At 71.2% G+C, this 56,165-nt stretch carries 55 protein-coding genes, 2 tRNA genes, 1 other RNA gene and 6 pseudogenes (1 of these 64 running past the window's edge); 24 read left to right on the top strand and 40 right to left on the bottom strand.

Annotated elements, in window-relative coordinates; translation table 11 throughout:
* Positions 1-218: 218 nt before the first annotated feature.
* From IGS67_RS06270 to ffs, 9 genes are all read right to left on the bottom strand, one after another.
* Positions 219-404 carry an antitoxin gene (locus tag IGS67_RS06270; RefSeq protein WP_192278948.1) on the bottom strand — a complete coding sequence of 62 codons (186 nt, stop codon included), beginning with the start codon at positions 402-404 and terminating at the stop codon, positions 219-221.
* Between the two features lie 202 nt (positions 405-606).
* Positions 607-1,392: a TSUP family transporter gene (locus IGS67_RS06275; RefSeq protein ID WP_192278949.1), complete on the bottom strand. Its 786-nt coding sequence runs from the start codon at positions 1,390-1,392 to the stop codon at positions 607-609.
* Entirely contained in the window at positions 1,392-1,979 is a 588-nt protein-coding gene (locus tag IGS67_RS06280) for a DUF5063 domain-containing protein (protein ID WP_235977967.1), read from the bottom strand. Before IGS67_RS06280 ends, IGS67_RS06275 begins: the two co-directional genes overlap by 1 nt.
* Complete coding sequence (gene recR / locus IGS67_RS06285) at positions 1,972-2,571, bottom strand: recombination mediator RecR (protein WP_102509583.1); 600 nt, start codon at positions 2,569-2,571, stop codon at positions 1,972-1,974. The genes IGS67_RS06280 and recR overlap by 8 nt, the downstream gene beginning before the upstream one ends.
* 55 nt (positions 2,572-2,626) lie before the next feature.
* A complete protein-coding gene (locus IGS67_RS06290; RefSeq protein WP_192278950.1) occupies positions 2,627-5,593 on the bottom strand; it encodes a DNA polymerase III subunit gamma and tau in 2,967 nt (988 codons plus the stop codon).
* A gap of 201 nt (positions 5,594-5,794) precedes the next feature.
* On the bottom strand, positions 5,795-6,478 hold the full coding sequence (locus IGS67_RS06295; RefSeq protein ID WP_192278951.1) for a methionine ABC transporter permease: 684 nt from the start codon (positions 6,476-6,478) through the stop codon (positions 5,795-5,797).
* Positions 6,475-7,572: a methionine ABC transporter ATP-binding protein gene (locus IGS67_RS06300; protein ID WP_192278953.1), complete on the bottom strand. Its 1,098-nt coding sequence runs from the start codon at positions 7,570-7,572 to the stop codon at positions 6,475-6,477. The genes IGS67_RS06295 and IGS67_RS06300 overlap by 4 nt, the downstream gene beginning before the upstream one ends.
* 137 nt (positions 7,573-7,709) lie before the next feature.
* On the bottom strand, positions 7,710-8,612 hold the full coding sequence (locus IGS67_RS06305; RefSeq protein WP_192278955.1) for a MetQ/NlpA family ABC transporter substrate-binding protein: 903 nt from the start codon (positions 8,610-8,612) through the stop codon (positions 7,710-7,712).
* A 551-nt stretch (positions 8,613-9,163) separates the two neighbouring features.
* An RNA gene (ffs, locus tag IGS67_RS06310) (signal recognition particle sRNA small type) lies at positions 9,164-9,260 on the bottom strand.
* Between the two features lie 133 nt (positions 9,261-9,393).
* Between ffs and IGS67_RS06315 the strand changes: the two genes are divergently transcribed.
* The 6 genes and pseudogenes from IGS67_RS06315 (at position 9,394) to IGS67_RS06335 (ending at position 11,884) form a co-directional block, all read left to right on the top strand.
* Positions 9,394-9,478, top strand: a tRNA-Ser gene (locus IGS67_RS06315).
* A 224-nt stretch (positions 9,479-9,702) separates the two neighbouring features.
* A pseudogene (locus IGS67_RS06320) lies at positions 9,703-9,974 on the top strand (transposase); the annotation flags it as partial.
* 4 nt (positions 9,975-9,978) lie between these two features.
* Positions 9,979-10,158, top strand: a pseudogene (locus IGS67_RS14495) (IS256 family transposase); the annotation flags it as partial.
* A gap of 269 nt (positions 10,159-10,427) precedes the next feature.
* Positions 10,428-11,012: pseudogene (locus IGS67_RS06325) on the top strand (aminomethyltransferase family protein); the annotation flags it as partial.
* 49 nt (positions 11,013-11,061) lie between these two features.
* On the top strand, positions 11,062-11,442 hold the full coding sequence (gcvH, locus tag IGS67_RS06330) for a glycine cleavage system protein GcvH (RefSeq protein ID WP_093379259.1): 381 nt from the start codon (positions 11,062-11,064) through the stop codon (positions 11,440-11,442).
* Between the two features lie 22 nt (positions 11,443-11,464).
* A complete protein-coding gene (locus IGS67_RS06335; protein WP_192278956.1) occupies positions 11,465-11,884 on the top strand; it encodes a (deoxy)nucleoside triphosphate pyrophosphohydrolase in 420 nt (139 codons plus the stop codon).
* A gap of 77 nt (positions 11,885-11,961) precedes the next feature.
* On the opposite strand, the gene IGS67_RS14500 is transcribed toward IGS67_RS06335, so the two are convergent.
* Positions 11,962-12,411: a formyltransferase family protein gene (locus IGS67_RS14500; RefSeq protein ID WP_407925810.1), complete on the bottom strand. Its 450-nt coding sequence runs from the start codon at positions 12,409-12,411 to the stop codon at positions 11,962-11,964.
* On the opposite strand from IGS67_RS14500, the gene IGS67_RS06345 reads away from it, so the two are divergent.
* The gene (locus IGS67_RS06345; protein ID WP_192278958.1) at positions 12,295-12,651 is read left to right on the top strand and encodes a hypothetical protein; all 357 of its coding nucleotides are present in this window, start codon (positions 12,295-12,297) and stop codon (positions 12,649-12,651) included. The two genes, IGS67_RS14500 and IGS67_RS06345, sit on opposite strands and share 117 nt — an antisense overlap.
* A gap of 49 nt (positions 12,652-12,700) precedes the next feature.
* Here IGS67_RS06345 and IGS67_RS06350 read toward each other — a convergent pair whose 3' ends face one another.
* The 8 genes from IGS67_RS06350 to IGS67_RS06385 form a co-directional block, all read right to left on the bottom strand.
* Positions 12,701-14,860 (bottom strand): heavy metal translocating P-type ATPase, encoded by a 2,160-nt coding sequence (locus tag IGS67_RS06350; RefSeq protein WP_192278959.1) that lies wholly within the window; start codon positions 14,858-14,860, stop codon positions 12,701-12,703.
* A 118-nt stretch (positions 14,861-14,978) separates the two neighbouring features.
* Positions 14,979-15,620 carry a DUF305 domain-containing protein gene (locus tag IGS67_RS06355; RefSeq protein WP_235977968.1) on the bottom strand — a complete coding sequence of 214 codons (642 nt, stop codon included), beginning with the start codon at positions 15,618-15,620 and terminating at the stop codon, positions 14,979-14,981.
* A gap of 96 nt (positions 15,621-15,716) precedes the next feature.
* Positions 15,717-16,118, bottom strand: a complete 402-nt coding sequence (locus IGS67_RS06360) for a four-helix bundle copper-binding protein (protein WP_192278960.1) — start codon at positions 16,116-16,118, stop codon at positions 15,717-15,719.
* A 195-nt stretch (positions 16,119-16,313) separates the two neighbouring features.
* Positions 16,314-16,706, bottom strand: coding sequence for a hypothetical protein (locus IGS67_RS06365; RefSeq protein ID WP_235977969.1), 393 nt, complete (start codon positions 16,704-16,706; stop codon positions 16,314-16,316).
* A 112-nt stretch (positions 16,707-16,818) separates the two neighbouring features.
* Positions 16,819-17,445 carry a DUF305 domain-containing protein gene (locus tag IGS67_RS06370; protein ID WP_192278961.1) on the bottom strand — a complete coding sequence of 209 codons (627 nt, stop codon included), beginning with the start codon at positions 17,443-17,445 and terminating at the stop codon, positions 16,819-16,821.
* 217 nt (positions 17,446-17,662) lie between these two features.
* Complete coding sequence (locus IGS67_RS06375; RefSeq protein ID WP_192278962.1) at positions 17,663-18,289, bottom strand: redoxin domain-containing protein; 627 nt, start codon at positions 18,287-18,289, stop codon at positions 17,663-17,665.
* On the bottom strand, positions 18,286-19,269 hold the full coding sequence (locus tag IGS67_RS06380) for a cytochrome c biogenesis CcdA family protein (protein ID WP_192278963.1): 984 nt from the start codon (positions 19,267-19,269) through the stop codon (positions 18,286-18,288). The genes IGS67_RS06375 and IGS67_RS06380 overlap by 4 nt, the downstream gene beginning before the upstream one ends.
* Position 19,270: 1 nt before the next feature.
* On the bottom strand, positions 19,271-19,567 hold the full coding sequence (locus IGS67_RS06385; RefSeq protein ID WP_098457611.1) for a glutaredoxin: 297 nt from the start codon (positions 19,565-19,567) through the stop codon (positions 19,271-19,273).
* 89 nt (positions 19,568-19,656) lie between these two features.
* Here IGS67_RS06385 and IGS67_RS06390 point away from each other — a divergent pair, with 89 nt between their 5' ends.
* On the top strand, positions 19,657-20,430 hold the full coding sequence (locus tag IGS67_RS06390) for a response regulator transcription factor (RefSeq protein WP_192278965.1): 774 nt from the start codon (positions 19,657-19,659) through the stop codon (positions 20,428-20,430).
* A complete protein-coding gene (locus IGS67_RS06395; RefSeq protein WP_407925811.1) occupies positions 20,427-21,545 on the top strand; it encodes a sensor histidine kinase in 1,119 nt (372 codons plus the stop codon). Before IGS67_RS06390 ends, IGS67_RS06395 begins: the two co-directional genes overlap by 4 nt.
* A 52-nt stretch (positions 21,546-21,597) precedes the next feature.
* Here IGS67_RS06395 and IGS67_RS06400 read toward each other — a convergent pair whose 3' ends face one another.
* A complete protein-coding gene (locus IGS67_RS06400; RefSeq protein ID WP_245854652.1) occupies positions 21,598-21,822 on the bottom strand; it encodes a hypothetical protein in 225 nt (74 codons plus the stop codon).
* A 363-nt stretch (positions 21,823-22,185) separates the two neighbouring features.
* Here IGS67_RS06400 and cmtR point away from each other — a divergent pair, with 363 nt between their 5' ends.
* Together cmtR and IGS67_RS06410 are read left to right on the top strand one after the other, a co-directional pair.
* Entirely contained in the window at positions 22,186-22,545 is a 360-nt protein-coding gene (gene cmtR, locus IGS67_RS06405) for a Cd(II)/Pb(II)-sensing metalloregulatory transcriptional regulator CmtR (protein ID WP_192278967.1), read from the top strand.
* Positions 22,542-23,145: pseudogene (locus IGS67_RS06410) on the top strand (cadmium resistance transporter). The gene cmtR and the pseudogene IGS67_RS06410 overlap by 4 nt, the downstream one beginning before the upstream one ends.
* 233 nt (positions 23,146-23,378) lie before the next feature.
* On the opposite strand, the gene merA reads toward IGS67_RS06410, so the two are convergent.
* Positions 23,379-24,755 (bottom strand): mercury(II) reductase, encoded by a 1,377-nt coding sequence (gene merA / locus IGS67_RS06415; protein WP_192278968.1) that lies wholly within the window; start codon positions 24,753-24,755, stop codon positions 23,379-23,381.
* 54 nt (positions 24,756-24,809) lie between these two features.
* Between merA and IGS67_RS06420 the strand changes: the two genes are divergently transcribed.
* From IGS67_RS06420 to IGS67_RS06430, 3 genes and pseudogenes are all read left to right on the top strand, one after another.
* Positions 24,810-25,208 carry a heavy metal-responsive transcriptional regulator gene (locus tag IGS67_RS06420; RefSeq protein ID WP_192278969.1) on the top strand — a complete coding sequence of 133 codons (399 nt, stop codon included), beginning with the start codon at positions 24,810-24,812 and terminating at the stop codon, positions 25,206-25,208.
* 154 nt (positions 25,209-25,362) lie between these two features.
* Complete coding sequence (locus tag IGS67_RS06425; RefSeq protein WP_192278970.1) at positions 25,363-26,388, top strand: ankyrin repeat domain-containing protein; 1,026 nt, start codon at positions 25,363-25,365, stop codon at positions 26,386-26,388.
* A 154-nt stretch (positions 26,389-26,542) separates the two neighbouring features.
* Positions 26,543-26,785: pseudogene (locus tag IGS67_RS06430) on the top strand (transposase); the annotation flags it as partial.
* 387 nt (positions 26,786-27,172) lie between these two features.
* Here IGS67_RS06430 and IGS67_RS06435 read toward each other — a convergent pair.
* The gene (locus IGS67_RS06435) at positions 27,173-27,376 is read right to left on the bottom strand and encodes a hypothetical protein (protein WP_192278971.1); all 204 of its coding nucleotides are present in this window, start codon (positions 27,374-27,376) and stop codon (positions 27,173-27,175) included.
* A gap of 282 nt (positions 27,377-27,658) precedes the next feature.
* Here IGS67_RS06435 and IGS67_RS06440 point away from each other — a divergent pair, with 282 nt between their 5' ends.
* The 4 genes and pseudogenes from IGS67_RS06440 to IGS67_RS06455 all read left to right on the top strand — a co-directional run bounded on the left by IGS67_RS06440 (position 27,659) and on the right by IGS67_RS06455 (position 30,301).
* Positions 27,659-28,276, top strand: coding sequence for a copper resistance CopC family protein (locus IGS67_RS06440; RefSeq protein WP_192278972.1), 618 nt, complete (start codon positions 27,659-27,661; stop codon positions 28,274-28,276).
* Between the two features lie 267 nt (positions 28,277-28,543).
* Positions 28,544-28,834 (top strand): annotated as a pseudogene (locus tag IGS67_RS06445) (type II toxin-antitoxin system VapB family antitoxin); the annotation flags it as partial.
* Positions 28,835-28,968: 134 nt separating this feature from the next.
* Complete coding sequence (locus tag IGS67_RS06450) at positions 28,969-29,694, top strand: LytR C-terminal domain-containing protein (RefSeq protein WP_192278973.1); 726 nt, start codon at positions 28,969-28,971, stop codon at positions 29,692-29,694.
* Position 29,695: 1 nt separating this feature from the next.
* Entirely contained in the window at positions 29,696-30,301 is a 606-nt protein-coding gene (locus IGS67_RS06455) for a GNAT family N-acetyltransferase (RefSeq protein ID WP_328741846.1), read from the top strand.
* A gap of 97 nt (positions 30,302-30,398) precedes the next feature.
* On the opposite strand, the gene IGS67_RS06460 is transcribed toward IGS67_RS06455, so the two are convergent.
* The 3 genes from IGS67_RS06460 to IGS67_RS14325 form a co-directional block, all read right to left on the bottom strand.
* Entirely contained in the window at positions 30,399-31,709 is a 1,311-nt protein-coding gene (locus IGS67_RS06460; protein WP_192278974.1) for a uracil-xanthine permease family protein, read from the bottom strand.
* 179 nt (positions 31,710-31,888) lie between these two features.
* On the bottom strand, positions 31,889-32,689 hold the full coding sequence (locus IGS67_RS06465; protein WP_192278976.1) for a tetratricopeptide repeat protein: 801 nt from the start codon (positions 32,687-32,689) through the stop codon (positions 31,889-31,891).
* A gap of 175 nt (positions 32,690-32,864) precedes the next feature.
* The gene (locus IGS67_RS14325; protein ID WP_192278978.1) at positions 32,865-34,532 is read right to left on the bottom strand and encodes a glycoside hydrolase family 13 protein; all 1,668 of its coding nucleotides are present in this window, start codon (positions 34,530-34,532) and stop codon (positions 32,865-32,867) included.
* A gap of 130 nt (positions 34,533-34,662) precedes the next feature.
* Here IGS67_RS14325 and IGS67_RS14140 point away from each other — a divergent pair, with 130 nt between their 5' ends.
* The gene (locus tag IGS67_RS14140; RefSeq protein WP_192278980.1) at positions 34,663-35,265 is read left to right on the top strand and encodes a CueP family metal-binding protein; all 603 of its coding nucleotides are present in this window, start codon (positions 34,663-34,665) and stop codon (positions 35,263-35,265) included.
* A 107-nt stretch (positions 35,266-35,372) separates the two neighbouring features.
* Complete coding sequence (locus IGS67_RS06480; RefSeq protein WP_192278982.1) at positions 35,373-36,701, top strand: hypothetical protein; 1,329 nt, start codon at positions 35,373-35,375, stop codon at positions 36,699-36,701.
* A 48-nt stretch (positions 36,702-36,749) separates the two neighbouring features.
* Here IGS67_RS06480 and IGS67_RS06485 read toward each other — a convergent pair whose 3' ends face one another.
* The 3 genes from IGS67_RS06485 to IGS67_RS06495 form a co-directional block, all read right to left on the bottom strand.
* Positions 36,750-37,877 carry a DUF4190 domain-containing protein gene (locus IGS67_RS06485; protein WP_192278983.1) on the bottom strand — a complete coding sequence of 376 codons (1,128 nt, stop codon included), beginning with the start codon at positions 37,875-37,877 and terminating at the stop codon, positions 36,750-36,752.
* Positions 37,878-38,051: 174 nt separating this feature from the next.
* Positions 38,052-38,140 (bottom strand) — tRNA-Ser (locus IGS67_RS06490).
* A 53-nt stretch (positions 38,141-38,193) separates the two neighbouring features.
* Complete coding sequence (locus IGS67_RS06495; RefSeq protein ID WP_192278984.1) at positions 38,194-39,747, bottom strand: peptide MFS transporter; 1,554 nt, start codon at positions 39,745-39,747, stop codon at positions 38,194-38,196.
* Positions 39,748-39,887: 140 nt separating this feature from the next.
* Between IGS67_RS06495 and IGS67_RS06500 the strand changes: the two genes are divergently transcribed.
* Entirely contained in the window at positions 39,888-40,775 is an 888-nt protein-coding gene (locus tag IGS67_RS06500) for an NAD-dependent protein deacetylase (protein WP_328741851.1), read from the top strand.
* Positions 40,772-41,599, top strand: a complete 828-nt coding sequence (locus tag IGS67_RS06505) for a tyrosine-protein phosphatase (RefSeq protein WP_192278985.1) — start codon at positions 40,772-40,774, stop codon at positions 41,597-41,599. The genes IGS67_RS06500 and IGS67_RS06505 overlap by 4 nt, the downstream gene beginning before the upstream one ends.
* 215 nt (positions 41,600-41,814) lie before the next feature.
* On the opposite strand, the gene IGS67_RS06510 is transcribed toward IGS67_RS06505, so the two are convergent.
* Positions 41,815-42,246: a nucleoside deaminase gene (locus IGS67_RS06510; RefSeq protein ID WP_192279628.1), complete on the bottom strand. Its 432-nt coding sequence runs from the start codon at positions 42,244-42,246 to the stop codon at positions 41,815-41,817.
* A gap of 124 nt (positions 42,247-42,370) precedes the next feature.
* On the opposite strand from IGS67_RS06510, the gene upp reads away from it, so the two are divergent.
* On the top strand, positions 42,371-43,009 hold the full coding sequence (gene upp / locus IGS67_RS06515; RefSeq protein WP_192278986.1) for a uracil phosphoribosyltransferase: 639 nt from the start codon (positions 42,371-42,373) through the stop codon (positions 43,007-43,009).
* A 106-nt stretch (positions 43,010-43,115) separates the two neighbouring features.
* Here the strand turns inward: upp and IGS67_RS06520 are convergent, their stop codons facing one another.
* Positions 43,116-46,424 (bottom strand): sigma-70 family RNA polymerase sigma factor, encoded by a 3,309-nt coding sequence (locus IGS67_RS06520; RefSeq protein ID WP_210767131.1) that lies wholly within the window; start codon positions 46,422-46,424, stop codon positions 43,116-43,118.
* Positions 46,425-46,509: 85 nt separating this feature from the next.
* On the opposite strand from IGS67_RS06520, the gene IGS67_RS06525 reads away from it, so the two are divergent.
* The gene (locus IGS67_RS06525) at positions 46,510-47,277 is read left to right on the top strand and encodes a hypothetical protein (protein ID WP_192278988.1); all 768 of its coding nucleotides are present in this window, start codon (positions 46,510-46,512) and stop codon (positions 47,275-47,277) included.
* A gap of 158 nt (positions 47,278-47,435) precedes the next feature.
* Here IGS67_RS06525 and IGS67_RS06530 read toward each other — a convergent pair whose 3' ends face one another.
* The 11 genes from IGS67_RS06530 to IGS67_RS06580 all read right to left on the bottom strand — a co-directional run.
* A complete protein-coding gene (locus IGS67_RS06530; RefSeq protein ID WP_328741854.1) occupies positions 47,436-47,840 on the bottom strand; it encodes a heat shock protein transcriptional repressor HspR in 405 nt (134 codons plus the stop codon).
* A gap of 5 nt (positions 47,841-47,845) precedes the next feature.
* The gene (locus IGS67_RS06535; protein ID WP_192278992.1) at positions 47,846-48,814 is read right to left on the bottom strand and encodes a DnaJ C-terminal domain-containing protein; all 969 of its coding nucleotides are present in this window, start codon (positions 48,812-48,814) and stop codon (positions 47,846-47,848) included.
* Between the two features lie 70 nt (positions 48,815-48,884).
* Positions 48,885-49,514 (bottom strand): nucleotide exchange factor GrpE, encoded by a 630-nt coding sequence (gene grpE, locus IGS67_RS06540; protein ID WP_192278995.1) that lies wholly within the window; start codon positions 49,512-49,514, stop codon positions 48,885-48,887.
* Positions 49,511-51,358, bottom strand: a complete 1,848-nt coding sequence (gene dnaK / locus IGS67_RS06545; RefSeq protein WP_192278997.1) for a molecular chaperone DnaK — start codon at positions 51,356-51,358, stop codon at positions 49,511-49,513. The genes grpE and dnaK overlap by 4 nt, the downstream gene beginning before the upstream one ends.
* 366 nt (positions 51,359-51,724) lie before the next feature.
* Positions 51,725-52,729 carry a cold-shock protein gene (locus IGS67_RS14330; protein WP_192278999.1) on the bottom strand — a complete coding sequence of 335 codons (1,005 nt, stop codon included), beginning with the start codon at positions 52,727-52,729 and terminating at the stop codon, positions 51,725-51,727.
* Between the two features lie 207 nt (positions 52,730-52,936).
* A complete protein-coding gene (locus tag IGS67_RS06555; RefSeq protein ID WP_328741859.1) occupies positions 52,937-53,518 on the bottom strand; it encodes a PIN domain-containing protein in 582 nt (193 codons plus the stop codon).
* Between the two features lie 23 nt (positions 53,519-53,541).
* Positions 53,542-53,982 (bottom strand): helix-turn-helix domain-containing protein, encoded by a 441-nt coding sequence (locus IGS67_RS06560; RefSeq protein WP_210767132.1) that lies wholly within the window; start codon positions 53,980-53,982, stop codon positions 53,542-53,544.
* Positions 53,983-54,127: 145 nt separating this feature from the next.
* Entirely contained in the window at positions 54,128-54,592 is a 465-nt protein-coding gene (locus IGS67_RS06565; protein ID WP_192279004.1) for an AAA family ATPase, read from the bottom strand.
* Between the two features lie 158 nt (positions 54,593-54,750).
* Positions 54,751-55,119, bottom strand: coding sequence for a fluoride efflux transporter FluC (locus IGS67_RS06570; RefSeq protein ID WP_192279006.1), 369 nt, complete (start codon positions 55,117-55,119; stop codon positions 54,751-54,753).
* Positions 55,116-55,667, bottom strand: a complete 552-nt coding sequence (locus IGS67_RS06575) for a fluoride efflux transporter FluC (RefSeq protein WP_192279008.1) — start codon at positions 55,665-55,667, stop codon at positions 55,116-55,118. Before IGS67_RS06575 ends, IGS67_RS06570 begins: the two co-directional genes overlap by 4 nt.
* A 43-nt stretch (positions 55,668-55,710) precedes the next feature.
* Positions 55,711-56,165 carry the 3' end of a glycoside hydrolase family 43 protein gene (locus IGS67_RS06580; RefSeq protein ID WP_192279010.1) on the bottom strand. 1,126 nt of this gene lie beyond the right edge of the window, so the window shows 455 of its 1,581 coding nt (coding positions 1,127-1,581); its start codon lies off the right edge, out of view; it ends in the stop codon at positions 55,711-55,713.

Consider the following 56,165-nt stretch of genomic DNA (forward strand, 5'->3'; position numbering starts at 1 on the left):
CTACACCGCTACGCTGCGACCTGCTGCGTAATCACACCCCGTGTCCAAGATCCGGGGGTAGGGCCCCCGCCCCCGGGAGAACGCTCGATAGCGGATCGGCACGGCGCACACGTCATGATCCGCTATCGAGCGCACGCTGTGCGGGGCGCGCGAGAAGATCCGGGCAGCACGACGCCCGCACCGCCGTCACGGGGGGTGCGGGCGTCGGGGGCTGAATCTCAGGCCTGCTGCTGCTTGGCGATGAAACCCTGGGCGGAGTCGACCGCGGAGTCGACCTTCGCGTCGACATCGTCAGACGTCTTCGACTTCACGAACTCGGCGGCCTTCTCGAGACCGTCCGAGACCTTGTCGCCGTGCTCCGCCAGAGCGCTCTTCGCCTTCGCGGCGAGGTCATCGATGCCCATGCGGCACCTCCTTCCACCCAGCGCACGCCCGTCGCGCGCGACCTATGCACCAAGGTACTCCGCTCGGGTTCGCCGGTCAGCCCCTCGCCCGCCCCGCACGGGTGAACGCGTTGCGCTCACGGCGTAGCGACGCCCACGACGTAGCGACGTAGCGGCGCGGGCGGCGCGGGCGGGAACGCCCGCGCTCGGGGACGACGCTGGCTCAGCCGGCGAGCACCTGCCAGGCGAGCCGCACGATGAGCACGGAGACGACGACGATGAAGACGCCGCGCACGAACCCGGAGCCACGCGCGACGGCCATGCGCGCGCCAAGGTAGCCGCCGCAGAGGTTGGCGGCACCGACGACGAGACCGAGGGTCCACAGCACCGCGCCGTGCGGCACGAAGAACACGAGCGCGCCGGCGTTCGTCGCGAAGTTGACGATCTTGGCGATCGCCGACGCGGGCAGGAACGCATACCCGAGGAGCCCGACGAGGCTGATGACGAGAAACGTGCCGGTTCCGGGGCCGAGCAACCCGTCGTAGGCACCGATCGCGAGGCCCACCGCGGCAGCGGTGACGCGATGGCGGTTGCCTTCCCACCGCAGCCGGGACGTTGTCCCGAGCGCAGGCCGCGCGACGGTCCACACGGCGACGCCGATGAGGACGACAAGGATGATGGGCGTGAAGAGTTCGGCGGGGATGCGGCTCGCGAGCGCAGCACCGCCGACTGCTCCGCCGAACGCGCACACCGCCATCGGTGCTGCCGTTCTGAGGTCGGGACCGACACGCCGGTAGAAGGTGACGGCGGCGACGGACGTCCCCATGATGCCCGCGAGCTTGTTGGTCGCGAGCGCCTGCACGGGGCTGATGCCGGGCACGAGCAGGAGTGCGGGCAGCTGGACGAGTCCGCCACCGCCGACGACGGCGTCGATCCATCCGGCGGTGAAGCCGGCGACGACGAGCAGGAGGACCGTCGTCGTCGAGAGGTCGAGGCCGCCCGACGTCATCAGGTGGTGTGGCGCTGCAGGGCGTCGTACTCAGCCTCGGCGGCGACGTCGTCCTCGACGTCGAGCCGCAGGTGCCCGAGGATCAACGCGAGGACACGCGCCGCAGAGGCTGCGGTCGCGCCCCAGCCGGAGAGGTAGGAGAACTGCCACCACCACAGGGCCTCAGTCGTGTGGCCGGCGTCGTGGTGGGCGAGGCCCTGCGTGAGGGCGAGCGTGATCTCGGCGAGCCCGTCGGACAGGCTCGTGGCGTCGAGCTCAGGCCCAAGGACCGGGTCGACGACCTCGGGGTACGCGTCGAGCCCGTCGAGGATCCGGGCGAGTGCGAGCCGCAGCGGCTCAACGTCCGTGTCAGGACCTGAGTCCGGTTCGAACTCCTCCGACGGCACGACGTCGACCATCGCGCCGAGCCGTGAGCCCGACGCGAGGACATCCGTCGTCGCGAGGAGCAGCACGGGGATCGCAGCCTCGGGGGTCGCGCCCGACGCGACGTGGGTGAGGGTCTCGACGAAGCGTGACGCCTGCTCGGCGAAAGCCTCCCCGACCTCGGTGACACCGCCCGGGAGCGTCATGCGTGCGTCGTCAGCCATGGACGACCCTCCGTCCTTCGAACGCCCTGCCGAGCGTGACCTCGTCGGCGTACTCCAAGTCTCCCCCCACGGGCAGCCCGGACGCGAGGCGAGTGACCCTCAGCCCCATCGGCCCGAGAAGGCGTGCGAGGTACGTGGCCGTTGCCTCGCCCTCGACGTTGGGGTCGGTCGCGAGGATGATCTCGGTGACCTGTCCGTCGGCGAGGCGCGACATGAGCTGGGAGATCCGCAGATCATCGGGCCCGACGTTGTCGATCGGGTTGATGGCGCCGCCGAGCACGTGGTAGGTGCCGCGGAACTCGCGCGTGCGCTCGATCGCGACGACGTCCTTGGGCTCCTCGACGACGCAGATGACCGTGGGACTGCGCCGCGGGTCGCGGCACACGCGGCAGCGTTCCTCCTCGGCAACGTTGCCGCACACCTCGCAGAACTTCACACGGGCCTTGACCTGCGTGAGCGCGTCGACGAGCCGACGCACGTCGTCCGCGTCCGCCGCGAGGAGGTGGAACGCGATGCGCTGCGCGCTCTTGGGGCCGACCCCGGGCAGACGCCCGAGCTCGTCGATGAGGTCCTGAACCGCTCCTTCGTACACACCCCGAGCCTATCCGTCGCCACCGACACTGGCGGCCGTCGGCCCGCAGCGAGACTCAAACGCTGGTCTCGTCGATCTCCTCGAGGACGGTCGCCCCGAGGATCTGCACGACGAGCGGAACACCCATGAGCGTCGTCTCCGTGAACGGCACGGAGTCCTCGTACTCCTCGTACGACGGCTCGTCGGGTGGCGGGACGTCGTCGTGCGGGGGTTCGTCGGCGCTCGCCGTGCGGGGGTGCGCGGCATGCGTCCGGGCCGCGAGCGCGGCCGCGCGGGCGGCGGCGGCGCCAGTGAGGCGCCCGCCTGCCGGGGCGGCAGGCGTCGGGCTCGGTGCGGGCCGCGCCGCAGGCGCCGGCTCGTGCCGTTGCTGGGGCTCGGCGACGATCCGCTCGACGACGTTCGTCCACGGATCGGTCGCGGGCGCCGACGCGTCTGCGGCGGACGCGACAGGCGCAGCCTCCGAGCGTTCCGGGGCGGCAGTCGCCGACGACGAGCCGACCGGGACGACGTCCCACGTCACCTCGGACACGGCCGGAATCGACTCCGCGGGAGCTGCCGCGCGCTCGTCGGACGCCCAGGTGCCGACGGGCACGACGTCCCACGAGTCGACGGTTCCGGAGGAGACCGCGGTACCGTCCGGCGCGGGCTGAGACTGCGGGACCTGCGACGGCGCTGGCCGCGACTCGTCGGGACGGGCCGTACCGTCGTGGCGGGCATGATCGTCGGGACGAGCCGCGCCGTCATGGCGAGCAGGCACGTCGCGCTGCGCCGGAACGTCATGACCTGCAGGAGCGTCGAGGTGTGCAGGCGCGGCGTGGTGTGAAGGAGCGTCGGGGTGTGCAGGCGCGTCGGCGACGGTCGCGTGCACACGCGTCGCGGGTGCGGCAACGGCGGCCGACGGCGGACGCACCGCGGGCGCCCCCGGGCTGCCGTGCGTGGACGGCTCCGTGGGCGTACCCGGCGCGGGGCCATCGCCCTGGACCTCACCCTCGACGCGGACGTCGTAGCCGAGCGTCTCCTTGACGGCCTGCTGCACGAGGGCGGAGTGCGGGCCGTGACGGAACGCCGAGACGAGGCCGGGAGCCGTGAACGCGAGGCGCAGGGTCGTCGGGGTGAGCTCGGCGACGCGGGAGTTGTCCTTGACGAGCACCCACGTCGCCTTCTTGAGGTCCGAGAGCGTCGCGAGAACCTCGTCCCACCGGCGGCGCAGCGTCTCGGAGTCCTCGCCCGCTGCGGTTGCGGGCGCACGGGTCGCGTCGTCGTCTGCGGCCGCGTCCTGCGGCTCGGGAGACGCGGGCTCGGCAGCGGAGGGCTCGGCGGGCGTTGACACCTCGGGCGCGACAGCCGGCTCTGGCACGCTCACGGGCGCCGGCTCGACGATCGACGCTGCCTCGACGACGGACTCAGGCACGACGACGGGCTCAGACACGGTGACCGGGTCTGGCGCCGCCTCGGCACCAGGGGCAGACACCGGTGCGGCACCAGGCACAGTTGCCGGCCCCGGCTCGTCGACCGTTGACGGAACGTCCCACGGCGGGGGTGCGTCGTCCTCGTGGACCGGCTGCGTCTGCGCCGGTGACGCGACGTCCGCGGCCGGCGTAGCGGCCGCGGAGGCCGCCGCCGCCGCTGCTGGTGCCGCAGCCGGAGCCGGAGCGGACGCAGGAGCAGCTGCCGGAGTCGGCGCAGTCACGGGCGCCTTCCCCGTCGCTGCGGCGAGCGCGGCACGCGCGGCCGAGGCGCCACGTCCGGCATCCCCGCGCGGGGCGGGCGCCGAGTACTCCTCGCGCGGCGCTGCTGGGGCTCCGGCCGCCGGGGAAGCGTCGGGCGTGGCGCCACCGGACCCGACGACGGGGCCGAGTCCGCGCTCGAGCCGGTCGAGGCGCGACGCAAGCGACTGCTCGCCGCCCGCGGCGGCAGGCAGGAGCAGCCGGGCGCACAGGAGCTCGAGATGCATGCGGGGCGAGGTCGCGCCGCTCATCGACGTGAGCGCGTCGTTCGTGAGGTCCGCGGCGCGCGAGAGCTCGGCGACACCCATCGCGGCAGCCTGCGAGCGCATGCGGTCGAGCTGGTCGGCAGGCACGTCGCGCAGCACAGCCTCGGCGTCGTCGCCCGAGACGGCGATGACGACGAGGTCACGCAGCCGCTCGAGCACATCCTCGACGAAGCGGCGCGGCTCGTGCCCCGAGCCGACGACGCGGTCGACGACACGGAACAGCGCGGCGCCGTCGCGCGAGGCGACCGACTCGACAGCATCGTCGAGCAGGGTCGCGTGCGTGTAGCCGAGTAGCGCGACCGCAAGCTCGTAGTCGACGCCGTCCGGACCGGACCCGGCGATGAGCTGGTCCATGACGGAGAGCGTGTCGCGCACGGACCCGCCGCCCGCGCGCACGACGAGCGGCAGCACTCCGGACCCGACCGGCACGCCCTCGGCCGCGCAGAGCTTCTCGAGCAGCGGGACCATGACGTCCGGCGGCACGAGCCGGAACGGGTAGTGGTGCGTGCGCGAGCGGATGGTGCCGATGACCTTGTCCGGCTCGGTCGTCGCGAAGATGAACTTCAGGTACGCCGGCGGCTCCTCGACGATCTTCAGGAGCGCGTTGAACCCCTGGGGCGTCACCATGTGCGCCTCGTCGAGGATGAAGATCTTGAAGCGGTCGCGCGTCGGGGAGAACGTCGCGCGCTCGCGCAGCTCACGGGCGTCGTCGACGCCGCCGTGGCTCGCCGCGTCGATCTCGACGACGTCGAGGCTGCCCGCGCCACCCGTCGCGAGGTCGACGCACGACGGACACGTGCCGCACGGGGTATCCGTCGGTGTCGCGTCGGTGTTCGCGTGGCAGTTGAGGATGCGCGCGAGAATGCGCGCCGACGTCGTCTTGCCGCAGCCGCGCGGCCCTGAGAACAGGTACGCGTGGTTGACGCGGTTGGAGCGCAGCGCCTGCCGCAGGGGTGCCGTGACGTGGTCCTGCCCGACGACGTCGGCGAAGGAGTCCGGGCGGTAACGGCGGTACAGGGCTGTGCTCACGGCCCCACCCTATGCGGAACCACCGACACTCGACCGGGCCCTGCCGGGCCCGCCCACCCCTCCCCGAAGAATCCGCCCACGTGGCTACTGGGAGCAGCCACGACCGCAGATTCCCGACCACGCGGGGGGCAGGGGCGGGGAGCGGGGGCAGGGGCAGGGGCAGGGGCGGGGGTGTGGGTGGGGGTGGGGGCGGGGGTGGGGCTAGCGGCGGAGGACCTTGCGGGCCAGGAGGTTGCCGAGGCCCTGCGCGATCTGCACGAGCGCGACGATGACGACGACGGCAACGAACGTGATCTCCCAGTTGAAGCGCTGGTAGCCGAAGCGGATCGCGAAGTCGCCGAGCCCGCCCCCGCCGATCATCCCGGCCATCGCCGACATGTCGACGACACCGATGAAGAGGAACGTGTAGCCGAGGATGAGCGGCCCGAGCGCCTCGGGCACGAGCACGCTCCACACGACCCTGAACCGCGACGCCCCCATCGCGCGCGCCGCCTCGACGACACCCGGGTCGACCGCGACGAGGTTCTGCTCGACGAGCCGCGAGAACGCGAACGACGCCATGATCGACATCGGCACGATGACGGCGTCCGTGCCGATCGTCGTCCCGACGACCGCGAGCGTCAGCGGGCCGATCGCCGTGAGGAAGATGATGAACGGGATGGGCCGCACGATGTTGACGACGACGTTGAGCACGATGTTCACCGCGCGGTTGCCGTAGAGGTTGCCGGCGCGCGTCACATACAGCGCGAGCCCGAGCGCGAGGCCTGCGACGAGCGCGACGAGCAGCGAGACGCCCACCATGTAGAGGGTCTCGCCGAGCGACTCCCACAGCGCGGGCAGCATCCGGTCCCAGTCGGTCGGCCGGGCAGCGGCGACGAGGTTCATGCGGACGCTCCCTTCGGGGCGCGCGGCCCGACGGCGTCGGGGTCCGTGAGCGGGTGGGCGGCGGTGCCGAGGTCGAGGACCGTCGTCGTGCGCCCCAGGTCGGCGAGGAACGCCGCGATCGCGGCGTCCTCGCCCGCGAGCTCGAGAGTGAGCGACCCGTAGGGGCGCTCCGCGATCTCGGTGATGCCGCCGTAGATGACGGTCCCGTCGACGGGATGGTCACGCAGCGCACGCGTGAGCTCGCCCGACGCGCCGCCGTCCTCGCGGACGCCGACGGTGACGATGCGTCCCGGGTGACGTCGCCGCAGGCGTGCGAGTGCGGCGGGGCTCGGACGGTCGCGCAGCGCCGTCCCGACGAAGCGCCGGGTCGCCGCATGCTGCGGCCGCGCGAAGACGTCGTACACGTCACCGTGCTCGACGACGCGACCACCCTCCATGACCGCGACGCGGTCGCACACGTACTTGACGACCTCCATCTCGTGCGTGATGACGACGACGGTAACGCCGAGCTCGACGTTGACACGCTTGACGATGTCAAGGACATCCTGGGTCGTCTCCGGGTCGAGCGCGCTCGTCGACTCGTCGGCGAGGAGGATCGTCGGGTTCGTCGCGAGGGCGCGCGCGATGCCGACCCGCTGCTTCTGCCCGCCCGAGAGCTGCGACGGGTAGGCGCGCGCCTTGTCGGTGAGGCCGACGAAGTCGAGAAGCTCGGCGACGCGCGCGTCGCGCCGCGCGCGGGGCCAGCCCGCGACCTTGAGCGGATAGGCGACGTTGCCCGCGACGGTGCGTGAGGAGAGCAGGTTGAACTGCTGGAAGATCATGCCGATGTCCGCGCGCGCTCGACGCAGCTCGGACTCCTTGAGGGAGTGGACGTCACGGCCGTCGACGAGCACGCGACCGCTCGTCACCGGCTCGAGCGCGTTGATGAGGCGCACGAGTGTCGACTTGCCCGCGCCCGAGTACCCGATGACGCCGTACACCTCGCCCGCGCCGATCGTGAGGTCGACGCCGTCGACCGCACGCACCTCGCCCTTGGGGGTGCGGAACACCTTGGTGGCGGACTCGAAGACGATCTTCGGCTCGCGCTCGCTCATCGCTCGCTCTTCCTGTCGGTGGGCACCGTCCGGTTCCCATCGTGCCGGGTCGGGACGCGTCGCGCCCAGGGGCCCCCTGCACCCCTGGGCGTCACGCACGCTGCCGGGCGGGGACGCACGCGTCCCCGCCCGTGGGCTCACTTGCCGGCGCGGATGTTGTCCTCTGTCGTCTTGAGGATCGACGCGAGGGCTGCCGCGTCGTCGGTGCGAAGGACGGCCGTGCCCTTCGACTGGTTCTGGAGCGCCTCGGTCACCGCGGGGTCGTGGAAGATCTCGACGAGCTTGAGGTACGTCGCGTTGTCCTTGTCCTCGGCGCGCGCCGCCCAGACGTTGATGTACGGCTGCGCGGCCGGGGATGCCGGGTCGTCCTGGGCCAGGGCGGCCTCGGGGTCGAGGCCCGCGTCGAGGACGAAGTCGTTGTTGACGACGGCGCCGTCGAGCGATCCGAGCGAGACGGCCGTCTGCTCGGCGGACACCGGCGTGACCTTGACCTTGGACGAGGGCAGGACGTCGAGCTCGGTCGACGTGAGCGTGCCGCCGCCCTCGAGCTCGATAAGGCCGGCCGACTGCAGGACGAAGAGCGCACGGTTGAGGTTCGTCTGGTCGTTGGGGACCGCGATCTCGGCCCCCTCGGGGATGTCCGCGAGCGTCGCGTGCTTCTTCGAGTACAGCGCGAGGGGGTAGATCGCGGTCGCGCCGATCGCGACGAGGTCGTCGTCCGCGTTGACGTTGTAGTCCGCGAGGTACTGGATGTGCTGGAACTGGTTGAGCTCGATCTGCCCCTCGCTCAGCGCGGGGTTGGGGAGCGGGTACTCGGAGAAATTGATGATCTCGACGTCGATGCCGGCGGCCTTGGCCTTCTCCTCGAAGATCGGCCACTGCTCGTCCTGGGAGCCGACGACGCCGATGCGGACCGTTGCGGGGGCGGAGGAGCCGCCCGACGTGCCGCTGGCGGCGGGCGTCGCGTCGTCGGACGAGCACGCGGCGAGACCGAGGAGGAGTGCGGTCGAGGCGGCGATGGCGGTGAGCTTGCGGTTCATGGGTTCTCTCGCTTCTGGGAGTCACGGGCACGGGGCTCGCTGCGGCGCACGAGCGCCAGGAGGCATGGGGATCCGGGGTCTGCTCCGAGGCGCGACCGTCCGGGGACGTGCTTCTGGGGTGAGGCGGGATCAGGGCACCAGGGGTGCCCGGCAGGGAGGCCTTCCGACTGACGACCGCGGCGCGGTCGGGTCCCTCTGGACGCGGCTCGGTGGCTCAGGCCTGCGTGGCCCGCTGCGGCATTCGCCCACGCATCATGTCGCGACGACAGGTCGCGACAGAGCGGGTCGTGGTGCAGCAGGTGGCGGTCATGGGACAACCATGCGCCGACGACGACGGTGAGGGCCAGCCAGCATCCGGAGAATCTCGCATGTTGGACCGCGCTGTCTCGCGAGACCGGAGCGACAACGTAGCCGAGCGCCGAGATTCCGCCAGTCCTGCACTTCCACGGGTGTCCACATGGTGGGTGCGTCGCGCGCCCACGATCGCGTGCAGCTCCCAACGTGGCAGGCGCATGGCCAGGCACCACGCGCCGCGAAGACGCGGCGCGGACACAAAGGACCCCCCGTGCACCCGCCAGAGCTCACCTACCCTTGCTGCCTTCCGGCCCTGGGGGGGTTCAGCGAGATGACGCCGCACGAGGGGTCTGCCCGGAAGTCTAGCGGAGGGCCACGCCCCCGGCCGAATCGGCCCGCCCCGCGCCGCAGGGCCCCGCTGTGGGGCTGGCCCGCGCGGATTCGGCCTGCGAGCCATCCTCGGGTATTCTCGGAGACGCTGTTGCCAGGAGGATTCGCCTAGTGGCCTATGGCGCCGTCTTGGAAAGGCGGTTGGGTGCAAGCCCTCGGGGGTTCGAATCCCCCATCCTCCGCAGGACGAGTGAGACCCCGGACCATGCTTTTCGGTCCGGGGCCTCACGCGTTCTGCGAGCGAGCAGAGCAGATTCAGGGGGCCCGCAACGGAGCGAGAAGCCCAAGTAGTGCCCCATAGAGTGGTGTAGCCCCCGAAGTGGTCGACCTCCTCGTGCATGTGGATGCGGCCACCGCGGGACCCTTCGAAATCACCCTTCACAGCTCTTTCGAATGGATCACCACGATGACCGCACCCCACATTGTCGACCCCGCCCGCGTCCTGGGCAACCTGCTGTCCGACGCCTCCCCGGACATGATGCGCACGCTGCTGCAGACGATGATCAACGCTCTGCTGTCCGCCGACGCCGACGCCGTGTGCGGGGCCGAGTGGGGACAGACGTCCCCGAGCGCACCGCGCAGCGCAACGGCTACCGTCGCCGCCCCCTGGACACCCGTGCCGGCACGATCGACGTGGCCGTGCCCAAGCTCCGCTCCGGCACGTACTTCCCCGAATGGCCTGGTCTTCCCCCACCGTGATGCCGTCCTCCGATTGGTCGGGGCGGTGCTCGCTGAGCAGAGCGATGAGTGGGCCGAAGGACGCCGTTACCTCGGGCTCGAAGTCCTGGCGCGCTGCCGCCTGACCTCCGTGCCCGACACCGGCATCGAGGAGGTGCCCGAGCCACTCACACTCACTGCCTGACGGAGGGAACCGCTACACCACTTCCAGGGACTTGACCGGGCTCCGACGGCGCTCAGCGGTGAGGCGAGCTCTGGTGTGGCCTAGTTCCTCGGGAGATTCGGCCCCAGTCTTCTAGCCTTGATGTGACTGCTGAGCAGACCGTTGAGTAAGTCGTCGGCTGCCGCATCTGAAACGGTCATGGGAGGGTCTGGATCCGGGTTCTCGGGTACTGCGGCGACATCGGAGAGCCTCGCGAGGTTAAGGCGGTATGAGTTTCGCACCCGCCGGAAGTCGAGCCCGAGCACGCCGTCGCGCTGTGGCGCGCGCTGCTCGAGGCCGGGACGCCCCTGGGACTCGTGCCGGCCGGGCTGGCGTCGCGCGACTCGCTGCGCCTCGAGGCCGGCATGCCCCTGTACGGGCACGAGCTCAGCCGCGACGTCACGCCCTACGACGCCGGCCTGGGTCGCACCGTGAAGATCGACAAGGTGGGGCCTGACGGCGAGCCGCTCGACTTCGTGGGCCGTGCCGCCCTGGAGTACCGCGCCTCGCGCGACGCCCGCGCGGAGCTCGACGGCGACGCCCCCGCGCGCGTGCTCGTCGGTCTCCAGGGCCTGGGGCGTCGTCCCGCCCGGGCCGGATACGCCGTCGTCGTCCCCGGTGCCCCTGCGTCAGGTGAGGAGGGAGCCGACGGCGAGCCCACCGTCGTCGGGCGCGTGACGTCCGGGGCGCCCTCGCCCACGCTGGGTCACCCGATCGCGCTCGCGTACGTCGACGCCGCGCACGCCGAGCCGGGAACCGAGCTCGGGGTGGACGTCCGCGGCCGCACCGAACCCGTGCGCGTGGTGCCCCTGCCGGTCTACCGCCGCGCGAACTAGCCTGAGCCGCAGCACGTCCGCACCATCCCCATCGTCTGAGGAGCACACCATGGCCGCCCTGCCCGAGGACCTGCAGTACACCGCCGAGCACGAGTGGATCGACTCCGGGTCGCCCGCGACCGTCGGCATCACGTCCGTGGCCGCCGAGGCGCTCGGCGACATCGTGTTCGTCGAGCTGCCCGAGGTCGGCGCGAGCCTGACCGCCGGCGCGGTGTTCGGCGAGGTCGAGTCCGTGAAGTCCGTCTCCGAGCTGTTCTCGCCCGTCACCGGCACGGTCGTCGAGGTGAATGCCGCGCTCGCGGATGCGCCCGAGACCATCAACTCGGACCCGTTCGGCGAGGGCTGGCTGGTGCGCGTGGAGATCGACACGCTCGGCCCCGTGCTGACGGCCGAGGAGTACGCGGCGCTCACGGGCGGGCCGGGCGCCTGACGCACCTGGCATCATGACGGCCATGGGACGCAGGCTCGTGGTCGCCGCCGCGCTGGTCGACGACCTCGGCGCGCCCACGGCGCTGCTGGCGGCCCGGCGCTCGCGGCCGGTGGAGCTCGCTGGCATGTGGGAGTTCCCCGGCGGCAAGGTCGACCCGGGCGAGACCCCGGTCGAGGCGCTGCACCGCGAGCTGGACGAGGAGCTGGGCGTCACCGTGGAGCTCGGGGCGGAGGTGGCCGGGCCCGACGACGGCGGTTGGATCATCACGGACCGGCACGTGATGCGGCTGTGGCTGGCGCGTGTGACGGCCGGGGAACCCGAGCCGCAGGTCGAGCACGACGAGCTGCGGTGGTTGGGTCGTGGCGAGCTGATGGACGTGCCGTGGCTGACCGGGGACGTGCGGATCGTGGAGCACCTTCGGGCGGGTGTGCTCGCGGGCTGAGGCGGAGTTCCGTCGAGCCCGGCTGGTGCTCCCTTTGAAGTGCCCCAGAACGGGCACTTCTCCTCTTGCCTAGCCCTTCAACCGTGAGTCGCTCTCGAGGGCCCGTTCGAGGAAGGATCGTTAGCAGCTGCGGCTACGATTCCGGGGCGCGTCTGAGCGACGAACATCCCGACCGCAGCGTCGTCGAGACGTCGGTACAGCGTCGCCGCATCATCGGTCGCCCGCACCTCGACGCGCGTGTGGCAGATCACCGGCCCGGTCTCCTCACCCGTCTCCATGACGTGGAGCGTAACTCCACAAGGAGAACCGTCAATGAGGGGCCAGCGGTGCGGTTGCCGCCCTCGGTTGAAGGGCAAGAAGCCCCTGTGAAGATTCGCGGAGAAGAGTCGCGCTGACGAGATGGGCTCGGAGTGATCGTCTTCCACCTCCTGAGCCTGAAACCAGAGCCTGACGCCAACGTCGGCCTGTCCCTGACACGCCTTGCTGTTTCCCTGGGGACGCTTGGCGTGGCCGGCCTGCTTGGGCACCGCGGGCAACAGCACCACCTCGAGGCCAGGGCGGCGAAGAGGACCGACCTCGCACTCCGTCAGGTCCTGCCCTTCACCGCCAACCTCGAAGAAGACGATCGCCGCGCAATCGTGCGCGAGTTCACCGACCGAGTCTTCATCAGAGGCGACATCGACACCCCGAAAGCACCGCGAACGATCCCGTCACTGCGCCGACCCACCGAAGCTCAGACCTATACGGCCGGAGAGCCCCCCGAGTAGGCCACTGCCGGCCCGGGACTGCTGAAGGTCCGATGAAGGGGGCGTCTGCTCAGGCAGCCGGTACCGCCGTCCGGGACGGCGGCCCGACACGCTTGGCCTCGTGAGCTGCGGCTGTCGAAGCCTCCGGGCTCAGGTCGAGACGTCGTAGGAGCTGGGCGTTGGCGGCGACGACGACCGTGGACACGGACATCAGGATCGCGCCGATCTCCATCGGCAGGACGAACCCCACCGGCGCGAGAACACCGGCGGCGAGGGGCACCGCGGCGATGTTGTAGCCGGCGGCCCACCACAGGTTCTGCGTCATCTTCCGGTAGCCCTCACGGGACAGCTGGATGACGGACAGGACAGAGCGAGGATCGTCCGAGGCCAAAATGACCCCGGCCGAGGCGATGGCCACGTCGGTGCCCGCGCCGATCGCGACGCCGGCGTCTGCCTGAGCGAGGGCGGGGGCGTCGTTCACGCCGTCGCCGACCATCGCCACGGTCTGCCCGGCACCCTGCAGGGAGGCGACCTTGCTGCTCTTGTCCTCGGGGCGGACGCCCGCGAACACCTGATCGATGCCGAGCTCGGCACCCACGGCCCTGGCGACCGGCTCGGCGTCGCCGGTGATCATCACGACGCGGATGCCGAGTGCGTGGAGGGCGTCGACCGCCTCGCGAGACTCCTGACGTACCTCGTCGGCGAGCCCGAGCGCTCCGGCCACCTGGCCGTCGACCACCACGTGCAGCACGATCTGCCCGCGATCGGACCAGGGCTGGGTCGCCGGTAGGGGAGCGAGCCCGTGCTCCGTCAGGAGGTTCGGCCCGCCGACGGCGACGCGGCGTCCCTCCACGGTGGCGGAGACGCCGACCGCCGTGGAGGCCCGGAAGTCCTCGGCGCGGGGAACGCTGAGCCCCCGGTGGTGTGCAGCGGCGGTGATCGCACGCGCGAGGGGGTGCTCGCTGTCGGCCTCCGCGGCGGCGGCGAGCGCGAGGAGCTCTTCGTCACCGATCCCGGTGGTGGCGATGTCGTGCAGGGCGGGCTCGCCCTTGGTGAGCGTCCCGGTCTTGTCGAACAGGACGGTGTCCACCACGCGCATCCGCTCGAGTGCGGCGCGGTCCTTGATCAGCACGCCGCCGCGGGCAGCGCGCTCGGTGGAGATCGACACCACCAGCGGGATGGCGAGCCCGAGGGCGTGCGGGCAGGCGATGACGAGGACCGTGATGGCGCGGATGATCGCGAAGTCCGGTGTGCCGACGGCGCTCCAGATCGCGACGGTGATGATGGCGGCGACCAGGGCGAACCAGAACAGCCACCCGGCGGCGCGGTCGGCCAGCAGCTGCGCACGCGTCGTGGACGACTGCGCCTGCGCGACCAGACGCTGGATCCCGGCCAGCACGGTCGAGTCACCGACGGCGTCGACCCTCACCCTCAGGGCGCTGTCGGTCGAGACCGTCCCCGCGACGACCTGGTCGCCGACGGTCCGACGTACGGGCCGCGACTCGCCCGTGATCATCGACTCGTCGACGTCGGCGGCGCCGTCGACGACCTGCCCGTCCGCCGGGACCCGAGCACCCGGGCGGACGACGACGACGTCTCCCAGGACGAGCGAGGACGGCGGCACCGCGACGACCGAGTCGCCGTCGACCTTCTCCGCCTCGTCGGGGAGGAGCGCCGCGAGGGAGTCGAGGGCGGAAGAGGTCTGCGCCAGCGACCGCATCTCCAGCCAGTGGCCGAGCAGCATGATCACGACAAGGAGGGCGAGCTCCCACCAGAACTCCAGCTCGTGCGAGAGCACGCCGAGGGTCGCCGCCCAGGAGGCGACGAACGCGACGGTGATCGCCATCCCGACGAGCACCATCATCCCGGGCTTGCGGCCCCGGAGCTCGGCGACGGCCCCCGTGAGGAAGGGCCGTCCACCCCACAGGTAGATGGCCGTGCCGAGGACCGGCGCGACCCAGGCGAGCCCCGGGACGTCAGGGAGGCTGTACCCGAGCAGGTCGGCGAACATCCCGCTGAGCAGCACCGCCGGCACGGCCAGCGCGAGATTGATCCAGAACAGGCGCCGGAACAGCGCCACGTGGTCACCGTGATTTCCGCCGTGCGCCTCGTGCCCGCCGTGGCGGTCTTGAGCGCGCAGATCCGTCTCGCCGGCCGTCCGATCATCCCGATGGCCGGCACGGTTGTGACGGCCGCCGTGCATGTCGTGGCTCTGGTGCGCGTCGCTCATGGCTCTTCTCCTCGACCCGTGCTTCGCATCGAATATACCCCCCGGTGGTATGGCAAGGAACTGCGCACGCGCGGCGGGTATTCCCGTCGTCGCACCGCTCGACGACGGATGGGTCAGATCAGGGGGCCGGGCACGAGCGGAGCGCGGTGCCCTCGATGCCCGGTACGGGGCGTGCCTCCGCCTCGGCCGCCGTCGTCGCGATGCCGTTGCGCTCGATGTCCTCGATGAGCCAGTCCATCTCGGCAATCTCCCGCTGCTGGGCTTCGATGATCTCGACGGCGAGCCTGCACACCCGGACGTCGTCGATCTGCGCCCGCTCCGAGCGGGTGATCGCCAGGGAGTGGTGGGGGATCATCGCGCGCATGAACGCGGTGTCGCCGACCGTGGCCTGACTGCGGTCGAGCACGACGCCGCCGACGAGGAGCAGCACGCTGACGGCGACGACCGCGATGTTCGTCTTGGCGTTCTTGTACATGTTCAGCATCCAGGCAAGCATGATCAGGCCCATGGTGCCGCCCATGGTGACCGCCATGAAGACGCGGCTCTGGCTGAACCGGACGTGGTCGAGCTCCCACGAGCCGACGAACATCACGAAGTACATGACCACCATGGCGGTGAGGATCATGGCGGCGAACCGCAGGTACATGCCCTTCATCTGATGGCTTTGCCCACCGCTGTGGTGCTCACCCCGGCGGCTGGCGTCGTCACCGTCGTTGTCCTCCTTCTTCGACTCGCCATCGTGCTCGCTGTGCATAGACATCGCCGCGCCTCCTCGTCTTGCTGCTACGTGCTGGGATGCCGGGCGGGCTCACGCGCTGCTGCGGGCGCACTGCCCGTCGGCACCGCGCGACCACGCTCAGCGGATGGCCGCGAGGAGCTCGGCGCAGGCGGCCTCGCAGTCCCGGCACGCCTCGGCGCAGACGCGGCAGTGCTCGTGCATGCCCGCGTGCTGCTCGCACTCATCACCACACGCCCGGCAGGCGGCGATGCAGGCCTCGAGGTGGGCCCGGGTGATGTTGGTGTCGTAACTGGTGTGGCGGGACAGGATCCGCGCCGTGGCCGCGCAGCTGTCGGCGCAGTCGAGGTTGGACCGGATGCACTTGCGCAGGTCCGCGACCATCTCCTCGCTCAGGCACGCGTCCGCGCACGCGGTGCACGCCTGCGAGCAGGCGACGAGGGTCTCGATGACGCGGGCCAGCAACTGCCGGTCGAGGTTCATGGTTGCGGGGTAGGTCTCGAGCATCTCCGTGGTCTTCACGTCGTTCCTCCTCGGTCGAGACGCGGTGCGTTGATCGCGCGCCGCGGGGACCTTTTCGAGGCTAAGGAGGCGCCTGCGTGCTCGCACGGCGAGAGGGCGCGGGTGGCCATGAAGGTTCGATGAAGATGCGCACTGCTCGGGACGACGAGTCGTGCGCACGGCGGGCAGGGCAGCACCTGGGCCTCGTGCTGACGACTACGCCGAAGGGCCCCCGGACACCGCGTCGGACCGCTGGATGACGTTGCTGGCCAGCCCACCCGGCAGTTCCGTAGCGCCCGGGCCACCGGAGCGCAGCCAGTCCGCGAGCTCGGCGGTTGCCTCGTCCCCGGCGAGGCGCTCGAACCACACCGGCCGTGCGCCGGCACCGCGGCTGGCACGGGTCGGACGAGCGACCACGGCGTCGCCGCATTCGCACAAGTCGAGGCACTCGACCGTCGTGAGGCGTGCGACGCCGGATTCGGCGAGGCGCTGCAGCCGCTGCAGCTGGCCACCCCCCTCTGTGTCACTCTCGCCCAGTGTTTCCCCGGCGCAGAGACTGCACGCAGTTAGACCGGGCAGGTCCTTCCAGATCGGACTGGAGTTCGCCATCAGGCGACGATCCTTCCGCCCCAGTTCCTTCGCCGCAGGGTCGGTGGCAGACGCACACGGCAGGAGGCCTGCCTTCTCATGCGGGTGGCCTCCTGCCGGTCGTGCTCGGTGCTCAGAGGGACCGCAGCAGGTTCTCCATCTCGGTGATCTCTGTGTTCTGGTCGTCCCTGATCGTCCGGGCGAGCGCCAGGGCGTCGGAGTCTGCGCCCTCGCCGATCTGAGTTTGGGCCATCTCGATGGCTCCGCGGTGGTGGGCGACCATGAGCTCGAGGAACTTCCGGTCGAACTCGACCCCCTCGAGGCCGGCCAGGGAGGTCATCGCCTCCTCCTGGTCCATGCCGTCCATGTCCATCCCGCCGTGGTCCATGCCGCCGTGCTCAGCGCCAGCGGGCAGCTCCTCGTCCCACGTCTGCAGCCAGCCGGACATGAGCTCGATCTCCGGGCCCTGCGCTGCAGCGATTCGCTCTGCGAGGGTGCGCACCTCCTCGGTGGAGGCGCGCTCGACCGCGAGCTCGGCCATCTCGAGCGCTCCCTGGTGGTGGACGATCATCATCTGCGTGAACTCGACGTCCGCGGCGTTGTGCTCAGTCGCCGCCTCGGCTTCCTCGCTGCTCGAGGACTCCTGCGCCGCGGGGGGTTCGGGCGTCGGTTCGTCGCCGGTGGAGCAGGCGGTCAGGGTGGCCGCCAGGGCGAGTGCTGCTGTCGTCGCGGCGAGGCGCCGGCGCGTGGTGCTCGTCAAGGGGTGGTTCCTTCCCAGGATCGGTGTTGGGGATCAGGCCGAGGTGCTGGTCGTGCAGCACGTGTCCGCGCCCTGAGCGCCGCCGCCGCAGCAGCTGTTGCTCATCGTGGTGGCCGTGCTCTGGGTCGTGGTCGTCGAGGTAGGGGTGTCCTGGCAGCAGCCCATCGGGGTCTCCTTCATAGGTCGGTGACGCGCGCGTCAGGTCAAACGGTGATGGTCAGAGTCGGCTGGTGACCTCCTTGAGCAGGTCGGCGGGGGCAAGCCACATGGACGGGTAGTTGCCGTGCCATAGCTGGTTGCCCTCGGTGTCGATCAGGACGAACCCGTGCCCCGGGAGTCCTTCGTGCATGCCCTTGCCGAGGGTGTCGTAGGCAGCGGAGACGGTGCCGTCGTCGAGCAGGAACGGTGCCTGGACGCCGAGGCGTTCGCGGTCGGCGTTGATCTGGTCGGCGGTGTTCATCACGATCGGCAGCACGGTGATGCCAGCTTCGGCGAACGCGGGGTCCTTCTCGATCTCGGCCATCTGCAGCAGGCAGGAGTCGCACCCGGCGCCCTCGTTGAAGTACAGGACGACCGGCTCGCCGCGGAAGTCCGCCAGCGAGACGCTCGAGCCGTCCGAGGCCGGCAGGGTGAAGTCCGGCGCGACCCGGACATCGGTCGATGTGGTGGGCTGGGAGGTGATCAGCGCGATCGCGACGATGATCCCGATGATCAGCGCGGCCGCGCCCCAGGCGGCCCAGCTCAGGCGCTGGCGGCGCCGTGCAGCATCGGCCTGGGCCTGCTGGATCTCGGCGAGGACCCGCTGGCGTTCGGCGTGGCGGCGGGTGGCGGTTCCGGAGGTCATCGGGTCACTTCTTCCGTGGTCGGGGCGGCGTGGCAGGACGGGACAGGCGCGGCCGGGCCGTCGCTCGACCCTGCAGCTGCCGTGGCGGTTGCCGGGGCGGTGCTCTTCGGTCGAGCCAGGCGGCGCCGGTCGGCGAGGGTCGCCCAGATGAACGCTGCCGCGACTGCGAGCAACGCCAACCCCTGCACGGGCTCGGGCACCGGAGACAGGAACTCCTGGACCGCGGCGAACACGTCGGTCAGGGTGCGGCTGGCGGCGTCCTGGAACGCCGAGCCGCCGGTCATGTCCTTGCTGCCGGCCAGTGCGATGACGAACACGCCCATCACCGCGAACCCGACCGCGACGGCGATGTTCAGGGTGTTGGTGACCAAGGTGCGGCCCGCGATGCGCAGCCGGACGGTTCTTGCCTGGAACAGCTTGCGCTCGCCGAGGCGCGCCTTGTCCCAGACGAGGGCCATGACGAACAGCGGAAAGACCATGCCGAACACGTACGCCAGCCCCAGGGCCAGCCCCCCGATGGGAGACCCGGAGAGGACCGACAGAGTCATCACCCCGGCCAGGACCGGTGCGCAGCACGAGGACGCGATCCCGGAGAACACCCCGAGGGAGAAGAAGCTCGCGGTGTCACCACGGGTGGTGTCCGGGGCGCGCAGGAAGGAGGGCAAGGACCACATCCGACCCGACAGGGCCAGGCCCGCCAGGGCGATCATCAGCAGGCCACCTGCCCAGTACAACGTGGCGTGGTACTGGGCGATCGCGCCGGCGAGCAGGCTCATCCCCAGCGTGATCGGCACCAGCACCACCGCCAGGCCCGCCGTGAAGACGAAGGTCAGCGGCAGCAGCCGCCACCTGGCGTTCTTGACCGCACCGGCGAGGTAGGACGGCGCCAGGAAGACGATGCAGCACGGGGCGAACAGGGCCACCCCGCCGGCGAAGAACGCCGCCAGGATGCTCCCGGTCGTCAGCAGCTCGCTGCCCATCTCAGGCCCCGACCGCTGGGACACGCCGGCTGTGCAGGGCCTTGGTGAGCTTCTTGCGCGGCAGGCGCCCGGCGGAGAAGAACTCCCCGTCCACCAGCACCAACGGGTTCATCGCCGGGCGGTGCTCGGCGACCAGGGCCCGGCCCTCGTCCGTCTGGATGCCGACGCTGCGGACCACCAGCGGGAAGTCGCCGGCCAGGGCCGCCAGGGCCTCCTCGGCGTCATGGCAGAAGTGGCACGCCGGGGCGTGGACGACGGTGACGACGACCGGTGGGTCGGCGGGCTCGGTGGTGGACACGGGCTTCTCCTGCGGGAGGTCGCGGATCGGGACGTGTAAAGCGTCGACGCGTCGCACCGAAGGACCGGTCTCCCTTGGATCAAGGTTCGATGAAGGTTCCCGGCCGGCGTCCGGCCATAGCCCACAATGGCCAGGTGACCCCCATCCCAGACACCACAACCACAGCGCGGCGCGCGGTCGTCGTCGATGACGAGCAGCCCCTGGCCCGGCTCGTGGCCGGCTACCTCGGACGGGACGGGTTCGAGGTCAGCGTGACCCATGACGGCGCGCAGGCCGTCGAGGTGCTGCGCGAGGTCGATCCCGACGTCGTCGTGCTGGACCTGGGCCTTCCCGGACTGGATGGGATCGAGGTGTGCCGTCAGCTGCGCACGTTCTCCGACTGCTACGTGATCATGCTGACCGCCCGCGCCGAGGAGGTCGACACCCTCATCGGCCTGTCGGTCGGTGCTGACGACTACATGACCAAGCCCTTCAGTCCGCGCGAGCTCATGGCCCGGGTCGCAGTCCTGCTCCGCCGGCCGCGTCGACCCGCTACCGCGGTCGCAGCGGCGGCGCGCCCCGCTGTGGAGGTCGGTGCGCTACGGCTCGACGTCGACGCCCGCGAGGTGCACCTCGAAGGCCGCTTGGTGCCGTTGACCCGCACCGAGTTCGACGTCCTCGCCGCACTCGCCTCTGGCCCCGGACGGGTGTTCAGCCGCCGGGCTCTGATCGAGGAGGTCTGGGGGGCGAACTGGGTCGGTGACGAGCACCTCGTCGACGTCCACGTGCTGCACGTGCGCCAAAAGCTGGGCGACAGCGCTGACCGCCAACAGTTCGTGCGCACGGTTCGAGGTGTCGGGTACCGGATCGGCACCGGGGAGTGAAGGCGATCCCGACGGCATCGCGGTGGGGCCTTGCCGGTCGTCTGCTCACCGCGCTTGTCATCGTGCTCGCGACCGCTGCCCTGACAGCGTGGCTGGTCGCCTCCTCCGTGGGGCCAAGCCTTTTCCACGAGCACATGGTGCGCGCCGGCCTGGAAGACCACGACGACGCCGTCCTGCACGCCGAGCGGGCCTTCCGCGACGCAAGCGCCGTCTCCCTGGCCCTGGCCCTGGGCGCCGCCACCGTTGCCTCCGCCGCCGTGAGTCTCGTGCTCGCGCGCCGTATCGGTCGGTCCCTCGCGGGCGTGGCCACCGCTGCGGCCCGCCTGGGCGCCGGTCGGTACGAGTCCCGCGTCCCAGCTGCAGGCCTGGGCGCGGAGTTCGACGACCTCGCCGAGTCGTTCAACGCCATGGCCGCCCGGTTGCAGGAGGCCGAGCGGCTGCGGGCCCGGCTCCTGGCCGACGTCGCGCACGAGGTCCGCACCCCCGTCGCGACCATCGCCGGATACCTCGAGGCCGTGGAGGACGGTCTGCAGCCGATGGACGAGCCCACGATGGCCGTGCTGCGCGACCAGGCCTCGCGCCTGACCCGGCTGGCGCGCGACCTCGCCGCGGTGACCCACGCCGAGGCCGGTGACCTAGCCCTGACACTCGAACCGCTGACCCCCGACGAGCTGCTCGTTGCGACCGCCGGCACATGGAGAGAGCGCGCGACCGCCGCCGGGATCGACCTGCGGGTCCAGGTCGACCCCGAGCTCGGACACGTCCGTGTGGACCGCCAGCGCATGGGCCAGGTCCTGGACAACCTGGTCGCCAACGCACTCCGTCACACCCCGGCCGGGGGCACGATCACCCTCCGCGCGACCGACGATCACCAGCGGGTGGCGCTGCACGTGGCCGACACCGGTGCCGGCATCGCGGCGGAGCACCTGCCGCACCTGTTCGAGCGCTTCTACCGTGCCGACACCGCGCGGGACCGCGCCCACGGGGGTTCCGGCATCGGCCTGGCGATCTGCAAGGCGCTCACCGAGGCCCACGGCGGCACCATCACCGCGACGAGCGACGGCCCAGGGGCCGGCGCATCATTCACCGTCACGCTTCCAGTGCCGCCCGCCTGAGCTCAGCGGCCTCCCGGCGCCGCAGCGACGACCATTCCCTTGAGGTGGCTCTTCATCGCAGTCCTTCCGATCGCGCCGGCACAGGTCCGGCGAGCTCGGCGCGAAGCCTGCGGTAGGTGTCCACATCGATCTGCCCGGCCGCCAGCCGGGCGTCGAGCACGGTCACCGCGTCCGGCTGGGGTGCCGCGGGAAATAGTCGCGTCACCGCCCACACGGCCATGCCCAGTACCGCCAGGCTCGACGCGAGGACCAGCCACCCGCCGACTCCCAGATCCACGCACCACGGCATCGGTCCGCTCCCTCTCGCGCCGGGCGCCGACGGCGCCCACCGCCCCAGGCTGCCCCGGACACCCCCAAGACGCGGACGAGGTCCGATGAAGGCTCGATGAAAGAGACTCGTCGGGACGCAGACCCACTGGGGCAGTCGATGCCAGGCTGCTCGGGGCGCCGCGACTAGCGGCTCAACCTCACGCCCCATCGTCGCAGTCGCCGCCATCGCGCCTTGCGCACGTGTGCCGATGGGGGTCCACGCATCCCGGCGTGGTCGCTTGGCACGATCTCGCCGTAGTTTCGGTTACGGGCATGCGATCTGGGCTGACGCCTGTGACCGGTGTTCAGTGCGCGCTGTATAGTTCAGTCCATGCTGACTATTACTTCGCGTCTCGACGTGATGAATCGCCTGGGTCGTGCACTGGCCGACCCCACTCGATCCCGGATGATCTTGACCCTGCTCGACCATCCCGCTTACCCGGCGGAACTGGCCCGAGATCTGGACCTGACACGCCCGAACGTGTCCAACCACCTGGCATGCCTGCGCGATTGCGGGATCGTCGTCTCCGAGCCCGAGGGTCGTCGGACACGATATGAGATCGCCGATTCGCACCTGGCGCAGGCGCTGACGGCACTGGTCGATGCCACCCTGGCAGTGGACGAAGACGCCCCGTGCATCGATCCCGACTGCTCGCTTCCCGGATGCGACGCAGCTGGGGAGGGCGCATGATCCTCACCTCGGTCTTGCAGGCGATGGGCCTGTTCGCAGCGACCAACATCGACGACATCATCGTGCTCTCCCTCTTCTTCGCGCGAGGGGCAGGCCAGCGCGGCACTACCGCCCGCATTCTGGCCGGCCAGTACCTCGGATTCGCCGGCATCCTCGGTGCCGCAGTCCTGGTGACCATCGGTGCCGGAGCATTCCTGCCCTCGGCAGCCATCCCGTACTTCGGTCTCATCCCTCTGGGCCTCGGCCTCTGGGCCGCATGGCAGGCCTGGCGCGGAGACGATGACGACGATGACGACGAGGCCAAGGTTGCCGGCAAGAAGGTCGGCGTGTGGATAGTCGCAGGCGTCACCCTTGCCAACGGCGGCGATAACATCGGCGTCTACACCCCTGTCTTCCTCAGCGTGGAACCTCTCGCAGTAGTCGCCTACTGCATCATCTTCCTCGCGCTCGTCGCGGTCCTGGTGGCCCTGGCAAAGTTCGTCGCCACCCGCCCCCCCGATCGCCGAAGTGCTCGAACGCTGGGAGCACATCCTCTTCCCCATCGTTCTCATCGGCCTCGGCATCGTGATCCTCGTCAGCGGCGGAGCCTTCGGACTCTGACGTAGCGGCAGCGATCCAAACGGCCCCGACCGGGCGCATACCTCTCGGTTCAGACCGCGACACCTACCTGCAGCCAGTCCTGCGTGATCGCGGCAACAAGACCGCCACGGAGCGCTGCAAAAACCCCGCCACCAAGCGAACGAAGCCACAGACCGGGCGTCGAGGGCGTCTCGCTGATCGATCCCCTTACGCGACACCGCGCTGGCTCCCATCCAGCCGCGCGCAGGTGCCGTTTACGCGCAGCAGCTCGTTGGCATGTCGCTGCGGAAGAGGCCGGCGCAGATGCGCAGCGCCTCGCTCATGGTCAGGTAGGGCGCCCAGGTGTCGGCGAGGTCGTCGACGGTGAGCCCGAACTTGATCGCGTAGGTCGCCGCGAGCATCACGTCGCCGGCACCGTCGAGAGCGGCGTGGACCCCGAGAATCTTGCGGGTGTGGGCGTCGATGACGAGCTTGAGGGCTCCGCGGGTGTCGCGGTTGGCCAGCGATCTGGGGATGTCGTGGGCGTCGAGGACGCGGGAGTCGCACTCGTGCCCGGCGGCCACTGCCTGCTGCTCGGTGACCCCGGCGGAGGCGAGCTGCGGGGTCGTGAACGTCACCGCTGGCAGGCCGCGGTAGTCGACGGTGGTGGGCTGTCCAAGGGCTCCGGCAGCTGCGGCGTGCCCGGTCTGTGCAGCGACGTAGACGTACTGCGGGGCACCGGAGACGTCACCGGCGGCGAAGATTCGCGGGTTGCTCGTGCGCTGGTGCGCATCGACGGTGATGAACCCTCGGTCGGCGGTCTGCACGCCAGCGGCGCTCAGCCCTAGGTCGTCGGTGTTCGCGTGCCGCCCGGTGGCCACCAGCAGGCGGTGGCCCGTCACCTGCGCACCGCGCTCGGTCCGGACCAGTACCCCCTCGGGGGTCGGCTCGACCGCCACCGCACGTTCCTCGACGACGGTGATGCCCTCGTCGGCGAACACGGTTCGCAGCACGTCCGCGACCTCTGGCTCTACGTGCGGTGCGAGCCGGCCGACGAGGGTTACGGCGACGCCCAGCTGGGCCCAGAGCTGGGCCTGCTCAAGCCCGACGTACCCACCACCAAGGACCACCATCGAGGAGGGGATTTCCTGCAGCTCCATCGCCGTGGTGCTCGTCAGCGGGTCGATCGTCTCCATGCCTGGCAGGTCCGGGATGTGCGGGACCGAGCCTGTCGCGACGACGTACGCCGTGCCGGTGACATGCTCGCCGTCGACCTCGAGCGTCTGCTCGTCGACGAACCGGGCGTGGCCGTACATGACCGGGAAGCCGTGCGCCTCGGCGACGTCGGTGTACTTCGCCTGACGTAGCCGGTCGATCAGCTCCTGCTTCTGCGTCATCAGCGCCGCCAGGTCGACGCCCCCCGCGCCGGTCGGGACGCCGGGGAACGGGTTGACGAGCGCCCGATGACGGCGCCCCGCGGCCGCGAGGAGGTTCTTGCTCGGGATGCACCCCACGTTCAGGCAGGTGCCACCCAGGACTCCGTGCTCGACCAGTAAGACTGACTTCCCGCGTGACCTGGCCTCGATCCCGGCGGCCATCGCCGCGCCCCCGCTACCGATGACGATCAGGTCCCACGTGTCCTTGATGCCCATCGACGGACCGTAAACGTTCCACCGCACGGCAAGGTCAAGCCGTAGCCTGCGACCATGCGAATCGGGGAGCTGGCGGAGCGCGCTGGTGTGACGACGAAGACCTTGAGGTTCTACGAGCAGGCGCAAGTCCTACCGCGGCCGGCCAGGACGGCGTCGGGCTATCGCGACTACGACGAGACCTCGATCGCCCGGCTCCGCTTCGTGCGAGCCGCTCAGGCAGCGGGTCTGAGCCTTGCCGAGATCCGCACCGTCATCACGGTCCGCGAAGACCAAGGGCCGCCGTGCGGACACGTCACCGCGCTGCTCGACCGACACGCCGCCGCCCTGGACGAGCGCATCGCAGAGCTCGAGGCGACGCGCGAGGAGGTCCGCCGGCTCCGAGACCGCGCAGCGACCCTGAACCCGGCCACCTGCTCTCAGGACGGCGTCTGCCACGTCATCCCCACTGACTGACAGGCGGCCGCGGGCTTAGAGTCGGTGCTGGCGCAGAGGGCGCCACCGGGCCCGCGGACAGGACTGAGTCCACCTCCACAGCACCACGACGAACCAGACCCGTCGACGATCTCCTCTGCCTGGCAGCGCGGGCCGCCAGTTCCAAGGAGACGTCATGCCCTTTCTACCAGCGCGCGCCGACCTCGAGCAGCTTCGGCGCCAAGCCAAGGACCTTCTACGGAAGGCCGAACGCGGCGATCCCGCGGCCGCCACTCGGATCCGTTCCGTATCCGAGCAGCTCGCCCTGAGCTCGGCGCAGCTCGCCGTGGCCCGTGAGCACGGGTTTCCCAGCTGGACCCGGCTCAAGCTCGAGGTCGAGCGACGAGCCGTCCTGGACGGCGGCGACGCCGCCCGGCTGGCAGACCTCCTCGCGGCGCACCCCGAGCTGGCCGTCCAGAGGATGTCCGGGTGGTGCGACCACCTGCACGGGGCCAGTCCCCTGGGCTACGTGGCGATGATGCGCTTCGACACCACGCGCGACGCCTGGCGGGACGTGCCCGGCACCGCTGCTCTTGCCCGCGTCCTGCTGGACGCCGGTGCACCGGTCGAAGGCGATCCCTTGGACGCCGAGACGCCTTTGACGACCGCCGCCAGCTACGGCGACGCGGAGGTCGCGCGTGTCCTTGTCGAGGCTGGAGCGGACCTGGACGCCACCGCATCGCCCACCGCCGGTGGCGTCCCAGGAGGCACCGCCCTTCGACACGCCGTCGTCTTCGGCATGACCGACGTCGTCGACGTCCTGCTCGCCGCCGGAGCGAGCGACCTGGTCCAGGCCGCGGCTGCTGGCGACGTGACCGGCGCCCTGACCCTGGGGACCTCTGAAGTGGACCGGGTCGCGGCCCTGCGGACCGCGGCGGCACACGGCCGGCTGAACGTGATCGATCAGCTGATCGCGGCGGGCACACCCGTAGATGGCGTCGACCGGGACGGATCCACCGCCCTGCACGAGGCGGCGTTCTCCGGCCGAGCCGACAGCGTCACCCGCGTGCTTCATCACGGCGCGGACCCCACGCGCCGCGACACGAGGTTCGGCAGCACGCCCCTGGGGTGGTGCCAGCACCAGCGCGCCGAGATCGGTCCCGGGAAGGGACACGACGCGGTCGAAGATGTCCTGCGTCCCATCACTCCCGGCGCCATCTGAGCTGTGCCGCCACGCTGCGGCGGCAGAACCCCGCCATATAGCGCTAAAAGTCACAGCACGGATAGGTGACAGTCAGGTTCAGGCTGCGAGTGCGACCTGAGTGGTCAGGATGGTCTCGAACTCGATCGGGGTCAACCGCCCCAGACGGACCTGCCTCCGGCGGCGCACCGACGCGGTTGGGATCTTCCCCCACCGTGATGCCATCCTCCGATTGGTCGGGGCGGTGCTCGCCGAGCAGAGCGATGAGTGGGCCGAAGGACGCCGTTACCTCGGGCTCGAAGTCCTGGCGCGCTGCCGCCTGACCTCCGTGCCCGACACCGGCATCGAGGAGGTGCCCGAGCCACTCGGCCCTCACCGCCTGACGGAGGGAACCGCTACACCACTTCCAGGGACTTGACCGAAGCCCAGCGCCCCCGACTCGTAGGTCCCCAGCACCATCGAACAGTGCCCAGCACCTACAAGTCGCCAAAGAGAAACGACTCGTAGGCCTCCCGCACCATCGAACGGTGCTGGAGACCTACGAGACGAGGGGCGCAGCCCGTCAGCTGAAACCGATCGCCCGCTGGGCGACGCGGTACGCCATGACCGTCGCACGTCTGCCGACAGGCCCAGGGAGATTGGTGATCTGACCGAACGCGGACCAGCGCATCCGCCGGTACAACCACGGGTCCGCAGCACGCAGCTCGCTCCAGAGCCGGTCGCGCTCAGCGAGCGACCCTCGCGTGCCCTCGCGGACGAGGAGCGCCGAGGAGACGCCGCAGATGATGCCGACGTAGTGAAGGAGCTACCTGCGCAGACGCCGGTTCGGCACCTTCACGGTGCGGACGTGGTCGAGCATGAGCTGGTTGACGCGCAGCTGCTGGTCGAGACGTCGCAGCATGACCGTCTCGTGGAACTTCTCGTCATGGTCCTGCTCGTACCTGCGCAGGTGGTCGCGCAGGAGGGCGGCGCTCGCGTCGTCGTCCTCGACGATCCCGATGCGGATCACTGTGCTTCCTCCGTGGCGTCGTGCGGTCGCGCCAGCCCGGTGGGCGGCGCGTCGTCGCGGTGCGTGACCGTCGGCCGCGGCGGGTTCAGATCCCGCAAGCCGCGCGTGGGTGCGTTCTGAGGCACCGCACCCCGCGACTCGTAGGCCCCCAGCGCCATCGAACGGTGCTCAGCACCTCCACGTCGCGGGGAGGGAGCACGCCGGGTGCGTCGGGAGCGACGGGTAGTGGATGTCCTACCCAGGGCCGAGTCACGACGCGCCGAATGATGGGACCATGGGGCCATGCGTTCCGTCCTTCGTGGTTCCTGCGTGCTCGCGGCCGTCCTGCTCGCGCTCTCGCCCGTTCTCGCCTCCCCGGCATCCGCGCACAACCCGCCCCCGGTCCCGACGCCCGCCGACGGCGCGACGCTCGACGCCGTACCGGCGGAGGTGCGTCTCGACTACAGCGCCCCGATCCTCGCGGTCGGTTCGGTGCTCGAGGTCACGGGCCCGGACGGGACGAAGGCGTCCGACGGCGCGAGCGTCGTCGGTGAGAAGGACGTCGTCCAGGCGATCACGAACGCGGGCCCGGGCGAGTACACGCTTGTGTGGCGTGTGACGTCCGAGGACGGTCACCCGGTCGACGGCACGAGCACGTTCACGGTCACGGCTGCGGCGCCGTCGACAGCTCCCGCGGAGACGTCGGCGGCGCCGACGAGCGAGGCGCCGACGAGCGAGGCGCCGACGACGGACGCTCCGACGTCCGAAGCACCGACGACTCCCGCCCCGTCCACGACGGCCGCTCCGACGCCCGCGCCCGAGGACGGCTCGAACCTGCTCGTCGTCGGCGGCGCCGTCGCCATGGTGCTCGCCGTCGTCACGGCCGTCATCCTCGTCGTCCGCAAGGCGCGCACGCGCTGACGCGTTCTCGCCGCGCGAGACGCGCGGCACGCGCGGCACGCGCGGCACGCGCGGCACGCACCCACCAGCGCAACGTCCCACCCGCCGTCGCCCCGAGCCCGCCCACGACCCCACCCCGGAGGTGCACCCATGACCGCAGGCCCGATCCGTCGGACGAGCGTCCGTGAGGTCTACGTGCGCCGTGCCCAGGCTGCGGCCGGTGAAGGTCGTGCGCAGGACGGCGGGCTTGCCGGGTCCGGGGACGACGCGCGCCCTAGACTCGCTGGCGTGATCTTCCGTGGCGTCGGCGAGGGCCGTCCGTACCCCGACCACGGCCTCGTCACGCCCAAGGACTGGTCGGCGGTGCCGCCGCGTCAGGTGCGGCTCGACGAGCTCGTGACGACGAAGAAGACACTGAGCCTCGACTCGCTGCTCTCGGACGACTCGACGTTCTACGGCGACCTCTTCGCGCACGTCGTCCAGCACAAGGGCGTCATGTACCTCGAGGACGGGCTGCACCGCGCGGTGCGTGCCGCACTTCAGCAGCGTGCGGTGCTGCACGCGCGCGTCCTCGTCGTCGCGGACGACGCCGCGCCCGTGACGCCGGCTGCCACGTCGAGCGACGGCACGACGGGTCCCGCGCCCGTGCCGTCGCCTGCGACTCCCGCTCTTCCTGCTGATGACGACTCCACGACACCGCCGAGGACCGCCCTGTGAACGCACGCTTCACCCCCGAGCAGGCCCGCGCCCTGCGCCGTCGCCGCGAGCACGAGCGTCAGACCGTGATCTTCGGTGTGCTCATCGCGGCGCTCGCGGTCGCCGGCCTCACGGGCGTCGCGGCGTACACGGGCAACTTCTCGCTGCCCGGGTCCTCGGACTTCGTCTCGAAGGAGCCCGAGGGGACCCCGGTGACGTGGGACCAGCCGTGCGTCCCTGCGGACAAGATGCCGGCCGGTCGCGCGAAGATCAAGGTCACGGTGCTCAACGGCACCAAGCGGGCGGCCCTCGCGGTGACGGTCGCCGAGGAGCTCGCCGACCGTGGTTTCGCGATCGAGGGCACGGGCAACGACGCGCGCCTGCCTCGTCAGACGCTCGTGACGTCGGGGCCGTCGGGCCTCGTCCAGGCGTACACGGTGCTCGCGCGGTTCCCGGGGGCACGGCTCGTGCTCGACGACCGCCCTGGCAAGTCGGTCGACGTGACGATCGGCGCCGAGTTCACGGTCGTCACGCCCGAAGACGAGGTTCAGCTCGACTCGAAGGTTCCGTTGACGTCCGTCGAGGGCTGCGTCGAGGCCGGGCAGATCACGCCGCAGCCTGCGCCCGCGCGCTTCGACGAGGCGAAGAAGAAGGCCGCTGAGAAGGCCGCGAAGGACGCGAAGGAGGAGGAGAAGGCGGCGAAGGACGCCGAGTCCTCCGACAAGGCGACGACGGAGAAGTGACGTGACGACGATCAGGCCCGCACGGACGACGGACGCTACCGAGGTCGCGCGGCTCTACGACGTGTGTGTGCGCACGGGTGCGGCGGGCGGCGACGCGACCGACCTCTACGCGAACCCGCTGCTGCTCCCCGAGGTGTACCTGGGCGCGTACCTCGCGCTCGAGCCTGGGCTCGCGTTCGTGCTCGCGGACGACGACGACCGGGCGGTCGGCTACGTCGTCGGGGCGGCCGACACGCGCGAGTTCGCGGCGCGGTGCGAACGCGAGTGGTGGCCTGCGCTCCGCGAGCGGTTCCCGCTCGGTTCCGCGGAGCCGGGGTCGGCCGACGAGAAGCTCGTGGCGCTCATCCACACGCCGGGGTCGATGCCGGAGGCGGTCCTCGACCGGTATCCCGCGCACCTCCACGTCGACCTGCTCCCCGAGGGGCAGGGTGGTGGCAACGGTCGTCGCCTGCTCGAGACCCTGTTCGACGCGCTGCGTGCGCGGGGCGTCACGGCGCTCCACCTGGGAGTCGACACGTCGAACACGCAGGCGGTGGGCTTCTACGAGCACCTGGGCTTCCGGCTCGCGCTGCCGGACACGGACTGGCTCTACGGCATCGACCTCTAGCCCCCCCGCCGGCCCGCCCCCAGACGCAAGAATCCGCGCGGATGGCTACTGCGAGCAGCCATCTGCGCGGAATCTTGGGACGGGTGGGGGCCAGGACTTACGCGTCTGGGTTGCCGACCGCCGTGTCCGGGACCGAGCTCGGGCTCGCCGGCTCGGCCGTCGTTCCGCGCCACACGGCGATCGCGCGCATGCCGTGGTAGAGCACGAGCGCCGCGATCGTGCCGGTCGCGATGCCCTCGATCGTGATCGGGCCGATCTTGAACGTGTAGTTGCCGATGCCCATGATGAGCGCGACGGCCGCGGACGTCAGCACGACGGGGTCGGAGAAGTTCACCTTGTTCTGCACCCAGATGCGGGCGCCGAGCAGGCCGATCATGCCGTAGAGGATCGTGCCGGCGCCGCCGAGGACGCCCGCGGGCATCGCCTGGATGATCGCACCGACCTTCGGGGAGAACGCGAGGAGGAGCGCGGTCGAGCCAGCGACCCAGTAGACGGCCGTCGAGTAGACACGGGTCGCTGCCATGACGCCGATGTTCTCGGCGTACGTCGTCGTGCCCGAGCCGCCGCCGACGCCCGCGAGCATCGTCGAGACACCGTCGGCGACCAGGGAGCGTCCGACGCGGTCGTCGAGGTTCTCCCCGGTCATCGCGGCGACGGACTTCACGTGGCCGATGTTCTCGGCGACGAGGACGAGGACGACGGGCACGAACATGATGAGCAGGCCCGGGTCGGTGAACGTCGGCGTGTGGAAGTCGGGCAGACCGAAGAGGTCCGCGTCCCTGATGGCCTTCGAGCCGAAGTTGATCTCGCCGCGGATCGCGGCGACGACGTAACCGACGACGATCCCGACGAGGATCGACAGGCGACCGAGGATGCCCTTGAAGAGCACGGAGACGACCGCGACGGTGAGGATCGTCACGAAGCCCGTGACCTCGTGGCCCTCGAACTTGAGCCATGCCTGAGGCGCAAGGTTGAGGCCGATGAGCGCGACGATCGTGCCGTTGACGGCCGGCGGCATGAGCTTGTCGATCCAGCCGACGCCCGCGAAATGGCCGAGCGCGCCGACGACGACGAGGCACGCGCCGGCGAAGAGGATGCCGCCCGAGGCGTCGCCCATCGTCGCGGCCGCACCGATGGGCGCGAGGAACGCGAAGCTCGAGCCCAGGTAGCTGGGGAGCCGGTTCTGGTTGACGAGCAGGAAGATGAACGTGCCGATCGCGCTGAAGAACAGCGTCGCGGTCGCCGGGAACCCGGTGATCGCGGGGACGAGCAGCGTCGCGCCGGACATGGCGACGACGTGCTGCATGCCCATGCCGATCGTCCGCGGCCAGGAGAGTCGTTCGAGGGGGGCGACGGCCTCCCCGGGTCGGACGGTCTTGCCGTCACCGTGCACGGTCCACAGAGCCATGTGGGTTCCCATCAGGAGTCTGGTGCGAGGAGGGAGCGCGCGCAGGGGCGCCGCGCCGCGGAGCATCCTACTCCTCGTCCCACCTGGCGAGAGGACGGTCTCGCGGCGCGCTCGCGACGCGAACCCGCGGTAATGCAGGTTGGCTGTGCGCTTCAGGCGGCCGCGTCAGGCGGGGCGTGTCACGCGGGGTGCTGCTCGAGGAGCCGCTGGGCGAGCGCGTCACCGCGCAACGCCGCGTCGACCCATGCACGACGGGCGGCCTCGAGGTCGCCGTTGTCACGCCAGTGCGTGCCGAGGTTCGTGAGCGCCTGGACGTCACCGGCCTCGGCGGCGACGAGGAGCACCGCCTCGGCGTCGTCGGCCCGGCCGTCCTCCTCGAGGAGCAGCGCAAGCGTCACAGCGACGCGCGTCTCGCCGCGCGACCAGTGGTGGTCGAGGTGCGTGAGCCCCTCGGCCACCGGGGTCGCGTCGCGCAGCGCGTGCTCGACCGCGGACTCCCAGCTCATGGCTGCGGACTCGGCGACGATGTCGTCGGCCTCCTGCGCGAGGCCGATGCGACGCAGGACGCGCGCAAGCCGCACAGGGGTCTCCGGGAGCTCGAGCGCCCGCGCGTAGTGGAGCGCCGCACGGTCGTCGTCACCGCAGGCCTCGAAGATCTGCGCCGCCATGAACGCCCCCTTGGCGTCACCCGCCTCCGAGGCCGCGACGAACCCGGACCGCGCGGTCTCGGTGCGGCCACGCTCGTGGTGGAGCAGCGCAAGGTTGTACGTGGCCTCGGGGACACCCGCCTCGATGGCCTTCTCGTAGAACGGCACGGCCGCGTCGTCGCAGCCGAGCGCGCGCAGGTCGTTGGCGATGTTGAAGAACTCCTCGGGCGCCGACGAGCTCAGCCGATGCAGGGCGACGCGGATGTCCTCCGCTGCGTCGCGCGGCTCCGACGTCGTCGTCGGGTGCGAGTGCGTCGTCGTGTCTGCGGCCATCGCAGGGCTCCTCGGTGTGAGGGCGACCGGATCGTTCCGGGCGCACCGCCTTCCCTGGCGCAGAGCGGACAGGGGTCGTGCACTCAGAAGTCTGGCAACGCGCACAGGGGTCAGCAACCGGTACAGGGGTGGGTCACCCGTCGCCGAGCACCCTCACCCGTCCGACCGCCCGCGGTCAGGCGAGGACACCCGCAGACTCGCCCGCGAGCATCCCCCCGACGAGCGGCGCGGTCGCGAGGAGCAGCTCACCGTCGGGCAGCGGTGCCGCCTCCTCACCAAGGTTGACGACGAGCGTGAGCGCACGGCCCCCGACGCCCGCGGCCGGGGTCCGGCGCAGCACGAGGCGCGTCGCCGTCTGCTCGAGCCACTCGACGTCACCGCCCCGCAGCGCGGGCTCGGCACGCCGGAGCGCGCCGAGCGCCCGGTAGAGCGCGAGCATCGAGGCGTCGTCGTCGGCCTGGGACTCTGCCGTGAGCGGCGCCCAGTCCTCCGGCTGCGGCAGCCACGTCGTCGTGCCGTCGGGCGCGAAGCCGAACGGCGGCCGCGAGCCCGCCCACGGCAGCGGAACGCGGCAGCCGTCGCGCCCGCGCGACGTGCCGCCCGAGCGCGCGACGATCGGGTCCTGGAGGACCTCGGCAGGGAGGTCGACGACCTCCGGGAGCCCGAGCTCCTGCCCCGCGTACACGTAGGCCGCGCCCGGCAGCCCGAGCAGGAGCACCGCCATGGCGCGAGCGCGGCGTGTGCCGCGAGCGAGCGCGGCGTCGTCGAGCGGGAGCTCGGCCGTCGAGCCCGGCACGTACTCGCCCTCGAGCCGCACGTCCGCGCCGTAGCGCGTCACCGAGCGCGTCGTGTCGTGGTTGTCCGTCACCCACGTCGTCGGCGCGCCCACCGCGCCGTACGCCGCGAGCGACTCGTCGACCGCCGCGCGGATCGCGGCCGCGTCCCAACCCGCCTTGACGAAGCGGAAGTTGAACGCGAGGTGCATCTCGTCGGGCCGGAGGAAGAGCGCGACGACGTCGTCGGGCGCCCCCGTCTCGATGACCGCCATCCGGTCGCCGTCGTAGGAGTCCATGACGGCGCGGAACGCCCGGTAGATCTCGTGGACACCGCTCGCGTCGTCCTTGGGGATGAGCGGGTTGCCGTCAGGCGTGTCCTCCCAGGCCGTGTCCTTGATGAGCGCGTCGGACACGTCGATGCGGAAGCCGTCGATGCCGCGGTCGAGCCAGAAGCGCAGGATACGCTCGAACTCGGCGAGGACCTCGGGGCGGCCCCAGTCGAAGTCGGGCTGCTCGGGCGCGAAGAGGTGGTAGTACCACTGGCCCGGGGTGCCGTCAGGCTCCGTGACGCGCGTCCACGACGGTCCGCCGAACGCGGACCGCCAGTTGTTGGGCGGCAGCTCGCCGTGCTCGCCGCGGCCCTCGACGAAGTGGAAGAGCTCGCGCTCGGCGCTGCCGCGGCCGGCCGCGAGCGCAGCCTGGAACCAGGGGTGCTGGTCGGAGCAGTGGTTCGGGACGAGGTCGATCGTTACGCGCAGGCCACGCGCGTGCGCGGCCGCGACGAGCGTGTCGAGGTCGTCGAGCGTGCCGAACATGGGGTCGACGTCGCAGTAGTCGGCGACGTCGTAGCCTGCGTCGACCTGCGGCGACGGGTAGAAGGGCGAGAGCCACAGGGCGTCGACACCGAGCGAGGCGACGTGGTCGAGGCGGGCCGTGATGCCGGCGAGGTCGCCGGTGCCGTCGCCCGTCGTGTCCCCGAAGGACCGCGGGTACACCTGGTAGAAGACGGCCTCTCGCCACCAGGGCTGCGGTGCGGCGGGCGTGGGCTGGGCGCTCTGCGGGGTCACGCACCCAGCCTATGCATGCTTGCTGCAACGTTGCTCGCGTGTCAGATCCGACGGGACCTTCGCCCCTCCCGCGCGCAATACCCCGGCGGGGTACCTTAGAGCCTCGAATCCCCACCGAAGGAGACCGCACGTGCGACGCCGCCACCTGCTCACCGCAGCACCCGCCCTCGCCGCAGCCCTTGCGCTCAGCGCCTGCACCCCCGGGCCCGACGCCGCCCCCACCGCGCCGTCGACCGCACCTGCCGCCATCGACGCCGCAGCACTGCTCGCACCGTTCAACCTCACCGGCCGCGACGGCCGCGAGCTCGTCGACCACCTCGAGAAGCTCGGCGGCGACGACCGCCCCAGCGAGCTCATGGCGAGCGTCCGCACCGACCACCTGCTCCTCACGACCGACGCCGGTGAGGCCACCCTGCCCCTGCCCGCCGACCTCTTCTACGTCTCCGTCGCACCCTTCGCCGAGCAGACCCACGAGTGCTTCTACCACTCCCTCACGACCTGCCAGGGCGAGCTCGTCGACACCCCCGTCACCGTCACCGTCACGGACGAGGACGGCACCGTCGTCCACACCGCCGAGACCCGCACCGGCGCCAACGGGTTCGTCGGCACCTGGCTGCCCCGCGGGACGACCGGCATCCTCACCGTGACGACCGACGACGGCCGCACCGGCCGCGTCAACCTCGGCACGGGCGCCGACGACCCGACCTGCGTGACGACGCTCCGGGTCGCCTAACGACGCCCGCCCGTGAGGGGGTGCGGGCACCCCCGGCGGTCCACCATCCGGGACGATCCCGGCGCTCCGGGGGACAGATCGCCCCTCGGGGGCACACCATCGTTGGCATGCATCGCCCTCGCCCGCGCCACGTCCTGCTCGTGTCGTCGCTCGCCGCAGCCGCGCTCGCCATCACCGCGCCGGTCGGGATGACCGTCATCGGCCGGATGACGGCCGAGCCGCTGCCCGCAGACTTCTTCGGGCCCGCACCCGCATCGGAAGGGTACGTTCGCGACACGTCGTCCCCGGTCTCGCGGGCGACGCTGCGCGACCCCGTCGGTGCGTTCCCCACTCCGTTCGACGACCTCACGACGACTCCCGGCGCAACGCCCACGGACGCGGACGGCACGCCGTCGGCCGGCTCGGACCCGTCGAACGCCGCGCCCGGAGCCCCGACGACCACCCCGCAGACCCCCGGCCCCGTCACCACGCCCGGGCCCGGCCCGTCCGAGCCCGGCCCGACGACGGACCCCACGCAGGGCCCGACGACCTCGGCGCCCGAGCCGACGCAGGCCCCCGAGCCGACACGGAAGCCCACGGAGAGCCCCCGGCCCACCACGGCACCCGAACCGTCGCCGACCACCGCCCCCGCGCCGGACCCGACCAACCCGTCGACGAGCTCCCGCCCCGACGAGAACAGCGCCGGCCTCCCCCACGGCACCAAGCTCGACGTCCACAAGGGCGACCTCACGATCACCAAGGACGGCACGGTCATCGACGGGCTCGACGTCCGCGGGTTCATCCGCGTCCACGCCGACAACGTCGTCATCAAGAACTCGATCGTCCGCGGACGTGACATCGGCGCGCAGAACATGCACCTCGTCCAGGCGTCGAACGGGTCGAGCAACCTCGTCATCCGCGACACGACGCTCGCGTCCGACACGCTCTCGCCGTACATCAAGGGCATCGTCGGCTGGAACTTCACGCTCGACCGCGTGCGCATCCACAGGGTCGTCGACCAGGTCTCGATCATCGGCGACAACGTGACGATCAAGAACTCGCTCCTGCACGGCAACCTCTTCTACGAGCAGGACCCGAACTACAGCGGCGGCCCGACGCACGACGACAACATCCAGGTGTCGATCGGCACGAACCTCAGGTTCGTCAACAACGTCATGATCGACACGACGAACGCCGCGATCATGGTGACCCAGGACCGCGGCAAGGTCTCCGACATGCTCGTCAAGGACAACTACATGGACGGCGGCGCGTGCACCGTCAACCTCGCCGAGAAGAGCCACGGCCCGCTCCAGGGCATGACGTTCCGCGACAACACGTTCGGCACCGCGACCCGGCACCCGCACTGCGCGATCCTCAGCCCGCAGAGCACGACCGTCACCCACTCCGGCAACACGTTCACGGACGGCTACCGCTTCAAGATCTCGAACGGCGGCTGAGGCGCGGGACGTTCGCACCACCCGCCGGGCGGCGGGCTCAGTCGTCACCTAGGACGAGGCCTCGAGCTTGAAACGGAGGGCCTCCGATCCATAGACAAGCGCCCCTGCCAGCGCCAGGTCGGGGTCCGAGAGTTCGACCCGGCCGTCTGCGATCGGCGTCGCGACCGTAGCCGCGGACACGACGACGTCGTCCACAACGATCGCAAGCATCCCGTGCTCCCACGGCTCGGATGCCCCGGCGAATACCGCACTGCTCTGCGCAGCAAGCCGCGTCGACAGGTCGTCGAACCGCCGCATACCTTCCGTGTCGAACGTGATGGTCACAGCGCTGTCGTTCACGGCCGCAGACCGCACGCCACCCTTGTCGGGATGACCTAACGCCATCGGTCCGAGAATGTACTTGGCTGTCCCATCCGCCGCGCAGACTGCGACGGCCTCGTCGGCCGCGGGCTGCGGGCCACGCACCGGGGCCACACAGTCGAGCGAGGCGAACTCTTGCAGAAGCTCCTCGACAAGGTAGAAGTTACCGTCGCCCTCCCACAAGGACTCTGCCTGTGCCGCCTTCTGCCCGGCCGGAAGACCTGGACCTCCGCCTGTCGGTGCGGGCATGTCGATCCCGAGCACCGGTCTGAACTGGACAGCTCCCGCAGTCGTGAGCAGTGCCCTCTCCGCGGTACCCGGGGTGTCGTCACCGAAGTCGACGACGATCTCGTCGCCCTGGACATTCACTGTCGCGCCAGCCCCGACCCGGGTGCGAAGGAAGGCCGCAGCCGGGTCGAGGAGCGCGCGATCCGGCGGTTCTATCGGCACGAGCCGCAACTTCGTCGGATCAATCGTCGCCCCTGGTGCGGGCACACCGGAGGATGCAGGGGGTGTCACGCGATCGCCGAGCGCATCCGCGACGATCTTCTGTGCACCCAGCACGGTAGCCACGAGCGCCGCAGTCGCAACGATCCCGGCCAGAGTCCAGACCGCGCCAAGCACCACCCCCGCGACAGCCATCCCTCGATACCTATTTCGCCCCTGGTTCGCCGCACGCACCCCCAACACGCCGAGCACGAGGGCAAGAGGCCCCACACCGACAATCCCCGTGACGAGGGCGACGATCGCCATCCAGTCCCGGTCGGTCTGCGCCGGCGCATCCTGGCCCCGGTGCGTCTCCACCATCTGCTCCATCGTTCCGTCCCCGTTCCCTGACGCGGATGCCGGTTCATGCCCCGCACACGCCGAAGAGCGCACCGCCCTGAGGTGCGTGTCACCTAGGGTGACGCCAGACAGCGTACCGGCCGGCCGGTGTCGAGAGGGAAGCACGAAGCCCCCCACGGTGAACCGTGGGGGGCTTCGTCTCGCTGGCGGTAGCGGTGGGATTTGAACCCACGGTGGCTATGAACCACACAGCATTTCGAGTGCTGCACCTTCGGCCGCTCGGACACGCTACCTAGCCCGACGAGAATACAAGCACGACGGCCCGAATCCGAAATCGAGCGCCGGATCAGTGCTCGGCCGGCGCGGGCGCGTCCTCCTCGCCCTCGACGATGCGCCGCTGGATCCACGGCGCGACGAGGAAGAACAGGGCCGCGAGGCCGAGCGTCACACCGCCGATGGTCCCGAAGTACGGCACGTACGACTCCGCGAGATTCTCCGTCGCCGAGACGAGCTGCGCGGTGATCGCCTGGCCCGCCGCAGGCGCGAGGAACCACAGCGCCATCGCCTGCGAGCGGAACGCTCGCGGCGCGAGCAACGTCGTCGCCGCGAGCCCGACAGGCGAGAGGAACAGCTCACCGACCGTCTGCACCGCATACGTGAGGACGAGCACCCACGCGGGCACCTTCGCGTCGCCGAACGACGCGGTGAGCAGCGAGAGCAGCACGAACGACGACGCCGCGAGCGCGAGCCCGATGCCGAACTTGTGCGCGACCGTCGGGCCCCTGTCACCGAGCCGCATCCACACGCCCGCCATGACGGGCGCACCGATGATGATGATCGCGGGGTTGACCGACTGGAAGAACTCCGGCTGGATCGTGAAACCCAGGAACGTCAGGACGGTGCGGTCCGACGCGAACGCCGCGAGCGAGCTCGCCGCCTGCTCGTTGATCATCCAGAAGAGCATCGCCGCGACGAAGAGGGGGATGTAGGCGAGGACGCGCGACCGCTCGGGCCGTGTCACCTTGGGCGAGCGCAGCATGACGAGGAAGTACCCGATGGGAGCCGCGAACGCGAGGTAGGAGATCGCGTCGACGACGCCGCTCGCCCCGAACGCCGCGCCGCCGGCGCGCACGCTCTGGACGACGGCCGAGAGCGCGACCGCGACGACGACCATCGCCGCGATGAGCAGGCCAGCACGGACCAGGCCCGGGCGCTCGTCGGCCGTGAGGGGGTTCTCCACCGTGTCGCCCGCGCCGTGCAGGGCCTTGCGGCCGAGGACGAAGAAGACGAGGGCGAGCGCCATGCCGATCGCGGCGACGAGGAATCCCGCGTGGTAGCCGGCCGCACCACGGACGGCACCGACGATGATCGGCGAGAAGAACGAGCCGATGTTGATGCCCATGTAGAAGATCGCGAAGCCGCCGTCGCGGCGCGTGTCGTCACGGTCGTAGAGCTCGCCGACCATGCTCGACACGTTGGGCTTGAGCAGACCGGTGCCGATCGCGACCGAGACGATGCCCGCGAACGCGGGGCCTGCACCGCCCGGCAGGGCGAGCAGCACGTGGCCGAGCGCGATGACGAGCCCGCCGTAGAGCGTCGCGCGGCGGGCGCCGATGACGCGGTCGGCGAGCCAGCCGCCGACGACGGAGAGCAGGTAGACGCTCGCCCCGTAGATCGACGTGATCGCGACGCCCGTCGAGCGGTCGAGACCCAGACCGCCGTTGGCGAGGGTGTCGGTGATGAAGTACAGCAGGATGGCGCGCATCCCGTAGTAGCTGAACCGCTCCCAGAGCTCGGTGCCGAAGAGCGTCATGAGGCCGAGCGGGTGCCCGAAGAATCGCGTGTCGGACCTCGTTCCGGCGGTCGTCGCCATGGTGCGGCCTCCCTCTGTGCTGGTCATGGGCCTCTCGCAGGCTCGCACGCCGCACGCGCCCGTACGGAGGACGTTACGCCCTCTTCGGACGAGGCGTTGGTCACGGCACTCCGGAGCGTGCGCCCTGGATCACTGCACCCGCCGACCCTTCGCCGTAGCGTGAGGACGTGCCTGCTTCCCCCTCCACCCTCGACGACCTCGCCGCGCTCATGCGCGGTGCGCGCACGCTCGTCCTCACTGGCGCCGGGCTCTCGACGGACTCGGGCATCCCCGACTACCGCGGGCCCGGGTCGACGCCACGCAACCCCATGACGTACGAGCAGTTCATCAGCTCCGAAGGGTTCCGGCGGCACTACTGGGCGCGGAACCACGTCGGGTGGAAGCACATGGCCGCGACGCGCCCCAACGACGGCCACCGCGCGCTCACGGCCCTCGAGGCGGCCGGTCGTGTCACGGGCGTCGTCACGCAGAACGTCGACACGCTCCACCAGCGCGCCGGGACGCGCACCGTCGTCGACCTCCACGGGTCCTTCGACCGCGTCACGTGCCTGACCTGCGGCACCGTCGTTCCACGTGAAACGCTCGATGCTCGCCTCACAGCCCTCAACCCCGGCTTCCGCGAGTCCCACGGCCCCGTCGGGGACATCGAGATCGCGCCCGACGCCGACGCCGTCATCGAGTCGACCGCCGGGTTCGTCGTCGCCCCGTGCGACACGTGCGGCGGCGTGCTCAAGCCCGACATCGTCTACTTCGGTGAGCAGGTGCCGCGCGAGCGCGTCGAGCGCGCGTTCGCGCTCGTCGACGACGCCGACGTCCTCCTCGTCGCGGGGTCCTCGCTCACCGTGCACTCCGGACTGAGGTTCGTCCGCCACGCCGCCCGGCACGGGACGCCCGTCGCGATCGTCAACCGCGGCGCGACGCGCGGCGACGAGCACGCGACACTCCGTCTCGACGCAGGCACGAGCGAAACCCTCGTCGGGCTCCTGCCGCTGCTGCTGCCGGTGCCGGCGCGACCCACGACGCGTGCCTCCGTCGGTGGGAGGATCACGGCATGAGCGCCCTCGACCTCTCGACCGTCCTCGGCTTCGCCAACCTCCGCGACGTCGGCGGGCTCACCGCCGGGACCTCGACCGTCCGGCCCGGCATACTGCTGCGCTCCGACGCCCCCGGCCCTCTCGACGACGCCGCGCTCGACGCGCTGCGGGCCGCGGGCGTGCGCCACGTCCTCGACCTACGCGACGTCGAGGAGGCGTCCCACCAGCCGACGCCCTTCGCCGCCGCCGGATTCGACGTTCGCAGCCTGCCGATCTTCACGGGCTCGGCGCGCTCCTTCGCGACGGTCGGCACGTCGCTGCGCGCGATGTACGTGAGCATGGCCGCCGACTGCGGCAGGACGCTCACGGAGGCGGTGCGGTTCGTCGCGTCACCCGGTGCGGCCGGGGCGGTCGGCACGGCCGGGGGCGACGTTCCCGGGACCGCAGCTGCTGCGGCCGCTGTCCGCAGGTCCGCGGCCGACGGTTCCGCGGCGGGCGGCGTGCTCGTCCACTGCACCGCGGGCAAGGACCGCACGGGGCTCACGGTCGCGCTCGCGCTGCGGGCCGTCGGTGTCGCGCGGGACGACGTCGTCGCGAACTATGCCGAGACCGAGGCGCGGCTGCGCGGGCCGTGGCTCGACGCGAAGCTCGAGCTGCTCCGCCGCTTCGTCGGCGACGACGCCGAGTCGTACACGGAGGTGCTCGTCACGAGCCCTGCCGAGGTGCTCGAGGAGTTCCTCGACACCGTTGAGGACGGGTCGCGGGAGGCGACGCGCCCGTACCTGCGCGCGCACGGCATGAGCGACGACGAGCTCGCACGACTCGAACGCCGCCTCCTCACCTGACCCGCCTCCTCACCTGACCCACCCCCTCCCGCTGCCACACCTGCCGCGCCCCCGCCGCGCACTTCTGCGCCGCAAGAATCCGCGCTTTTGGCTACTCCCAATAGCCAGACGCGCGGATTCCTCGGGCGGGTCTACGGGTCGGGCGGGTCTGCGAGTCGGGCGGGTCTACGGGTCGGGCCGGGGCGCGTCAGCGGCGGGGCGTCAGCGGCGGGGCGTCAGCGGCGGGCCGTGAAGAAGTCCGTGAGGAGGCGCTCGCACTCCGCGCGGCGCACGCCCGGGCGGACCTCGACGAAATGGTTCTGGCGCGGATCGCGCACGAGGTCCCACGCCGAGCCCGTCGCCCCGACCTTCGGGTCCCACGCGCCCAGCACGAGCCGCGGCACGCGCGCCGCGACAATCGCCCCCGCACACATGACGCACGGCTCGAGCGTCACGACGAGCGTGCAGCCCTCGAGGCGCCACTCCCCGCGTGCCCGCGCGGCCTCGCGCAGCGCGAGCACCTCCGCGTGCGCGGTCGGGTCGCCGCTCGCCTCCCGCTCGTTGCGGCCACGGCCGATGACCGCGCCGTGAGCGTCGAGCACGACGGCACCGACGGGCACGTCACCCGTCGCCAGAGCGGCCCGCGCCTCGTCGAGCGCAAGCCCCATCGCGTCGTCCCACCGCCCGTCGTCGTGCACGCATCCACCCTAGCCAGGCACGAGCGTGCGTGAGATCCGCCTCAGCGGACCTGCGGCCCCTGTGCACGCCACGGTCGGGCGGTAACGTTGCCACATGCGCCTGCACGTAGCCGACCACCCGCTGGTGGCCCACAAGCTCTCCGTCCTCCGCGACGAGCGGACCGCCTCCCCCACCTTCCGGCTCCTGGTCGACGAGCTCGTCACGCTGCTCGCCTACGAGGCGACGCGCGAGGTGCGCACGATCGAGGTCCCCATCACGACGCCCGTCGCCCCGACGACCGGCACGAAGATCGCCGACCCGCAGCCCATCGTCATCCCCATTCTCCGCGCAGGCCTCGGCATGCTCGACGGCATGACGCGCCTGCTGCCGACGGCCGAGGTCGGCTTCCTCGGCATGCAGCGCGACGAGACGACGCTCGAGGCCATCACGTACGCGAACCGCCTGCCCGACGACCTCACCGGCCGCCAGGTGTTCCTCCTCGACCCGATGCTCGCGACCGGCGCGACGCTCGTCGCCGCGATCAACTATGTGCTCGAGCGCGGCGCACGCGACGTCACCGCCGTCTGCCTGCTCGCCGCACCCGAGGGCATCGAGGTCCTCAAGGAGGCCGTCGGCGGCCGTGCCGACGTGTCCGTCGTCGTCGCTGCCGTCGACTCCCACCTCACCGACAAGGCCTACATCTACCCGGGCCTCGGCGACGCCGGTGACCGCCTCTACGGCATCGTCGACTGACGTCCCGCACCGTCGACGACGCCCCTCGCACCCGCCGGTGCGAGGGGCGTCGCCGTTCTGGGCCGCAGGGTGTGCGCGCGGGCGGCGGCCCGTCTCGACGTGTGCGTCAGCGGGGCGCGAGCGGACCGTGAGGCTCGACGAGGTGAGGCGTGAGCGTGAGCGAGAAGGACGCGAGGGCATAGGAGTCCCCCTTCGTGCCAAACGTCAGCGTGCTCGTACCCGCCGCGACGGCCGTGGCTCCGAACCCGCGGACGTCGACCCCGAAGCTGTTGACCGCACCGTTCACCTCGACCGGCGCGAAGCCGGTCGCCGTCGAGTCGAAGGCGTTGCTCGGCAATGCAAGTCCGCCGAGCGGAGTCAGCGCCACACCGTCGTGCTTCACGGAGTCCCCTGGGAGCCCGCGGTCCCCCTCCCATACCGTCGCACCGAGGCGCACGTCCGACGCGACGTCCGCCGCGAAGCCGACATCCATCGCGCCAGTGCCCGAGACGAGGTCGAGCGCGTCGTAGACGCGCACGTCGGACACCGGAGCACCGGGCTCCTCGACGACGACGGTAAGGCTCCAGCCGCCGAAGAGAGCATTGTCCGTCCCCGGCGGGACGGCGGGGACGAAGGACCAGCCGCCCGCGCCCGCCGCACGCACGAGAGCTGTGACGTCCACCGTCGACTGGAAGTAGTCCCTCTTGCCCAGCGGATCCTGCGCCCCCACAACCTCGGACGCGAGCCACGACCTACCGACGACGCGCTCGGGGACACCGTCGGGGCCGATGAGCGTGCCGGTCGCTCGCGACACCGCATCCCCAGGAACGACCGCAGCCACCTTGGCATTACCGTACGACGCCCCCCACGTGAGGTACGCACCGACGACACGCGCTCCCTCGGGCAGCGTGAGCGTCGACGTCGAGAGCGGCCGGCCGTTCACCCCGTCGAGGACGACGCGACCGTTGACGGTGTCGTTGTTGGCGTTCCCCGCGGCCTGGCCGAGGCACGTCCGGTCGTTCGTCGCGCAGTGGATCGTCGGCGCGCCGATCTCGTAGGCCCTGTACTGCCCCTCGAAGCGGGCACGCAGCTGGGCGCGCTCGGTGTCGACCTGGACGTCGAGGTCCGCGTCGACGACGTGCGACGTCGCCCCGACGGTCGCGGTGAGCGTCGCCGGGAGCGTCGTGAGCGTGAGCGGCGCGTCGGGGAGCGCCACGACCTCGAGCGCGAGCATGCGGGTCGCGCCCGCGGCGAGAGTGCCGAGCGTGCACCGGAGTCGCGTCGTCCCGCCCGCCCAGATACCGCCGATGCAGCCGTCGCCCGAGATCGCGAGGATCTCGGGCACGACAAGCTCGATGACCGCAGCGTCGAGCGCGCGGCCCGCGTTGGTGACGTCGAGCGTCATCCTGCCCTCGGCCAGGGACGGGCTCAGCACGAGCGTGCCGCCGTCGGCGCCCAGCGCGTTCGCGTCGAGCTTCACCGCGAGCGCTGCACCGAGCGGCATCGACGTCGGCCTCGGCTCTCCGTCGCCCGAAGCCGCCTCGACCTGGAGGTCTCCCGGCTCCGCGACACCGGCATCGAGATGAACAGCGAGCTGGAGGACGTCGATGACGGTCGGGCCCGGCTGCGCGGCCGCCAGCCCGATGGTCCGGATCGCGGCGGCGGTGAGCGGGATCCGCGCAGCGGCAGCAGCCGGCGGTCCAGGCTCGAGCATGCAGGTCGCGGAACGTGGCTCGTCCACCACGCACGTCCAGTCCGACGCAGAACTCCCGACTGCAGCGAAGGCGTTCTCGGCCCAGGTCGCGCCGAGCGGAAGGGTGAAGCGCGCCGTCAGCCTCTCAGTGAGCACCGCAGGCCGCTCGATCGCGACATCGAGGACGCCGGTGCCACCAGCGACGAGCACGGTGCTCGCCCCGACCGTCACGACGGGCGGCTGCGCGCGCGGCGGATCGGGGGTCGTCGGAGCGTCGGTCGGCTCGGTCGTTGGAGCGTCGGTCGGCTCGGTCGTCGGACGCGACGTCGGCTCGGCGGTCGGACGCGACGTCGGCTCGGCGGTCGGACGCGACGTCGGCTCGGCGGTCGGACGCGACGTCGGCTCGGCGGTCGGACGCGACGTCGGCTCAGCCGTCGGACGAGCGGTCGGCCCCGTCGTCGGAGCGTCGGTCGGCCCAGCCGTCGGCCGAGTCGTCGGACCGTCAGACGGTGCACCCGTCGCGGCATCGGTCGGCTCGTCCGTCATGGGCGGCGTCGGGCTCACCTCAGGGGCCGGGCTCACGTCGGGCGTCGGCCCGGCGAGCGGCGCCGACGGCGCGACCGGCACTGTCGGCGCCGCCGCCGGCGGCACCGCCGGTGTCGGCGCATCGTCGCCGAACCACCCCGCTCCGAGCGCAAGGCCCCCAACGACCAGCATCGCCGCAACCCCCGCACCCGCAGCCACGAGCCACCGCGTGCCGACGCGCACAGCCGCCGCACCACCCGCCACGACCGCACCAGCGGCGCCGCCCGGGCCCCCCACGAAAGCGACCCCAGCCCCCGCACCGACCACGGCCGAGCCCGTCGACGGGCCCGACCCGTCACGGCCCGGCCCGCCAGCGTCGCCAGCCGCCGACGCGCCCGCACCCGCGACGACGAGCGGCAGCCCACCGAGCGCCGCAAGGCCCAGCAGCCCGACGACGAGCGGCGCGACCGTCGCCCGCATGCCCGCCGCAAGGTCACCGAGCTCGAGCGCGACCGCCCGGCATCGCCCACAGTCCTCGAGGTGCCCCTCGACACGCGTCGCCTCACGACGCGACAACCCACCACGCACGTGCGCACCGAGCTGCGCGTTCGCGCGCACGCACGCGTCGTCCGCCTCGACGTCCGCGAGGTGCGCCTGCAGGTACGCCTGCCGCAACCCCTCACGCGCGCGGTACGCGAGAGCCGACACCGCGTTCGGCGTCATGCCGAGCGCAGGAGCGACCTCCGCCGGCGCCAAACCCTCGATGTCCGTGTACCAGAGGACCGACCGCCACCGCTCGGGGAGCGCCTGGAACGCGCGCGCGACCGTCCGGTCCTCGAAGCCCTTGAGCGCCGGATCCTCCGACGACGCGAGCGGTCCCACCGCCGACTCGAAGACGTGGTCGTCGTCCGTCGGCGCCGTGCGCCTCCCCCGCTCAAGCTTCTCGACGGCGCGTCGACGCACGACCGTGAAGAGGTACGCACGGAACGCGACGTCCGGGCCTTTGCCCGCGTTCAGCACGCCGAGCACCTTCTCGAACGCGCCCGCCACCGCGTCATCCGCATCCGCCTCCGGCAGATACCGACGCGCGACCGCCGTCGCAGCCGCCGAGTGCCGCGCGAAGAGCACACCAAAAGCGGCAGTGTCGCCCCTGCGCACAGCCGTGATGAGCTCGGCGTCTGACTGGACGTGGTCCTCGACAGCGACGTCCTCGCTCACGGCACCACCCCCTGACGGTTCTGCCACGCAAAAACAGGCTACGGGTTTCGCGTCATGACCGCGAACCTGCCCCCTCTCATGGAGTATGACGTACCGCGAACCGCACGCCCACGCCGAGGAGCTCCACCTCCTCGACACGTGGCGATCCCGCGCGCTCGACACCGTGTGGCGCCACCCCGGCGACTGGTCGCACCCCGCGACCGAAGCCGTCGTCGAGGCGTTCGTCAACGGCACCGACCCAGCCGAGGCCGTCCGCCGGCTCGGCGCAGCACGCGCCCACGTCGGGGTCACCATGTCCGAGACGATCGACGACCTCATGTGCCTCTTCCGGGCCGTCGGGCACCCTGCGGAGCCCGAGCTCGTCCGCGAGGTCGCGATCGGCTGGGCCGCCGGCACCGAGGTCGAACCCCAGTTGGGCCTCACCGACCCCGTCACCGGTCTCCGCACGCGCGGCTACCTCGTCGCCCGCTTGCAGGAGCTCTACGACGCGCCCGAAGGTGCTCGCTCGTGGGACGCGCACGCGCTGCTCGTCCTCGACGTGCGGCTCGACGGCGCGTCGACCCTCACAAGGTTCCGTGCCGGAGCGATCGTCGGGTCCGTCCTCCTCGACGTCCTCGGAACGGGTCATCCCTCGGCGCAGCTGCGCCCAGGGCTCTTCGCGATGCTCGTCGACCGCGCGACCGCACCCCGCACCGTCACGACGGTGCGGGCCCGCGTCGACGCGGTCACCGCCGAGCGGTTCTCAGGCTTCGGCCTGGAGTCACAGCTGCGGTCACCCGCACGCACATGGCTCGAGCAGCTGCCCGACGACGCGACGCTCTGCCCGTCCCTCGTGGAGAGCCTCACCTTGTAGATCTGGCGCGGCCGTGCACGTCGACCGGTCCGGGGGACCGTCGACACGCACGGGACGCGTCGAGGTTCGTGCGTCGCCAGGGGGCGTACGAGTCTCGGGGGCGCGAGAGGCCCGGGAACCTCAGGTTCCCGGGCCTCTCGCGTTGCCGGGGCCGCGGCTCAGCGCCGCGGCCGCCACACGACGAGCGTGCCGCCCCGTCCGGCCGGCGCGGGCTTGCCCCGCGGGACGGCGACGATGTCGCCCGACGCGTCCGCGGTGAAGACCCGGTGCCCCGGGTCCAGGGCCGTCGCGAGCATCTCGACGCGCCCGCGAAGCACCCGAACCTGGTCCTCGAGGTGGAGGATGCGGCGGATGCCCGCAAGGTTGATGCCTTCGTCCTGGCTGAGGCGCTGGATGGTGCGGAGCCTCTCGACGTCGCGTGCGCTGTACCGGCGACCGCGGCCGACGGTGCGGGACGGCACGACGAGCCCGAGGCGGTCGTACTGACGGAGGGTCTGCGGGTGCATGTCGGCGAGCTCGGCGGCACGGGAGATCGGCAGCACGGGGACGTCGGCGGCATCCACGACGCTCACTCCCTCGCGCGGGCCATGAGGTCGCCGCGCACGTCGGTTCCAGCCGTCGCGTCACGGAACGCCTCGACGGCCTTGCGGGCCTCGGCGGAGAGGTTCTGCGGGACGACGACCTGCACGGTGACGAGCAGATCCCCTGTAGTTTTCGCGGCCTTGACGCCACGGCCCTTGACGCGCAGCACACGGCCCGACGGGGTGCCGGGCGCGACCTTGACCTTGACGGTCTGACCGTCGAGCGTCGGGACCTCGATCTGGGCGCCGAGCGTCGCCTCATCGAACGTCACCGGGACGGTGACGCGCAGGTTGTGGCCGTCGAGCGTGAACACGGGGTGCGGGCCGACCGTCACCGTGATGATGAGGTCACCAGCAGGCGCGCCGCCCGTGCCGGGGCGGCCCTTGCCGCGCAGCCGGATCTTCTGGCCGTCGCGCACGCCCGCGGGGATGCGGGTCTTGATCGTGCGGTGCTCGATCTCGAGCGCGACCTCGGAACCCTCGACGGCCTGCCGGAACGGCAGCGTCACGGACGTCGTGAGGTCGGCGCCCTGCTGGGGGCGCGGTCCCGAGCGGAATCCGGCGCCGCCACCGCCGTTGAAGAGGCCGCCGAGGATGTCCTCGAAGCCGCCGCCACCGCCGAAGCCCTGGCGGCTGCCGGAGTTGCCGAACATCGAGCCGAACATGTCCTCGAAGCCGCCCGCGCCGGCGCCGCCGGGGCCTGCGGAGAAGCGCGCGCCACCGCCCATCGCGCGGATCGCGTCGTACTTCTCGCGCTCCTCGGCGTCGGAGAGCACCGCGTAGGCCTCGCCGATCTCCTTGAAGCGCGCCTCAGCCTTGGGGTCGCCCGCGTTCTGGTCAGGGTGGTACTGGCGCGCGAGCTTGCGGTACGCCTTCTTGATCGCGGCCGCGTCAGCGTCCTTCGCGACGCCGAGGGCGGCGTAGAAGTCCTTCTCGAGCCAGTCCTGTCCGGTCAACGCGGTCCTTCCTGTCTGTCTGTGGGGTACGGCTGCGGCGGGCCCGTGCGGGCCCGCCGCAGCCGGGTTGTTACTGCTGGGGTCCGACGACGGCGACGCGCGCCGCGCGGACGATCTTCTCGCCGATGCGGTAGCCGGGCTCGATGACGAACTTCACGGTCGTCGTCGTGGCCTCGGCCGAGTCCTCGTGCATGAGGGCGTCGTGCACCGTCGGGTCGAACTCCTCGCCGACGGCACCGAACCGCACGATCTCGAACTTGCCGAGCGCAGCGTCGAGCTTGTCCGAGATCGCCGCGAACGGCCCCTCGAGCTCGCCGGCCTGCCGAGCACGGTCGATGTCGTCGAGCACCGGCAGGAGCGTCGCCAGGACGTCCTCGATGCCGCGGGTGCGGGCCGCCTCCTGGTCGCGGAGCGCCCGGTTGCGGTAGTTCGTGAACGACGCGCGCTCACGCTGGAGGTCGTCGAGACGCTCGGCCGCGAGGGCCTGCGCTGCGGCGAGCTCGTCGTCCGCTCCCGCGCCGGACGCGGGCGCGTCCGCTGCGGGAGCGTCGGGCACGGAACCGTCGGTGAGCGAGGAGGCGTCGTCCGGGACGACGACCTCGGGCTCGCCGTCCCCGGACGGGGCGGCCGCGTCACGCGGCTGCCCCGTCTCGGGGTCGATCCGACGCTTGTCGGTGAACTCGAAGGGCGAATCCGTCACTTGGACTCATCCTCGTCGACGATCTCTGCGTCGACGACGTCCTCGTCCGAGGACGTCGCGTCAGCGGCGGGAGCCTCGGCGCCTGCGGCCTGCTCGGACGCGTAGACGGCCTCGCCGATCTTCTGCGCCGCGGCGGCGAGGGCCTCCATCGTCGACCGCACCTCGGCCGCGTCCTCACCCTCGAGCGCCTTCTTGGCGGCGGCGACAGCGTCGCCGACCTCCGTCTTGACGTCGTCGGAGAGCTTGTCCTCGTTGTCCTTGAGGGCCTTCTCCGTCGAGTACACGAGGCCCTCGGCCTGGTTGCGGGTCTCGGCCTCCTCGCGGCGCGCCTTGTCCTCGGCCGCGTGCTCCTCGGCCTCCTTGACCATGCGGTCGATGTCCTCCTTGGGGAGGGCCGAACCGCCGGTGATCGTCATCGACTGCTCCTTGCCCGTGCCACGGTCCTTCGCGGAGACGTGGACGATGCCGTTGGCGTCGATGTCGAACGCGACCTCGATCTGCGGGACGCCGCGCGGCGCCGGGGCGATGCCCGTGAGCTCGAACGTGCCGAGCGGCTTGTTGTCGCGCGCGAACTCACGCTCACCCTGGAAGACCTGGATGAGGACGGAGGGCTGGTTGTCCTCGGCCGTCGAGAAGACCTCGGAGCGCTTCGTCGGGATGGCGGTGTTGCGCTCGATGAGCTTCGTCATGACGCCGCCCTTCGTCTCGATGCCGAGGCTCAGGGGCGTGACGTCGATGAGGAGGACGTCCTTGCGGTCACCCTTGATGACGCCGGCCTGGAGTGCCGCGCCGACGGCGACGACCTCGTCCGGGTTGACGCCCTTGTTGGGCTCCTTGCCGCCTGTGAGCTCCTTGACGACGTCCGTGACCGCCGGCATGCGGGTCGAGCCGCCGACGAGGACGACGTGGTCGATCTCGCTCACGGAGATGCCGGCGTCGCGGATGACCGCGTGGAACGGCGTCTTGGTGCGGTCGATGAGGTCCTGCGTCATCTGCTGGAACTGCGCGCGCGTGAGCTTGGAGTCGAGGTGGACGGGGCCGTTCTCGCTCATCGAGAGGTACTGCATCGAGATGTTGGTGCTCGTCGCGGACGAGAGCTCCTTCTTCGCCTGCTCGGCGGCCTCGCGCAGACGCTGGAGAGCGATCTTGTCCTTCGAGAGGTCGACGCCCGAGGAGTTCTTCACCTCCTTGATGAGGTGCTCGACGATGCGGTTGTCCCAGTCGTCGCCGCCGAGGCGGTTGTCGCCCGAGGTTGCGCGGACCTGGATCGTCGAGAAGTCGTCCTCGTCCTTGCCGACCTCGAGGAGCGAGACGTCGAACGTACCGCCACCGAGGTCGAAGACGAGGATGAGCTCGTCCTCCTTGCCCTTCTCGAGCCCGTACGCGAGCGCGGCGGCCGTGGGCTCGTTGACGATGCGCAGGACGTTGAGGCCAGCGATCTGGCCGGCGTCCTTCGTCGCCTGGCGCTCAGCGTCGTTGAAGTACGCGGGGACCGTGATGACGGCGTCCGTGACGGGCTCGCCGAGGTACTCCTCGGCGTCGCGCTTGAGCTTGCCGAGGATGCGCGCGGAGATCTCCTGCGCGGTGTACTTCTTGTCGTCGATCTCGACGGACCAGTCGGTGCCCATGTGGCGCTTGACCGAGCTGATCGTGCGGTCGACGTTCGTGACGGCCTGGCGCTTGGCGATCTCGCCGACGAGGACCTCGCCGGACTTGGAGAAGGCCACGACCGAGGGCGTCGTGCGCATGCCCTCAGCGTTCGCGATGACCGTGGGCTCGCCGCCCTCGAGGACCGAGACGACGGAGTTGGTGGTGCCGAGGTCGATGCCGACTGCTCGTGCCATGTGTGCTGCCTCCATGCTGTGGTGGTGCGGTTGAGTCTGTTGCACTCAAGTCTGCGCTCGACACCTGCTCAATGCAAGCCCACTCGCTCAAACTTGAGTCTGACTCACTCAACCTTGGGCGCCGGCGATCTATTCCCCTCGCCCCGCCTCAGCGTTCCGATAGCCGATCCATGCACGCCAGAGGGTCGGATCGGCTATCAGAACACAGGGGTCGCGACGCGACTCTTCTCGATAGGGGATCCGTACGTCGCACGCGAACGGATCCGCTATCGAGCGAACCGCATGCTGGCGTCAGGCACCGCAACGCGCGAACGCCCGGGAGCGCACCTGGCGCTCCCGGGCGTTCGACGCGTCCGGAGGGAGAACTCAGTCGAGCTCGACGCGATCCGCCTGCGGACCACGGTCGCTCTGACGCACCTGAAAACGCACCCGGTCACCCTCGTACAGCTCAACCCCGCCACGGACGACGGACACGTGGACGAAGAGGTCGTCGCCGCCCGAGTCCGGGCGGATGAAGCCGAAACCACGCTCAGGGTCGAAGCGCACGACCTCGCCCGAGCCGCCACGCGCCGGCGCGCTCGAACGCCCACGCCCGCGATCGCCGCCACGGTCGAAGCGGTCACCACCACGGCCACGGTCCCCACCACGGTCGAAGCCACCACGGCCACGGTCCTGCCGACCGTACGACCGGCCACCACGCCCGCCGCCGACCAGCTCGATCCGACGCGCCTGCGGACCCTTGTCACCCTCGACGGTCTCGAACCTCACGCGGTCGCCCTCGCCGATCTCGTCGACGTTCCGACCCAGCTCACGGACGTGCGCGAACACGTCGGCGCTGCCGTCGTCGGGCGTGATGAAACCGAAGCCCTTGCCACCGTCGAACCACGACACGGTGCCGTTGGCACCGTCGTTGCCGGACGCACCGCCGCCCGCAGGCACCGCCTGATCGCCGAGCGGCAGCAGGTGGTCCGCCTGCGGACCCTTCTCGCCGGGCACGACGAGGAACGCGACACGCTGACCCTCACGGACCACGCCGCCGCCGACGATCGACGAGCTGTGGACGAAGATCTCGTCGCTGCTGCCGTCGGCCATCGCGAAGCCATAGCCCTTCGACGGCTCGTACCACGAGACCGTGCCGAGCACGCCGAGCGACGCCGCCGGGGCCTCACCCGTCACGCGGACGTTGCGGGCCTGCGGACCGCGGTCGCCCTCACCGGCCTCGAACTCGACCTCCTGGCCCTCGCGGAGCGCGCGCACGCCCTCGTCGGCGATCTCGGACGCGTGGACGTAGATGTCGTCCGACCCGTCCTCGGGTGCGATGAAGCCAAAGCCTCGGTCGGTGTCGAACCAGCGAACGGTTCCCTGGGGCACGTGATCTCCTCGTGAGAATGGTGGGTTGCTCGTCCCAGTGTCTCGCACGAACCGCCGAGCGTGTGCGGGTGCGGCAACCCGGAACTGTTCCGTCGGCCACGATCCGCGCTGCGCACCTCGCGACCCGGAGGTCCGGAGCACCGTTCGACGGTGCTGGAGACCTACGAGTCGTCTGGGGCGAGCGCCTAGGAGGCCCGCCCCCAGCGCCTACGGGCGAAGAGCCAGGCGCTGGAGCACGGTTCGGACGTGCGCACCGAATGCCGGACACCCGGCCAGCTCCAGGCGCCTGGCCAGGTCAGGATCGCCGCCGCGCCTGACCGCATGCTCGAGCTGCTCCTCAGTCACTGCGGCGACAGCCTCCGGTGCACCTTCCGCGACGAGCACCAGGAAGTCGTCGACGCTCATGACGTCGTACGGCGTGCTTGCGTGCCCACCGATCGCAAGGAGCCCTGTGTCATCGGTCACCAGCACCCCGACCCCGCCAGCCACTGCGGCCGCGTGCACGTGCCGATCGTGCGGATCGAGTCCCTCATAGGCGAGCGTGCAGTCGTAGTCCTCGATGCGCCCACCCTCGAGAACGTCCTCGATCTTGCCGCGTAGCTTGGCGATGGCCGCACCGTCCCATTGCGGGTGGGCTCGCCGCAGACTGTAGACGAGCTCCGCCATGATGTCTTCGGTCCAGCAGCCCACGAACATCGAGTCCAAGGTCTTCAGCTGGAGCATCAGCAGCCAGTCGCGTCTCGTACGCGAGTACAGGACATTCGCGTCGAAGAGCGCCCGGACCACCATGAGCCGCGACGAGACCAGGCGAATCAGTCTTCGCCGAGGGCGTCGCTCAACTCGATGAGCTCGGCGAGCGCAGCGCGCTGCCGGTCAAGCCGTGCCCTCCTGAAGGCCACGACGTCCTCCGTCAGGACGCGCGTGTGCGACCCAACCTTGTGTGCCGGGATCTTGCCGTCGGCGACAAGCTTCATGAGGGTCGGACGCGAGATGCCGAGCTGCTCGGCCGCAACGGTCGTCGTCAGCTCGGCGGGCAGCGTTCCGACGGTCACCGTCCGTCCGACCGCCACCGCGCGGACGACTGATCCCACAAGGTCCGCGAGCGCGGGCGGCAGTTCGACCGTTCGCCCTTCGACGCTGAGAACTGCCCCCACACCCGGCCTCGGGTCCCCGAGCCCGTCGGCCACGATGCGCGCCTCGTCAGCGGCTCGCGGCTCGACGACAATGTCGCGTCTCTCCATCACTGCAGCCATCACTGTTCCTCCCTCTGACGGAGATCGTCTCGTGTTGCACTTATGAGTGCAAGCGAGTTTCGGTCACATCGTGAGATGGGTCGATGAGCGACCCGGAGGTCCGGAGCATCGTCAGACGGTGCTGAAGACCTACGAGTCGCGCCGGTCAGGCCGTCGGGACGAGCTCGAGCGGCCCCTCGTCGGGCGTCGGCACCTCGAACCCCACGAGGTAGCGCTCCGCGAGCGCGGGCGGCACGACGACGTCGTGCGGCCCCGCGCCGCGGCGCGCGGCAAGCCGCGCGAGCACGACCTCGCGCGGGGCGACGACATGATGCACGACGGGCACGACGTCCACCTCCGCGAGCCAGGAACGGTACCGGTCGCGCGACGCCCGGGACCAGAACGACGTGTCGACGACGACGTCTCGCCCCTCGCCGACGAGCGCGAGCATCCGTGCGCGGAGGTCCTCGTGGATCGCGAGCGCGACGTCGTCGGGCAGCGGGTGCTCGCGGTGCCCCGCGTCCCACGCGACCTCGTCGAACGACAGTCGTGCGAAACCGGAGGCCTCGAGCCGCCGCGCATGCGTCGACTTCCCGGCCCCGGCCACCCCGCACACGAGGACGACGGTCATGCCCCACCCCTTCCCTGACTCGTAGCGCTCCAGCACCGTCCGACGGTGCTCAGAGCCTACGCGTCGGAGAAGGGACGCGACTCGTAGCGCTCCAGCACCGTACGACGGTGCTCAGGACCTACGAGTCGGGAGAGACTCGCGTCGGTCGAGGGAGCGAGCTACGTGAGGGCGCTCGTCACCGCGACGCCGGCGGACGCCGCCGCGACCGACAGAACGAGCGTCAGAGCGACGCTCCCCCACGCGCGTCGGACGTCGCCTTCCTGAAGCAGGCGCGCGGCCTCGACCATCGCGGTCGAGAACGTCGTGAAGCCACCGCAGAAGCCCGTCGCCAGCATCGCGAACCCGTCCGGGGCGAGCACTCCGCCGACCTGCAGACTCAGCAGCACGCCGATGAGCAAGGAACCGACGACGTTGATCGTCATCGTCGCGACGGGCATCGGGCCGGAGCGTCGGGCACGGATCGCGCCATCGACCCAGAAGCGCGTCGCGGCGCCGACGCCGCCGAGCAGGACCAGGCCGACGATCATCGTCCGTCACCGTCCCCCGCGGTCCCCGTGCCGCCGGGCTCACCATCCCCCGACGGATTGACGCCAGGCTCCCGTTCGACGGGCGGAAGCCGTCTCTCCGTCGGGGCATCGCGGTCGGGCGGGGCGTCGGGGTCGGGCGGGAGGAGACCGACGTGCCTTCGCACGCGCGCCGCGAGCGTCACGCCCGCCGTCGCCGCGACGACGCCGAGGACGACCGACCCCAGCGGATAGCCGACACCGAGCAGCACGTCACCCGCCGCGAGGAGGTTCCGCGTCTCGAGGGCGAGCGCCGAGAACGTCGTGAACCCGCCCAGCAGCCCCGTGCCGAGCCCGAGCCGCAGGAACCGACGCCGCGCATCCTCGCGGCCCGCGCGCACGAGCGCCTCGAGCAGCATCCCGAGGAGGAACGCGCCGACGACGTTCTCGAGGAGCGTCGCCCACGGCACGCCGTCGCCCGGCGGCAGCAGCAGCCCGAGCCCGTACCGCAGCGCCGTGCCGACCGTGCCGCCGAGGGCGACGACGGCGAGCAGGCGAGGGTCGGGGCGCACGGGACCAGTGTGGCGCACGGGCGCCACACGTTCATCGCACGGCTCACGCCCCGTCGTACGTCACGGAGACGACGTGCGCGGTGCTCGTCGTAGCTGTCCCGCCCGACGACGCCCACACGCCGATCCACAGCCCGAGGAAGCCGCCGGTCGCGACGGTGTCGAGCGTGCGGCCGTCGGCGACCGCGACCTCGAGCACGTCGCCCGAGCCGGTGTCGATGCCGAGCGCGTAGTCCTGGCCGCGTGCGCTCACGACGAGGCGCACCTCGTCGCCCGCGGTGACGGGCACCGCGCGTCGGCCCAGCTCGGTGCGTTCGCCTCCGCGGACGTGGACGACGGTCGCCGTCCACACGTCGTCGGACGCGGCACCATCCGCGTCCCGCCCGAGCTCGAGCCGGACGTGGTCGTGCTCGGACTGTCGCACGGCGACGCCGACGACCTCGCCCGCGGGCAGGTCGGCGACGACGGTCGCGACGACGTCGACGTCGACGTGCTGCTGGC

Origin of the sequence: Flavimobilis rhizosphaerae (assembly GCF_014852685.1) — a bacterium.
GTDB classification, from domain to species: Bacteria; Actinomycetota; Actinomycetes; order Actinomycetales; family Cellulomonadaceae; genus Flavimobilis; species Flavimobilis rhizosphaerae.

Coding starts and splice junctions, on each gene's coding strand:
- IGS67_RS06270 (WP_192278948.1), bottom strand. CDS start 404: ATGGGCATCGATGACCTCGCCGCGAAGGCGAAGAGCGCTCTGGCGGAG.
- IGS67_RS06275 (WP_192278949.1), bottom strand. CDS start 1,392: ATGACGTCGGGCGGCCTCGACCTCTCGACGACGACGGTCCTCCTGCTC.
- IGS67_RS06280 (WP_235977967.1), bottom strand. CDS start 1,979: ATGGCTGACGACGCACGCATGACGCTCCCGGGCGGTGTCACCGAGGTC.
- IGS67_RS06295 (WP_192278951.1), bottom strand. CDS start 6,478: ATGAACCTCGTCGCCGCTGCCCGGCCGACCGACTGGGACCGGATGCTG.
- IGS67_RS06300 (WP_192278953.1), bottom strand. CDS start 7,572: ATGAGCGAGCGCGAGCCGAAGATCGTCTTCGAGTCCGCCACCAAGGTG.
- IGS67_RS06305 (WP_192278955.1), bottom strand. CDS start 8,612: ATGAACCGCAAGCTCACCGCCATCGCCGCCTCGACCGCACTCCTCCTC.
- gcvH (WP_093379259.1), top strand. CDS start 11,062: ATGGCCGCCCTGCCCGAGGACCTGCAGTACACCGCCGAGCACGAGTGG.
- IGS67_RS06335 (WP_192278956.1), top strand. CDS start 11,465: ATGGGACGCAGGCTCGTGGTCGCCGCCGCGCTGGTCGACGACCTCGGC.
- IGS67_RS06350 (WP_192278959.1), bottom strand. CDS start 14,860: ATGAGCGACGCGCACCAGAGCCACGACATGCACGGCGGCCGTCACAAC.
- IGS67_RS06355 (WP_235977968.1), bottom strand. CDS start 15,620: ATGTCTATGCACAGCGAGCACGATGGCGAGTCGAAGAAGGAGGACAAC.
- IGS67_RS06365 (WP_235977969.1), bottom strand. CDS start 16,706: ATGGCGAACTCCAGTCCGATCTGGAAGGACCTGCCCGGTCTAACTGCG.
- IGS67_RS06375 (WP_192278962.1), bottom strand. CDS start 18,289: ATGACCTCCGGAACCGCCACCCGCCGCCACGCCGAACGCCAGCGGGTC.
- IGS67_RS06380 (WP_192278963.1), bottom strand. CDS start 19,269: ATGGGCAGCGAGCTGCTGACGACCGGGAGCATCCTGGCGGCGTTCTTC.
- IGS67_RS06390 (WP_192278965.1), top strand. CDS start 19,657: ATGAAGGTTCCCGGCCGGCGTCCGGCCATAGCCCACAATGGCCAGGTG.
- cmtR (WP_192278967.1), top strand. CDS start 22,186: ATGCTGACTATTACTTCGCGTCTCGACGTGATGAATCGCCTGGGTCGT.
- merA (WP_192278968.1), bottom strand. CDS start 24,755: ATGGGCATCAAGGACACGTGGGACCTGATCGTCATCGGTAGCGGGGGC.
- IGS67_RS06420 (WP_192278969.1), top strand. CDS start 24,810: ATGCGAATCGGGGAGCTGGCGGAGCGCGCTGGTGTGACGACGAAGACC.
- IGS67_RS06425 (WP_192278970.1), top strand. CDS start 25,363: ATGCCCTTTCTACCAGCGCGCGCCGACCTCGAGCAGCTTCGGCGCCAA.
- IGS67_RS06440 (WP_192278972.1), top strand. CDS start 27,659: ATGCGTTCCGTCCTTCGTGGTTCCTGCGTGCTCGCGGCCGTCCTGCTC.
- IGS67_RS06460 (WP_192278974.1), bottom strand. CDS start 31,709: ATGGCTCTGTGGACCGTGCACGGTGACGGCAAGACCGTCCGACCCGGG.
- IGS67_RS06465 (WP_192278976.1), bottom strand. CDS start 32,689: ATGGCCGCAGACACGACGACGCACTCGCACCCGACGACGACGTCGGAG.
- IGS67_RS06480 (WP_192278982.1), top strand. CDS start 35,373: ATGCATCGCCCTCGCCCGCGCCACGTCCTGCTCGTGTCGTCGCTCGCC.
- IGS67_RS06485 (WP_192278983.1), bottom strand. CDS start 37,877: ATGGAGCAGATGGTGGAGACGCACCGGGGCCAGGATGCGCCGGCGCAG.
- IGS67_RS06495 (WP_192278984.1), bottom strand. CDS start 39,747: ATGACCAGCACAGAGGGAGGCCGCACCATGGCGACGACCGCCGGAACG.
- IGS67_RS06505 (WP_192278985.1), top strand. CDS start 40,772: ATGAGCGCCCTCGACCTCTCGACCGTCCTCGGCTTCGCCAACCTCCGC.
- IGS67_RS06510 (WP_192279628.1), bottom strand. CDS start 42,246: ATGGGGCTTGCGCTCGACGAGGCGCGGGCCGCTCTGGCGACGGGTGAC.
- upp (WP_192278986.1), top strand. CDS start 42,371: ATGCGCCTGCACGTAGCCGACCACCCGCTGGTGGCCCACAAGCTCTCC.
- IGS67_RS06525 (WP_192278988.1), top strand. CDS start 46,510: ATGACGTACCGCGAACCGCACGCCCACGCCGAGGAGCTCCACCTCCTC.
- dnaK (WP_192278997.1), bottom strand. CDS start 51,358: ATGGCACGAGCAGTCGGCATCGACCTCGGCACCACCAACTCCGTCGTC.
- IGS67_RS06555 (WP_328741859.1), bottom strand. CDS start 53,518: ATGGTGGTCCGGGCGCTCTTCGACGCGAATGTCCTGTACTCGCGTACG.
- IGS67_RS06560 (WP_210767132.1), bottom strand. CDS start 53,982: ATGGCTGCAGTGATGGAGAGACGCGACATTGTCGTCGAGCCGCGAGCC.
- IGS67_RS06565 (WP_192279004.1), bottom strand. CDS start 54,592: ATGACCGTCGTCCTCGTGTGCGGGGTGGCCGGGGCCGGGAAGTCGACG.
- IGS67_RS06570 (WP_192279006.1), bottom strand. CDS start 55,119: ATGATCGTCGGCCTGGTCCTGCTCGGCGGCGTCGGCGCCGCGACGCGC.